Here is a 56,570-nt window from a genome sequence, read left to right on the forward strand (position 1 = left end):
GATCGTCCGCCGGATCCGCCGCCATCACGAGGAGAGTGCGCACAAGTGACGGCGCCCTGTCGGATTTACTGCTCCCAGTAGGGAACGGGGCCATAGAGGGCGGCGAGGAAGTCGACGAAGAGCCGAACCTTGGCGGGCAGAAACTGGCGGCTCGGATAGACGGCCGACAGCGTCAGCCTTTGCGACCCTTCCCATTCCGGCAGCACCTGCACCAGGCGCCCGTCGCGCAACTCCGCGCTGACGTCCCAGGTGGAGCGGAGCGCAATCCCCGCTCCGGCGATCACTGCGGCACGGATGATCTCCGACGAATTGGTGACAAGCGGCCCTTCCGGACGGTAGGCGAGGGAACCGCCCGGGCCCTCCAGCTTCCAGCTCTCATTGTTATGGGCCGGCAGGCAGATGTGCTCGGCGAGATCGCCGATCTCCTTGGGTGCGCCGTGCCGAGCGATGTAGTCCGGGGCCGCGCAGAGCAGCCGCCGGACCGGTGCGAGCTTGCGGGCGACGAGGCTCGAATCGGTGAGTTCACCGATCCGGATAGCGAGGTCGAAGCCGTCGGCGACGATGTCGCTGAACTCGTCGCTGAGCACGATATGGAGCTTGAGGTCGGGATGGTCCTTCATGAACCCGGTCAGGTGCGGCGCGATATGCATGCGTCCGAACGAAGTGGGCGCCGTGATGCGCAAAGTTCCCTGAGCCTGCGACGAGCGCCCCGAAGCATAGGCTTCCGCCTCCTCGATCCCGGCGAGGACACCGAGGACGCGGTCATAGAAGCCCTGTCCTGCTTCGGTCAGTGAGACCTGTCGCGTCGTGCGCTGCAAGAGGCGCGTGCCGAGCCTCTCCTCGAGCCGCTTGACGCGCTTGGAGATCACCGCCGCGGAGAGGCCGAGCGCGCGGGCGGCCGCCGACATGCTGCCGGTTGAAACCACCCGCGCGAAGACTTCGAGATCCCCAAGATTCGTCATGAATTCCGGCCGTTTTCTCCAAGAACGAAAAGATGATTAGCAGTTGCCAAATGCCGGTCATAGTGCATTCCGCTTTCACAAACTGGACAAGATGCTCTAAGATTCAGAGCACAAACGTGATCGATTCTAAGAGGTTGGGACACGGGAGCGACGAGAAGCGACCGTGCTTTCCCAGCCTCCACTTTGGTGGTAAAGAAAATTTACCACTTTGTTGCGCGTTGGCTGGAGGAGTTCATGCCGGAAACGATCGGGTTCCTGAAGCCCAGGCAGGCCGTCCTCGATCGCCGCGGCGAGATCATCGCCGACCTCGCCGACCTGTTGCCCGACGGCTGCCTGATCAGCGACGAGCGTGGCCTGAAACCCTTCGAGACGGATGCGTTTCTTGCCTATCGCCGCCTGCCGCTGGCCGTCGTCCTGCCGGAGACGACGGAGCAGGTCGCCGCCGTCCTCAAATATTGCAGCCGCTATGGCATTCCGGTCGTGCCGCGCGGTGCCGGCACCTCGCTTTCCGGCGGCGCCATCCCGCAGGAGGACGCCATCGTCGTCGGTCTGTCGAAGATGTCGCGCATTCTCGATGTCGACCTGTTCAACCGCACGGCGACGGTGCAGGCGGGCGTCACCAACCTCAACATTTCCGAGGCGGTGGGTGCCGACGGCTTCTTCTATGCGCCCGATCCGAGCTCGCAGCTCGCCTGCACCATCGGCGGCAATATCGGCATGAATTCCGGCGGCGCCCATTGCCTGAAATATGGCGTGACCACCAATAACCTGCTCGGCGTCAAGATGGTGCTCTTCGACGGCACGGTGATCGACCTCGGCGGCAAGGCGCTCGACGCGCCAGGTTATGATCTGCTCGGCCTTGTCTGCGGCTCCGAGGGCCAGCTCGGCATCGTCACCGAGGCGACGGTCCGGTTGATCGCCAAGCCCGAGGGTGCGCGGCCCGTGCTCTTCGGCTTCTCCGCGTCGGAGGCGGCCGGCTCCTGCGTCGCCGACATCATCGGGTCGGGTATCATTCCGGTCGCGATCGAGTTCATGGACAAGCCGGCGATCGAGATCTGCGAGGCTTTCGCCCATGCCGGCTATCCGCTCGACGTCGAGGCGCTGCTGATCGTCGAGGTCGAGGGGTCCGAGGCGGAGATGGAGGCGATGCTCCAGGGCATCATCGAGATCGCCCGGCGTCACGGTGTCGTGACGATCAAGGAATCGCAGTCGGCGCTCGAGGCGGCGCTGATCTGGAAGGGCCGAAAATCCGCCTTCGGTGCCACCGGCCGGGTCGCCGACTATATCTGTATGGACGGCACGGTTCCGCTGAGCCAGCTGTCGCATGTGTTGCGCAGGACCGGCGAGATCGTCGCCAGCTACGGGCTGCGTGTCGCCAATGTCTTCCATGCCGGCGACGGCAACATGCATCCGCTGATCCTCTACAACATCAATGATCCGGCGGATGCGGCCCGCGCCGAGGCGGCCGGCAACGACATCCTGAAGCTCTGCGTCGACGCGGGTGGCTGCCTGACGGGCGAGCATGGGGTGGGGATCGAAAAGCGCGACCTGATGCGCCATCAGTACAACAAGGCCGATCTCGATCAGCAGATGGCGGTGCGCGCCGCCTTCGATCCGCAATGGCTCCTCAATCCCTCGAAGGTATTTCCGCTCGAAGGACGGCCTCAGGCATGATCGTCCATTTCGAACCGGCAAGCGAAGAGGGGATCGCCTCCGTGGTGCGCTCCGCAGCGGCCGAGCGCGTCACGCTTGCCATTGTCGGCGGCGGCACGCGATCCGGGCTCGGCAATCCTGTCCGTGCCGACCGGACGCTTTCGACGCGGCGTCTCTCCGGTATCGTCACTTACAATCCGGCGGAGATGACCATGAGCGCGCTCGCCGGGACGCCGCTTGCCGAAGTGGAGGCGGCGCTCGCAGCCAAGGGCCAGATGCTGTCTTTCGAACCAATGGACCATCGCGGCATTCTCGGAACGACGGGCGAGCCGACGATCGGCGGCACCTTCGCCGCCAACGTCTCCGGTCCCCGCCGCTATGTCGCCGGGGCTGCCCGCGACAGCCTGCTGGGCGTGCGTTTCGTCAACGGCCGCGGCGAACTAATCAAGGCCGGCGGCCGCGTGATGAAGAACGTCACCGGGCTCGATCTCGTCAAGCTGATGACGGGCTCCTACGGAACGCTCGGAATTCTGACGGAGGTCACCTTCAAGGTACTGCCGGTGCCGCCGGCGGCCGCAACCGTCGTCGTCGAGGGTCTCAACGATGCGGAGGCAGCCGCCGTCATGGCCGAGGCGATGGCACAGCCGGTGGAGGTGTCGGGCGCGGCGCATCTGCCCGAAAGCGTGCGGGGCCGCTTTATCGATGGTGCACTGCCGGAGGGAGCGGCTACCGTCCTAAGGCTCGAAGGTCTGGCGGCGTCTGTGGAGATGCGAGCCGAGAAGCTCGTCGCGGCGCTGTCGCGCTTCGGCTCGGCCTCGAAGCTCGACGCCGGGCAGACGAAGGCACTTTGGGCAGAGATCCGCGACGTGAAGCCCTATGCCGGCGGCACGGCCAGACCGCTGTGGCGTGTCTCGGTCGCCCCATCGGTGGGGCACCAGCTCGTTGCCGCGCTGCGTCTCCAAACAGGCGTCGATGCATTCTACGATTGGCAGGGCGGCCTAGTCTGGCTGCGCATGGAGGCGGAAGCCGAGGCCGAACTCGTGCGCCGCTACGTGCACGCGCTAGGCGGGGGCCATGCGACGCTCGTCCGAGCCGACGGCGAAGCTCGCGCCCGGATACCCGCCTTCGAGCCGCAGGCTCCCGCGGTGGCCCAACTTGCAGAACGCGTGCGCGCATCGTTCGATCCGGCGCGGATCTTCAATCCGGGACGGCTGGCGGCTGTCGCCTGATCGCAGGCGGGCTGTTGCAATTCGCTGCAGGCGAGAGGAGAATTCGATGAGTGATCCGGGTCCGCAGACGCCGCTTTCCCGCGACACCGACCGCTGGTTGGAGCCGGGCAAGGTCAACATCCAGATCATCTACCTGCTTTATCTGGTCGGCTTCGCCATCGGCATCACTCCGCTCGTCGGCATCGTGCTCGCCTACCTTAATCGGGACAAGGCCGAAGACTGGGCGAGAACGCACTACATCTGGGCGATCCGCACCTTCTGGATCGCCCTGCTGTTCGCCGTCGTTTCGGCACTTCTGTCCGTATTGCTCATCGGCGTGCTCGGCTTCGTCGCGACGGCGGTCTGGATCGTCGTGCGCTGTGTCATAGGGCTTCAGAAAGCCGCCCGCGAGGAGCCGATCACCGATCCCGAAAGCTGGCTCATCTAAGGCGTGGCGGCTCCGTTCAGGAACTGCCGTTTGAGAATTGAGAGTGGAGTATCCGGTTGCAGACAAATTTTTCGCCAGAGCAACTCGCCGACCCGCATGTCGCCGAATCGGAAAAGATCCTGCGCAAATGCGTCCATTGCGGCTTCTGCACCGCCACCTGTCCGACCTATGTGCTGCTCGGCGACGAACTCGACAGTCCGCGCGGACGGATCTATCTCATCAAGGACATGCTGGAAAACGGGCGAGCGGCCGATACCGAAACCGTCACCCATATCGACCGTTGTCTCTCCTGCCTTTCCTGCATGACCACCTGTCCGTCGGGCGTCGACTACATGCATCTCGTCGATCATGCCCGGATCCACATCGAGAAGACCTACAGACGACCGTTCAAGGATCGCTTCGCTCGTGCCGTCATTGCTGCGACCTTGCCCTATTCTTCGCGCTTCCGGCTCGCGCTCAGGGCGGCGGGGCTCGCACGCCCCTTTGCGGGGCTGTTGAAGCGGGTTCCCTGGCTCAAGACCTTCGGCGTCATGCTCGATCTCGCACCGCGTGCGGTGCCGGCCGCAGACGGGGTGAGGCCTGCCGTTTACGCGGCCAAGGGCACGCCGCGCGGCCGCGTTGCCCTGCTCGCCGGCTGTGCCCAGCCCGTGCTGAGGCCCGGGATCAACGAAGCAACGATCCGTCTGCTCACGACCCAGGGGGTGGAGGTCGTCGTTGCCGCGGGTGAGGGCTGTTGCGGCGCGCTCGTGAACCACATGGGGCGGGAGGAGCAGGCGCTCGCCGCCGCCCGGCGCAACGTCGATGTCTGGCTGAAGGCTGCCGAGGAGGACGGTCTCGACGCCATCGTCATAACCGCATCCGGCTGCGGCACGACGATCAAGGACTACGGCCACATGCTGCGGCTGGACGCTGCCTATGCCGACAAGGCGGCCAAGGTGTCTGCCCTTGCAAAGGACATAACCGAATATCTGGCGGAGCTGGACCTGCCGGAACAGGGCACGCGTGGCCTGACTGTCGCCTATCACTCCGCCTGCTCGATGCAGCATGGCCAGAAAATCACCGCGGCACCGAAGCGGCTCCTGAAGCGGGCGGGCTATGCGGTTCGCGACCCGGCGGAAGGCCACCTCTGTTGCGGCTCGGCCGGCACCTACAACATCCTGCAGCCGGAAATATCGGCAAGGCTCAAGGCTCGCAAGGTGAGAAACATCGAGGCGACCAAGCCGAACGTCATCGCCACCGGCAATATCGGCTGCATCACCCAGATCGCCAGCGGCACGAATATCCCGATCGTGCATACGGTCGAGCTGCTCGACTGGGCCTATGGGGGTTCGAAGCCGTCGGGGCTGTGAGCGGTGGCGGTTGCCCCTCTCCTCGGGTTAAACGCGAAGAGAGGTGCAAATTTCCCGACGTATCAACCGCCAAAAATCTGGCGGAAAATGTCGACGCCGCGGTCGTCGAAGCTGACATCGCCTGCCTTGTTGCCCGGGCCGATGACGATGACCTTGGTGCCGATCGGGGCGCGATCGTAGAGGTGCTCGACGTCCTCGTTCATCATCCGGATGCAGCCGGACGACATGTTCTGGCCGATGGTCCAGGGCTGGTTCGTGCCGTGGATGCGGAAGATCGTGTCGCGGCCGCCCTTGTAGAGGTAGAGCGCGCGGGCGCCGAGCGGATTGTCGATGCCGCCTTCCTGCGTCATCGGCAGGATGCGCCCCTTGGCCGCTTCGCGCACGCGCATTTCCGCCGGCGGCGTCCAGGCCGGCCACTCGGCCTTGCGGCCCACCTTGACGATGCCGGACCAGCCGAAGCCCTCACGGCCGACGCCGATGCCGTAGCGCGTCGCGCGGTTCGGGCCGTCGATGTAGTAGAGATACTTGTTGTTGGTGTCGACGATCACCGTGCCGGGCGCCTCGTTGGTGCGGAACCGTACCTTGGTGCGCCAATATCTCTGCGGCGGCTTCTTCGGCTGGGCTGCCAGCACGACATCGGAGCGCTTCACCTTTGCACCGGCAATGTCGGCCGGAGTGAACGCGGAGGTATTTGTGGCAATGAGAAAAGCAGCGGCCGCGACGGTGAGCGCGGCCAGCCGGGTGGCATGAAGTCTCATTTATGATTCCCTCTGAACCCTCGTTGCGGGCAAGCTATGCAAAATAACCCCAAGTGCAAGCCCGTGATACATCCTGTAGAACAAGGCGCGGGCCGGAACTTGTATCGTAGGGAACGGCTGTTGCTCTTTGAACACGATCCGGCAAGAAAAAAGCCAGTTTTAAAGGGAATGTATTCTACTTGGCGGAGTGCCGCTAGATGACGATAACCTTGGTGCCGACTTTGACGCGCTCGTAAAGGTCAACGACATCTTCGTTGCGCATGCGGATGCAGCCGGAGGAGACGCCGTAGCCGATCGTCCAGGGGGCATTGGTGCCATGGATGCGATAGAGCGTCGAGCCGAGATACATGGCGCGGGCGCCGAGCGGGTTCTGGGGTCCGCCGTCCATGCGGGCGGGCAGATAGTGACCCTTGGCCGCCTCGCGGGCGATCATTTCCTGAGGCGGCGTCCAGTTCGGCCATTCGGCTTTGCGGGTGATCCTGTGCTCACCGGCCCATTCGAAGCCCGGTTTTCCGACGCCGACGCCGTAGCGACGCGCCTGGCTGTCGCCGGTGATGAGATAGAGGAAGCGGGTGTTCGTGTCGATGACGATCGTGCCCGGCTTCTCGCTCGTCTCGTAAGCCACCATCTGCGGCAGGAATTGCGGATCGAGCTGCGCCTTCGCCGGCCTTTGCGGGCGCACCGCGGCAGGCTGCACGGCCGCCGTTTCCAGCCGGCGCTTCATCTGGCGACGCTCCACCTGTTTTCGGGTGGCGGCCGGGGCCTGCGGCCGATAGACGGCCGGGCGCACCCCTTCGCCGGTCAGTTGCATCACCCAGGGGGCAGTGAGATCCGGGCTGACGACGACCGGCGGCCGGTTCTGATATCGGTCCCAAGCGCCGGCGCCGGCGGGGAGGGTGCAGACAAGGCACGTGGCAAGCAAAAGGAACTTCTTCATCATCGGACGGACTCGCTACCTAACGCCGAAAAAATCATGGGCAGCGCAGCGGCTGCACTTGCAATGGCGCGATGCTCGCACTCCTCCGCCACCGAAGGGTAAACATGGCTTCGATAAAATGCTGCGATGTGGATAAAGCTTTGGGTAGGGTTATTCCCGGCTTTATGAATCTGGTTTGCAAATGGTAAATGGAACAAAAGAGAAACAAGGCGGGAGAGCGGTGATGTCGGCGAAGGGTTTGATTATCGGCGATGACGGGTTGCAGCGTTGCGCCTGGCACGGCAATCTCGACGACTACCGCCGCTACCACGACGAGGAATGGGGCCGCCCGGTGACCGACGATCGCCGGCTATTCGAGAAGATTTGCCTGGAGGGCTTCCAGTCGGGCCTTTCCTGGCTGACGATCCTCAGGAAGCGCGATGCCTTCCGCTCGGCATTCGCATGCTTCGACTTTGACATGGTTGCCGAATTCGGCGAGGCGGACATCGCGCGCTGCCTCGGCGACCCCGGCATCGTGCGACACCGGGGCAAGATCGTCTCGACCATCAACAATGCGCGCCGCGCAAAGGAATTGCGGGCGGAATTCGGCTCGCTTGCCGCCTATTTCTGGGCGCACGAGCCGGATGGAAGCGAGCGCCCGAAGGTTGTCGACTACGCGACGCTGATCGCCAATCCGACCACACCGACCTCCGTCCGGATATCGAAGGATCTGAAGAAGCGCGGCTGGACCTTCGTCGGCCCGACGACCGTCTATGCCTTCATGCAGGCCATGGGCCTCGTCAACGACCACCTCGAAGGCTGCTTCTGCCGCGCGCAAGTGGACGAGATGCGGCGGCAATTCGCCAGGCCGCTGCATAGCCGACCGGAGTGACCCTCCCCGGTTTTGGAGGCGGGGAGGGCCGGCTTCGCTAGCCGCCGTGCCCGGCGAGCCATTCCTTCATCATTGTGATCTCGGCCTCCTGGGCCTTGATGATGTCTTCCGCCAGCTTGCGGATCGCCTCGTCCTTGCCGTGCTCGAGCTCGACTCTTGCCATGTCGATCGCGCCCTGGTGGTGAACGATCATGCTGCGCACGAAATCGACGTCGGCATTGCCGGTGAAGGCGATGTCCATATCCTTGTGCATTCTGGCGTTCGCTTCAGCGAAGGCCTTGCTCGACGGTGCCATGTCGGCAGCCGTCGCGTCCTGGTGCATGCCTTGATGGTTTTCCTGGGCGTATACCGGCATGCCGACCAATACGGCGACCGTCCACGCGGCGAGGGTCCTTTTCAGGGACATGGTGTGTACCTTTCCATCCTAATGGGAATTCAGGAGATCTTGCGGGCCGCGCGAGGGAACGTCGTCGCGTCCCTCGGAGGCGCCGGCGCTAAATGGAAAGGCTGCATTTGGGCGGTGGGGACAGGGGCTTGACGGCCTGGTCGAGCAGCGGCGCTTGTCGCTGCGGCGAAAGCCGCGTCGAAGACGTCGCGGATCGCATGAACCCGGGCGGCGCCGCATGGATCGCGACGCAGGCGGAGCAGAGCGCCGGGTGGTCTGCTTTCGCCGGGCTCGGACAATGGCTCCGTTGGACGCAATGACCGTCACGACCAGTGGAGGCGTGGTTCACCATATTGGAGGTCGGGTGATGATGTGCGCTGTCCGCCATCGCGCCCAGGTCGCGCGCCTGGGCGATCGCGGGAAGGGCTCCGCCGAGCGGAGCGGATAGAAGCAGGAGAATGAGGGCGAGCCAACGCAGCATGCCGGCAAGATAGATTACTGGGCGTCGAATATGAAGGGGGCAAGAGGAAATCGCCGAGCCGCGACCACCTCGCGTCAGGCCGGCAACGCCGCTCCGTTGCGGGGAACCGCGAAGACGCCTTGCAGGGAACCTCCCGCAGCCTCGCCGATCGTCGAGTTTCCGATGCAGCAAAGCTGACGTGAGCTTCCGCCCGGACGGCGGACCATCGCAGAAAAGCAGAAGGACGAGGACGTCGCGGTCGCCTTTTCCAGAATGCTGAGGATCGTTGCCCGGTCTTTCGGGTCGTAGGCCCGCACCAGATCGATGATGCCGCAGGGGTTCTGCCTCAGGCCAAGAAGCGAAAGGGTCTGCAGGCCGACCACAAAGGCGCCGCTGTCCACGTCACAACGCCACGGGTCGATCATATAGCCTGCCTTCGCGAGCACGCGGGTCCAGGCTCCGTGGGTTTCCGGATTGAGCGGTTTTATCGCTGCCGCGCCGGGCGTCATGACAGTCAGCATTTTGCGAAAGTCTCCGTTTGAAGCCCTTGTTTCGATCGGCCTAACTTATAAGGGTGCAGAGAGAATTTTACAATCACGACGCAGTGATCGTAATTCGAAACGGAACGCTTTTGCGCGCGGCCTTGTTCCGCCGCCCTCCCGGCTGCCGGCCCGTCGCCCCTTTGTCGGTCGCTACCCTTGCCGCCCTTGACGTGATCCGGTAGGGAAGGCACCGACCAAGCTTTACAGCCCGGAATGCCTTCCATGAACGACAAACCGAAGAAACCGCAGAAGCTCAAGGCGCGCCTGCCGCGCGGCTTCGTCGACCGTTCGGCGGCGGATATCCGCGCCGTCGACGAGATGATCGCGAAGATCCGCGAAGTCTACGAGCGCTATGGTTTCGATCCGGTCGAAACGCCGCTGTTCGAATATACCGATGCGCTCGGCAAGTTTCTTCCCGACAGCGACCGCCCGAACGAAGGCGTGTTCTCGCTGACGGACGACGACGAGCAATGGATGAGCCTGCGCTATGACCTGACGGCGCCGCTTGCCCGGCACGTGGCGGAGAACTTCAACGAGATACAGCTTCCCTACCGCACCTATCGCGCCGGCTACGTGTTCCGCAACGAGAAGCCGGGCCCGGGCCGTTTCCGCCAGTTCATGCAGTTCGATGCCGATACTGTCGGCGCCGCCGGCGTCCAGGCCGATGCCGAGATGTGCATGATGATGGCCGACACGATGGAGGCGCTCGGAATTGCGCGCGGCGATTACGTGATCCGCGTCAACAACCGCAAGGTTCTGGACGGCGTGCTCGAGGCGATAGGGCTCGGCGGCGATGACAAGGCGAATGCGCGGCTGACGGTTTTGCGTGCCATCGATAAGCTCGACAAGTTCGGCCCGGACGGCGTGCGCCTGCTTCTGGGCGCGGGGCGCAAGGACGAGAGCGGCGACTTCACCAAGGGTGCCGGGCTCGACGAAGAGCAGATCCGCAAGATCCTCTTCTTCGTCGGTATCAGCGACTATGCGAAGAGCGCCGATGAACTCGCCGAGCTCGTCGCCGGCACCGCGCGCGGTGCGGAGGGCGTCCAGGAGCTGAACACGATCCGCAGCCTCGTGCTCAGCGCCGGCCATGACGCGGATCGCATCAAGATCGACCCCTCGGTCGTGCGCGGCCTCGAATATTATACCGGCCCGGTCTTCGAGGCCGAACTGCAGTTTGCCGTCACTAACGAGAAGGGCGAGAAGGTCGTCTTCGGCTCGGTCGGCGGCGGCGGCCGCTATGACGGTCTCGTCTCGCGCTTCATGGGCCAGCCGGTGCCGGCAACGGGCTTCTCGATCGGCGTGTCGCGGCTGATGACGGCGCTGAAGAATCTCGGCAAGCTCGGGGTCGAGGAGGTGGTCGCGCCGGTCGTCGTCTGCGTCATGGACCGCGACCTCGACAGCATGGGCAGCTACCAGCGCTTCGTGCAGCAATTGCGCCATGCCGGCATCCGCGCCGAGATGTACCAGGGCAACAAGAAGAACTTCGGCGACCAGCTCAAATATGCCGACCGGCGCGGTTCGCCGATCGCCATCATCCAGGGCGGCGACGAGCGCGCTTCGGGCGTCGTTCAGATCAAGGACCTGATCGAGGGCAAGCGGCTCTCCGGCGAGATCGAGGACAATGCCGCCTGGCGCGAGGCGCGTGTCGCCCAGGTCTCCGTCCCGGAGAGTGAGCTCGTCGCAAAGGTTCGCGAAATTCTCGCAGAGCAGGCCGAGGACCGGAAAAGGGCAGGCTGATGCCGCTGATCAACCTTCCCGCCTTTGCCGGCGAGCTGCTTGCCGATTTCGAGCGGCTGAAGACGTTGCGCGTCGACACGCCGGTCATCCAGCCGGCCGAGCCCTTTCTCGACATGGCTGGTGAGGATCTGCGCCGGCGCATCTTCATGACCGAAAGCGAGACCGGCGAGAGCCTCTGCCTGCGCCCCGAATTCACCATTCCCGTCTGCCTCCGCCATATCGAGACGGCGACCGGCACGCCGCAGCGCTACGCCTATCTCGGCGAGGTGTTCCGGCAGCGCCGCGAAGGCTCGAGCGAGTTCTACCAGGCGGGCATCGAGGATCTCGGCGATGCCGACACGGCCGGCGCCGATGCGCGGGCGATCGGCGACGCTATGCTGGTGCTTGCCAACCGGCTGCCGGATCGGCGGCTGAAGGTGACGCTCGGCGACCAATCGGTCTTCGAGGCGGTGATTGCCGCCTGCGGACTGCCGGGGGGCTGGCAGAAGCGGCTGATCCACGCCTTCGGCGATCAGAAACTATTGCAGAAGCTCCTGGGTGAGCTTGCCGATCCCAAATCCGCGGGCGTCTTCGGCCCCGAAGTCGAGCGGCTCGCCATCATGGGAATCCTCGACGACCAGGAAAGGCTCGTCGCCCATCTCGCCGAGACGATGGAGGCGACCGGCTATTCCACCAATGCCAGCCGTTCGCCGCGCGACATCGCCCGCCGCCTGAAGGAGAAGATGGAGCTTGCGGCCACGCGGCTCGACAAGGCAGCACTCGCCGTCATGCGCGAGTTCCTCGCCTTCGACCTGCCGCTTGCCGAAGCTCCGGCGGCGCTGCACGCTTTCGCGAAGAAATCGAGATTGAAGATCGACGGCGCGCTGTCGCTGTTCGACGCCCGCGTCGCTGCCGTCGCAAAGGCGGGCGCCGATCTCGGTCTGATCCGCTATCGTGCCGCCTTCGGCCGCCCGCTCGACTACTATACCGGCCTTGTCTTCGAGATCGAGGCCGAGGGAGCACCGGCGGTTCTCGCCGGCGGCGGGCGCTTCGATCGCTTGCTGACGCTGCTTGGCGCCCGCGAGCACATTCCGGCCGTTGGCTTTTCTCTCTGGCTCGACCGGATCGAACGGGCAATCGCTGCCGCAGGGGGCGCGAAATGACGATAACCATTGCGCTGCCGTCCAAGGGCCGGATGAAGGACGACGCCTCGGCCATCTTCGAGCGCGCCGGGATGAGGATCGTCGCCGTCGGCAACGACCGCTCCTATCGCGGCCGCGTCGAGGGTTCGGATGACGTCGAGGTCGCCTTCCTGTCGGCCTCCGAGATCTCCCGCGAGGTCGGCAGCGGCGCGGTCGACTTCGGCGTTACCGGCGAGGACCTGGTGCGCGAAGGCATCGCCGACGCCGATGCACGCGTCGAATTCGTCGCCCGGCTCGGATTCGGCCAGGCCGATGTCGTCGTCGCGGTGCCGGAAGTCTGGTACGACGTCGATACCATGGCCGACCTCGGCGATGTGGCCGCCGACTTTCGTGCCCGCCACGGCCGCCGGCTCGCGATCGCCACCAAATACTGGCGGCTCACCCAGCAGTTCTTCTCTGGCAGCCACGGCATCCAGCTCTATCGCATCGTCGAAAGCCTGGGCGCCACCGAAGGTGCGCCCGCTTCCGGCTCGGCCGACATCATCGTCGACATCACCTCGACCGGATCCACCTTGAAGGCCAACCACCTGAAGATCCTCTCGGACGGGGTGATCCTGCGTTCCGAAGCCTGCCTCGTGCGGGCTCGCAAGGCTTCCCATGAAGGCAATCCCGTCATCGATCGGATCATTTCATCCGTGCGTTCGGTCCTCTGAAGCCACCGCACGGTCGGAATTTTCGACCGGGGTCTGACAAATGCAACCAGAGCGACCTATCTAGGGGTGGCAGACCACCTTAACTTTCCATCCCACCTCAAGGCACCTCATGGCTGATCTTTCCTCCTTCCCGATCACAAGCCGCTGGCCGGCGAAGAATCCCGACATCATCCAGCTCTATTCGCTGCCGACGCCGAACGGCGTGAAGATCTCGATTGCTCTGGAAGAACTCGGGCTGCCCTATGAGGCGCATCGTATTGCTTTCGACGCGAACGAGCAGAAGTCGCCCGAATTCCTGTCACTCAACCCGAACGGACGCATCCCGGCGATCATCGATCCGAACGGACCGGACGGCAAACCGATCGGTCTCTTCGAATCCGGCGCGATCCTCATCTATCTCGCGGAAAAGGCCGGCAAGCTCATTCCGGCCGATGCGGCCGGGCGCTACGAGACGCTCTGCTGGGTGATGTTCCAGATGGGCGGCATCGGGCCGATGCTCGGCCAGTTCGGCCACTTCTTTAAGTTCGCCGCCGAGAAGGTCGCCGACAATTCCTATCCGGTCGAGCGCTATCGCGACGAGGCAAAGCGCCTGCTCGGCGTTCTCGAAACGCGGCTCGAGGGCCGTGAGTGGCTGATGGGCGACGAATACACCATTGCGGACATCGCCACCTATCCCTGGGTCGAAGGCGCGCGCAAGTTCTATGGCGGCGCCGAAGTGCTTGAGTACAAGAGCTTCCCGAATGTCATGGCCTGGGTCGACCGCGGCCTGGAGCGTCCGGCTGCGCAGAAGGGCATGGAAATTCCGCGCAAGGAATAGCGTCGCCTTTTCGGCTCGAGTTGACTGGACTCGGGCCGGAGGGTTACGGGTTAGCGAGCCAATGCGGAAGCCTGTGCGGCTTCCGCGGCTCGAAGAATTGATCGTTGAGACGGGTGGAGATGGTGTCGGGAAGACTTGTTGTTGTGGGTGGCGGTCAGGCCGCTTTCGCCTTGATTGCCAAGCTTCGCGCCCTGCAGGACATGCGTTCGATTACTGTCGTCGCCGCCGAGTCGAGCTTGCCCTATCAGCGGCCGCCGCTTTCCAAGAAATACCTGCTGCGCGAAATGACTCTCGACCGGCTGCTCTATCGGCCGGAGGCCTGGTATGCGGAGCACGAAATCGACATTCGCCTGTCGACGATGGTGACGCGGGTCGACCGCAAGACGAAGGAAGTCACGCTCAGCGACGGCTCGAGGCTCCCCTATGAAACGCTGGCCTTTGCAACCGGTGCCACGCCGCGCCGCTTGCCCGCTTCGATTGGCGGCGATCTCGAAGGCGTGCATGTGGTGCGCGATTTCCAGGACGCCGACCGGCTCGCCGGGGAGATGCAGCCGGGGCGGCGGGTATTGGTGATCGGCGGGGGCTATATCGGCCTGGAGGCGGCGGCGGTCGCCCGTACATGCGGGCTGGAGGTCACAGTCATAGAAATGGCGGACCGCATCCTGCAGCGCGTCGCTTCGGCCGCGACCTCTGCGGTCGTCCGCGAGATCCATCGCTCGCATGGGGTCGATATCCGCGAGCGCATGGGCCTTCACCGGCTGATCGGCGAAGACGGGCGCGTGTCCGCGGCGGAGCTCTCCGACGGCTCGGTCATTCCGGCCGACCTGGTGATCGTCGGCATCGGCGTGGCGGCGAATGACGCCCTGGCCCATGATGCCGGCCTCGAAACCGCGAACGGCATCCTCGTCGACAGCCACGGCCGGACATCCGACCCGGCGATCTTCGCGATCGGTGACTGCGCCGTCTTGCCCTGGCAGGACATGCGCATTCGTCTCGAATCGGTCCAGAACGCCGTCGACCAGGCGGAAGCGATCGCAGCCGTTCTCGCCGGCGGTTCCGAGCCCTATGATCCGAAGCCTTGGTTCTGGTCGGACCAGTACGACGTCAAGCTGCAGATCGCCGGCTTCGGGCTTGGCCACGACGAAACCCTGGTTCGCCCGGGCCAGCGCGAGGGCAGCGTCTCCGTCTGGTATTTCCGCCAGGGCAAGTTGATCGCCGTCGATGCCATCAACGACGCGAAGGCCTACGTGACGGGCAAGAAGCTGCTCGAAGCGGGCGTAACGCCCAATCGGGCCCTACTGGCCGATCCGCAGGTCGATCTCAAATCCTTGCTCGCATAGCGGCGCAAGGGCGATCTCCTTGCCATGAACGTACCATTCGCGGAACGACTCCACGTGTCTTTGCCGCTCCTCGAATGGCGCGCACCTCCTACGATAAGCTTGCGGTAGCTTGGCGATTCATTAACGCAACTCAGCAATGTTCGCTTCGAAAGCGGCGGTGGTCCCGGTAAATTTCATCCTTCCTTAAAGGGATTAAAGCGAACACATAGCGACCCGGCGTGGAACACAGGCGCCGAGCGGGCGAATGCGTGTATTTGGGCGACCTGCAATGTTTAGGATTCTTTCGTGCCTCGTCGTGGAACATGACTTGCGGTTGGTTGCACTGGCGGCGGTGGTTTGCTTCCTTTCCAGCTTTGGCGCCGTGACGCTGCTTCAGCGGGCCCGTATCTCCGAGGGCAGGCCGCAGGCGATCTGGGTGGCGGCCGCAGGCATTGCCAGCGGCTTCGGCATTTGGGCGACCCATTTCATTGCCATGCTCGCCTATGACCCGGGAGTCGTCCTCGGCTACCAGGCCAGCCTGACGGCATTGTCGCTGGTGGCCGCGATCCTGCTGACGACGTCGGCTCTGGCGATCGCCTCCTATTGGAAGGGCCGTCCCGCTTGGCTGCTGGGTGGCCTGGTGCTCGGCGCCGGTGTGGGCTCAATGCATTTCCTCGGCATGGCCGCCCTCGAAGTGCCCGGGTTCATTCGTTGGGATTCGATGCTCGTCGTCGCATCGATTTTGGCCGGCGTGCTCTTCGACATGGGTGCCCTTCTTGCGATCAACCGGGCCGACCAGTCGCTGAGGGCACAGATGGCCGCGACGTTGGCGATGACGCTCGGCATCGTCGTGCTGCACTTCACCGCGATGGGCGCGGTTACGATCGAAGTCGAGTTCGCGACGACCCAAACCCCGGAAGGCATGATCCAGCCGCATCTCTTGGCCTTCGTCCTTGCCGGAACCGCCTTCTTTCTTCTATCCGCCGTGCTGATCGCCGCCGGCTTCGCACGCCAGGCGGAGATCCTCGCCACCACATCGGAGAAGGAGTTTTCCCGCTTCGTGCGCAGCGTCAGGGACTATGCCATCTACATGCTCGATGTCGACGGACGCGTGGCAAGCTGGAATGCCGGCGCCGAGGCCAACAAGGGATATTCCGCCGAGGAGATCATCGGCAAAAACTTCTCCTGCTTCTACTCGCCCGAGGATCGTGCGGCGAACCTGCCGGGGCGCGCCTTGCGCATCGCCCTTGACGCCGGGAAATATGAAACCGAGGGCTGGCGCTACCGGAAGGATGGCACCCGCTTCTGGGCGCATGTGGTGATCGACCCGATCATCGGCGAGGACGGCGAGCACGCCGGCTTCATCAAGATCGCCAAGGACATCACCAAGCAGAAGGAGGATGCCGATCGGATCGCCGAGGTGAGCAAGAATCTCGACATCGCGCTCGAAAACATGAGCCAAGGCATTTGTCTCTTCGATCGTGCCGACCGCCTGCTGCTTTCGAATCGGCGCTGCCTCGAGATCTTCGATCTGCCTGAATCGATGGCCGGCAAGGGCATGACCTTCCGGGAAGTCCTCAATCGTGCATTTGACCGCACCTATGCGGATCCGGTGGTCGCGGAGGCGAAGGCGAACGAGGCCTATCAGAGGCATAGGCTGGACATCGTGGCGAAGGGCGGCGGCGACCTGGTCGAAAAATTGTCGAACGGACGCTCGATCCTGTCCAAGCACCGCACGCTTCCCGATGGCGGTTGGGTCTCCACCTATGAGGACATCACCGAGCGGCTCGACTCCGAGGAGCAGATTTCCTTCCTCGCGCGTCACGACAGCCTGACCGGGCTGCCCAACCGATTGCAGTTCAACAGCCATCTCGACGAGGAACTCGACGCGGCCGTCTGGTTTTCGCGCAAGGTGGCGGTCGTCGGCATCGATCTCGACAAGTTCAAGGAAGTCAACGACCTGCACGGACATGCGGCTGGCGACTTCGTACTGGTGACGATCGCGCAGCGGATGAAGGAACACCTGCAAGAGGGCGAATTCGTCGCCCGCTTCGGCGGAGACGAGTTCGCTGCGGTCAAGCGCTTCGAAGACCTGTCTGAACTCAATGACTTCCTGCGGCGGATCGAGCGGTGCCTGCATGAGGAGATGCGCTTCGGCGATTTCGAGCTGAAATCCGGCGGCAGCATGGGTGTGGCCATCTACCCGCAGGATGCGGAAACCGCCGACACGCTGATCAACAACGCCGACCTCGCGATGTATCGGGCGAAGGCGGCGCTCAATCAGACGATCTGCTTCTACGAGGTCTCGATGGACGAGGCTGCGCGCGGCCGCCGGGCGCTGGCGAACGATCTCTGGGAAGCGGTTGAGAAGAACCAGCTGGCACTGCACTACCAGGTGCAGAAATCAGTGACGAGCGGAGAGGTGATCGGCTACGAAGTGCTGCTGCGCTGGAACCATCCGGAACGCGGCATGGTATCGCCAGGCGAATTCATCCCGCTCGCCGAGGAATGCGGCGCCATTCTGCCGATCGGCGAATGGGTGTTGCGCGAGGCCTGCCGTGAAGCGGCGACCTGGGACAGCCAGCACAAGATCGCCGTGAACCTCTCGCCGGTGCAGCTGGCAAATGGCGACGTCGTCAGCCTCGTCCATGCGATCCTCGTCGAAACCGGGCTCGACCCGAAACGGCTCGAGCTCGAGATTACCGAATCGACGATTATCGACGACAAGCAGCGCGCGCTGTTGACGCTGCGCGAGATCAAGGCGCTTGGCGTGACGATCGCCATCGACGATTTCGGCACGGGTTACTCCTCGCTGGAGACATTGCGGTCGTTCCCCTTCGACAAGATCAAGCTCGACAAGAGCTTCATGTCCGAGGTCGAAGGCAGCCCCCAGGCAAAGGCGATTATTCGCGCCATCCTCGCGCTCGGCCACAGCCTCCAGGTACCGGTGCTCGCCGAAGGGGTGGAAACCCAGAAGCAGCTCGACATTCTCATTGCCGAAGGCTGCGACGAGGCGCAGGGCTATTTCCTCGGGCGGCCGGCGCCGATCGGTTCCGTCGTTGGGGTCAGGACCGAGGCCGCCTGACGCGTTCGGCAAACGGCGAAAGCGGGAGAGTGGGATTGATACCCTTCTGTCCTGCCGGGCATCTCCCCCACAAGGAGGGAGATTGGCTGGAAAACGCCGCTCTGCCCCACGCCCAGCGTGCCTATGCCGAAATAAGGGGACCTGCAAAGTCCATGTAAGGATAGATGGCGGGACATCGCCACTTGCCGATCTCCACCCTTGTGGGGGAGATGCCCCGCAGGGCAGAGGGGGTGCCTCCGACCGTAGCAAGGATTCCACAAGAGGCGCAGCTCCAATGCAAGCCATTCGGCGCTGGCATGAAGTCGTCGGCTTGCCGCCGAGTGTGAACGCCCGGTGGTGCCCGGCGGCGCTTGCCCAGCGAGGCGAATGGCATGAAGGAATCCTCGCCGACGAAATCGTGAAAAGCAAAAAGGGCGGCTCGAGAGCCGCCCTTCCGATCCGGATGGATCACCTGCGCTAAGGCTGTCGCCCTATCACATCATGTCCATGCCGCCCATTCCGCCCATGCCGCCCGGCATGGCCGGAGCGTCCTTCTTCGGCAGCTCGGCGATCATGGCTTCGGTGGTGACGAGCAGGCCCGCAACCGAGGCTGCGTCCTGGAGAGCGGTGCGGACGACCTTGACCGGGTCGATGATGCCCATGGCGATCATGTCGCCATACTCGCCGGTCTGAGCGTTGTAGCCGAAGTCGTCGGTGTTCTTCTCGAGGATCTTGCCGACAACGATCGAGGCTTCATCGCCAGCGTTCTCCGCGATCTGGCGGGCCGGAGCCTGCAGAGCGCGACGAACGATGTTGATACCGGCGTCCTGATCGTCGTTTTCACCCTTGACGGTAATCTTGACGGAAGAGCGCAGCAGGGCAACACCGCCACCCGGTACGATGCCTTCCTGAACGGCAGCGCGCGTCGCGTTGAGGGCGTCGTCGATGCGGTCCTTCTTTTCCTTCACTTCGACTTCCGTCGCACCGCCGACGCGAATAACGGCAACGCCGCCAGCGAGCTTGGCAAGGCGCTCCTGCAGCTTCTCACGGTCGTAGTCAGAAGTGGTTTCTTCGATCTGGGCCTTGATCTGGGCGACGCGGCCTTCGATGTCGGCCTTCTGGCCGGCGCCGTCGACGATCGTCGTGTTTTCCTTGGAGATCGAGACCTTCTTCGCACGGCCGAGCATGTCGAGCGTGACGTTTTCGAGCTTGATGCCGAGGTCCTCGGAGATCACCGTGCCGCCCGTCAGGATGGCGATGTCTTCGAGCATGGCCTTGCGGCGGTCGCCGAAGCCCGGGGCCTTGACGGCAGCGATCTTCAGGCCGCCGCGCAGCTTGTTGACGACGAGCGTTGCAAGCGCTTCGCCTTCGACGTCTTCAGCGATGATGAGGAGCGGCTTGCCGCTCTGAACGACGGCTTCGAGAACCGGGAGCATCGCCTGGAGGTTCGAGAGCTTCTTCTCGTGCAGGAGAATGAACGCGTCTTCGAGGTCGGCGACCATCTTTTCCGGGTTGGTGACGAAGTAGGGCGACAGGTAGCCGCGGTCGAACTGCATGCCTTCGACGACTTCGAGTTCGGTCTCGGCGGTCTTGGCTTCTTCAACCGTGATGACGCCTTCGTTGCCGACCTTCTGCATCGCTTCGGCGATGTCGAGGCCGATCTGCTTTTCACCGTTTGCCGAAATCGTGCCGACCTGGGCGACTTCTGCCGAGGTGTTGATCTTCTTGGCCTTGGCGAGCAGGTCCTTGACGACTTCGGTGACGGCGAGGTCGATGCCGCGCTTCAGGTCCATCGGGTTCATGCCGGCAGCAACGGCCTTGGCGCCTTCGCGAACGATCGCCTGGGCAAGAACGGTTGCGGTCGTGGTGCCGTCGCCGGCGATGTCGTTGGTCTTCGAAGCGACTTCGCGGACCATCTGGGCGCCCATGTTCTCGAACTTGTCTTCGAGTTCGATTTCCTTGGCGACCGAAACGCCGTCCTTGGTGATGCGCGGAGCGCCGAAGGACTTGTCGATAACGACGTTGCGGCCCTTCGGGCCGAGCGTCACCTTGACCGCATCGGCGAGGATGTCGACGCCGCGCAGCATCTTTTCGCGCGCGGTACGGCCGAACTTGACTTCTTTAGCTGCCATTTTTGAAAGCTCCTGGTTTCGAAGTTCCGGGACGCACCCGGTTTCAAATTACGGAAGTTGGGGTTGCGGGCCGATCAGCCGATGATGCCCATGATGTCGGCTTCCTTCATGATCAGAAGGTCTTCGCCGTTGATCTTGACTTCGGTGCCGGACCACTTGCCGAACAGGACGCGGTCACCAGCCTTGACGTCGAGCGGAACAACCTTGCCGCTTTCGTCACGGGCACCCGAACCGACAGCCACGATTTCGCCTTCTTGCGGCTTTTCCTTCGCGGTGTCCGGAATGATGATGCCGCCCTTGGTCTTTTCCTCAGACTCGACGCGGCGGACGACAACGCGGTCGTGCAGCGGACGGAAGTTGGTGCTTGCCATTGTCTAATCCCTCGATCAAATGACATTGCGGATCGTTCATCGATCCGGTGGATGGGTGTTAGCACTCCTGCTTAAAGAGTGCTAGCGCCGCCGAGATAAGGCTGGCTACCGAACGAGTCAAGGATCCGCTTCGAGATTTTTTTGCCGGCCGCGAGCGTTGACATGAAATGCCGTTTTTTGTTTGATGGATCTATGGGGTAAGCGAATGCCCCACGAGGCGTCATGCTGGAATTTCGCGTCCAACAGCTATCAAGGACGTCGTATCATGGCCTCGTTCAACTCCATCTCTCCTGAAAAACTTGCCCGGCTGGTCGGCACGCCGAAAGCTCCCGTCCTCATCGATGTTCGCGATGAGGACGATTTCACCGCCGATCCCCATCTCGTACCGTCCTCGTTCCACCGGACGCACGCCGATGCGCCCAAATGGGCGGACGAATACAAAGGACAGTGGGTCGTCGCGCTCTGCAAGCACGGCGGCAAGCTCAGCGAAGGCGTTGCCGCATGGCTTCGGCACGCCGGCGCGTCTGCGGAAATATTGGAAGGCGGTCTCGAAGCTTGGCGCGAGGCGGGTCTGCCTCTCGTCCCGGTGGCGAGCCTGCCGAATGCCGACCCTTCGGGCGGCTCGGTGTGGGTGACGCGATCCCGGCCGAAGATCGACCGCATCGCCTGCCCGTGGCTGATCCGCCGCTTCGTCGATCCGCGCGCCAGGTTCCTCTACGTCTCGCCGGCCGAGGTCGAGGCGGTCGGCGAACGCTTCGACGCAACGCCGTTCGACATCGAAGGCGTGTTCTGGAGCCACCGCGGCGACGATTGCACCTTCGACACGATGGTCAAGGAATTCCGCCTTTCCTTTCCCGCGCTCGAGCACGTCGCCCGGATCGTCCGCGGTGCCGACACGGACAGGCACGAGCTGGAACCGCAAGCGGCCGGTCTTCTCGCCGTATCGCTTGGCCTATCCCGAATGTATGCCGGCGACCTCGAACAGCTCGAGGCGGGGATGACTCTCTATGACGCGCTCTACCGCTGGGCGCGCGATGCGAGAGAGGAGAAGCACGATTGGGTATCGCACGGCGGCAAGGGGAAGCGGACGTGAACGACCAGGTATCGGCGGGCCTTCCGCCCGCCCATCCGACCTTTGCCGAAGCCGCGAAGGTCTGGGCAAGGATCGGCCTGTTGAGCTTCGGCGGGCCGGCCGGACAGATTGCGCTCATGCACCGGGAACTCGTCGAGGAGCGCCGCTGGATCTCGGAAAGCCGCTTCCTGCACGCGCTTAACTATTGCATGCTGCTGCCCGGCCCAGAGGCGCAACAACTCGCCACCTATATCGGCTGGCTCCTACACGGCACGCGCGGCGGGGTGGTGGCGGGCACGCTCTTCGTGATGCCGGGCTTTTTTGTCATCCTGGGCCTCTCGTCCGCCTATGCCCTGTTCCAGGAGACCAATTGGCTTGCGAGCCTCTTCTTCGGCCTTAAGGCCGCGGTGCTGGCGATCGTCATCGAGGCGCTGATCCGGCTTTCCCGCCGGGCGCTGAAAACCGGCTTCGATCGATGGCTCGCCATCCTGGCGTTCCTGGCGCTCTTCGTTTTCGCCGTGCCCTTTCCGCTGGTGGTCCTCGCGGCCGGCATCGCGGGCTATGTCGCTGCCCGCCATGCGCCGGCGCGGCGAGCGGCCGCGCATCAAGCGAAGGCTCCCGATCTTCCCTCCGTTATCGGCGCCGATTACCCCCACGGAAAGCCAAGCTGGGGGAGGGCGGCGGCAGTCATTGCCGTATGGGGCGCCCTCTGGCTGGCGCCCTTCCTCCTGATCGCGGCCATCGTCGGCGGACCGAATGTCTACACAGACATCGGCCTCTTCTTTTCGCAGATGGCGGTCGTCACTTTCGGCGGCGCCTATGCCGTTCTTGCCTATGTCGCACAGCAGGCGGTCGAGACCTATCACTGGCTGCGCCCCGGGGAGATGGTCGATGGCCTGGCGCTGGCGGAGACGACGCCGGGGCCGCTGGTGCTTGTGCTCGCCTTCGTCGGCTTCATGGGGGCGTACCGTGCGCCGATCGGTGTCGATGCGCTGACGTCGGGCGTGCTTGGCGCGACGCTTGCGACTTGGGTGACCTTCGTTCCGTGCTTTCTCTGGATCTTTCTCGGCGCGCCCTATGTCGAGCGGCTGCGCGCCAATGCGGCGCTCTCCGGTGCCCTGTCGGCGATCTCGGCGGCGGTCGCCGGCGTTATCCTCAACCTCGCCGTCTGGTTCGGCCTTCATGTCCTCTTTGGTCGCGTCGAGCGATTGGAGAGCGGCCCGCTCTCGCTTCCCTATCCGGATCCGGCGACGCTTCACCCTGCTGCTCTTTTCTTGACCGTCATTGCGGCCGTTTCGCTTTTCTGGTGGAAGCGCGGCATTTTCCAGACGCTCGCGATCTGTGCGGTGGCCGGCTGGTTGCTGATGCTTGTCTGATTGGCGGCATTTGCCGCCTATCTTGGGAACTGCGGCGTTTTTCTGTAGGCGAGGCTTGTATTCTTGGTCCTTCCTTGCGATGTCAGCCGGGAAGCCGAGTTTGCAGGAAGCCAGGATGGCCGTCAGGATCAACAGTTTTCGGGAAATCGCCAGCCGATACGACGTGGTGCTTTGCGATGTCTGGGGCGTGCTTCACAATGGCGTTCAGGCCTTCGCCTCCGCCTGCGAGGCGCTTGCCGAGGCACGCGCTCAAGGGGTGACGGTCGTCCTCATCACCAATTCGCCGCGGCCGCATCCGAGTGTCAAGGTGCAGATCCGCGGCCTCGGCGTTCCCGATGAAGCCTATGACCGGATCGTCACCTCTGGCGACGTCACGCGGGCATTGATCGCCTCGGCCGAGAAGCGGATTTTCTTCATCGGCGCCGATCGCGATCTGCCCTTGCTCGAAGGATTGGGCACCGAGATCGTTTCGGCGGAAGAGGCCGAGACGATCGTCTGCGCTGGCTTCTACGACGACGAGACCGAAACCCCCGAACACTACCGCGCCACGCTGAGCGGGCTTGCCAAACGGAAAATCCCGTTCATCTGTGCCAATCCCGATCTCGTCGTGGAACGCGGCCATCGGCTGATCCCCTGTGCGGGCGCAATCGCCAAGCTCTACGAGGAACTCGGCGGCGAGGCGCGCATTGCCGGCAAGCCCTACAAGGCGATCTACCGTGCCGCGCTGTCCGAAGCGAAGGTGGTGAGAGGTGCCTTCGATCTCGCGCGGGTCATCGCCGTGGGCGACGGCATGCCGACCGACGTGAAGGGGGCGCAGGAAGCCGGTTTCGATTTGCTCTATATCAGCGCCGGCATCCACGCGCTGGAATACATGCACGAAAGCCGCACCGACGAGGCGAAGCTTGCCGCCTTCCTGAAAAAGGAAGGGGCGACGCCGAAGTGCTGGATGCCCCGGCTCGCCTGACAGGGAGACGGCAATGACGGTTTTTCATCGCAACGAGACCCGTGATCCGCTTCCCGAGCGCCTCCACGGCGGCGTGATCGCGATCGGCAATTTCGACGGCGTCCACCGGGGCCATCAGTCGGTGCTGATCCGCGCGCTCGACGAGGCAAAGGGCAGGGGCGTTCCCGGCCTTGTGCTGACCTTCGAACCGCATCCGCGCACCGTCTTCCGGCCCGACCAGCCCGTCTTCCGCCTGACGCCTGCGCCGCTGAAGGCTCGCATCCTCGAGGGGATGGGTTTCGGCGCGGTGATCGAATATCCCTTCGACCGGACCTTCTCCGAGCTTTCGGCGTCCGATTTTATCCATCGCATTCTCCGCGAATGGCTGCACGCATCGCACGTCGTCACCGGTTTCGATTTTCATTTCGGCAAGGGACGCGAGGGCGGCCCGGCCTTCCTGATGGCGGCGGGCGCCCAGGAAGGCTTCGGCGTGACGCTGGTCGATGCCTTCCGCGACGAGAACGCCGCGGTCATTTCCTCGAGCTTCATCCGTTCCTTGCTTGCCGAAGGCGACGTCGCGCATGCCGCCGGCCTGCTCGGCTACCGCTACACGGTCGAAGCGGAGGTGATCGGCGGCAAGAAGCTCGGGCGCACGCTCGGCTATCCGACCGCCAACATGCGCCTGCCGGCCGAAGTCGAACTCAGGAGCGGCATTTATGCGGTGCGGTTCCGCCGCTGGGATGGTTCGCTTTACGACGGGGTTGCAAGCTTCGGCCGCCGCCCGACCGTCGACAGCGACGGTGAAGCGCTGCTGGAGACCTTCGTGTTCGACTTCTCCGGCGACCTTTACGGCGAGGTCTGCGCCGTCTCCTTTTTCGGCCACCTTCGCGACGAAGTGAAGTTCGACGGGCTCGAGCCCCTGATGGTGCAGATGAGGGAGGACGAGAAGGAGGCGCGCGCCCTTCTTTCCGGCGTGCGGCCCTTGAGCGACATCGACCGCCATATCAATTTCGTCTGAAGCGCCGGGTGCACCGGGCCTAAAGAATCGCGCCCTGCTGCGCTCGCGGACCTTTTCAAAAGGGCGAAAACGCCTTAAACAACCGGCCATTATGATCAGGCATCGTCGATTGACCATCGATCAGCGAATTATTGGCCCGGCTTTCCGCGCGCGCTAGAGCGTGCCGGGAGGTCCGGGATTTCGGCGTTTCACGCCCTTCCAGTCATCTTCGAGAGACCGAACCCTTCCGCCTGCGTGACAATCCGCGCGGAAAAGACGAATGCAAAAGACCATGACAGAGACCGCTGAAAAGATCGACTACTCCTCGACGCTCTACCTGCCGCAGACCGAATTTCCGATGCGCGCCGGCCTCCCGCAGAAGGAGCCGGAATTCGTTGCCCGCTGGCAGAAGATGGAGCTCTACAAGAAGCTTCGCGCCTCCGCTGCCGGCCGCGACAAGTTCGTGCTGCATGACGGCCCGCCCTATGCGAACGGCAACATCCATATCGGCCATGCGCTCAACAAGATCCTCAAGGATGTCATCAACCGCTCGTTCCAGATGCGCGGCTTCGACGCCAATTACGTCCCGGGCTGGGACTGCCACGGCCTGCCGATCGAATGGAAGATCGAGGAGAAATATCGCGAGAAGGGCCGCAACAAGGACGACGTCCCGGTCAACGAGTTCCGCAAGGAATGCCGTGATTTCGCCAGCGGCTGGATCCAGGTGCAGACCGAGGAATTCAAGCGCCTCGGCATCGAAGGCGACTTCGACAATCCCTACACGACGATGAACTTCCATGCAGAAGCGCGTATCGCCGGCGAATTGATGAAGATCGCACGGGCCGGCCAGCTCTATCGCGGCTCGAAGCCGGTGATGTGGTCGGTTGTCGAACGCACCGCGCTCGCCGAGGCCGAAGTCGAATATGCCGACGTCGAAAGCGACATGATCTGGGTGAAGTTCCCGGTGACAGAGGGCCCGGATGCGCTTGCCGGCGCCTTTGTCGTCATCTGGACGACGACGCCCTGGACGATTCCCGGCAACCGGGCGGTCGCCTATTCGTCGCGCTATGCCTATGGCCTCTATGAAGTCGCGACGGCCGAAAACGACTACGGTCCGCAGCCGGGCGAAAAGCTGATCTTCGCCAAGCGCCTCGCGGAGGAATCGGCCGCCAAGGCGAAGGTCACCTTCCGCTTCATCCGCGACATCGAAGCCGAGGAGCTTGCGGCAGTCACCTGCTTGCACCCGCTGCACGGCCTCGGCGGTGGATACGCCTTCAAGGTGCCGCTGCTCGACGGCGAACACGTCACCGACGATGCCGGCACCGGCTTCGTCCACACCGCGCCCGGGCACGGCCGCGAGGACTTTGATGCCTGGATGGACGGCGCCCGGTCACTCGAAGCGCGCGGCATCTCCTCTGCGATCCCCTTCACCGTCGACGATGCCGGTTATTTCACCGCCGATGCGCCTGGCTTCGGTCCGGACGCCGAAGGCGGCGCCGGTCGCGTCATCGACGACAAGGGCAAGAAGGGCGACGCCAACGATCGCGTCATCAAGGCGCTCATCGCCCGCCATGCGCTCTTTGCCCGCGGACGCCTGAAGCATTCCTATCCGCATTCCTGGCGGTCGAAGAAGCCGGTCATCTTCCGCAACACGCCGCAATGGTTCGTCTATATGGACAAGGACTTCGGCGACGGCACGACGCTGCGCTCGCGGGCGCTCAACGCCATCGACGAAACCCGTTTCGTCCCGGGCGCCGGCCAGAACCGCCTGCGCGCCATGATCGAGCAGCGCCCGGACTGGGTTCTGTCGCGCCAGCGCGCCTGGGGCGTGCCGATCGCGGTCTTCGCCGATGAGCAGGGTGAAATCCTCGTCGACGACGCCGTCAATGCGCGGATCCTCGAGGCTTTTGAGAAGGAAGGGGCCGATGCCTGGTTCGCTGAGGGAGCGAAGGAACGCTTCCTCGGAAACGACCACGACCATGCCCGCTGGAACCAGGTTATGGACATCCTCGACGTGTGGTTCGATTCCGGCTCGACCCACACCTTCACGCTCGAAGACCGTACAGATCTGAAATGGCCGGCCGATGTCTATCTCGAGGGTTCCGACCAGCACCGCGGCTGGTTCCACTCCTCGCTGCTGGAAAGCTGCGCGACCCGCGGCCGCGCGCCCTACAACGCCGTTGTCACCCATGGCTTCACCATGGACGAGAAGGGCGAGAAGATGTCGAAGTCGAAGGGCAACACGGTCACGCCGCAGGAAGTGATGAAGGATGCCGGCGCCGACATCCTGCGCCTGTGGGTGATGACCACCGACTACTGGGAAGACCAGCGCCTCGGCAAGACGATCATCCAGACGAACATCGATGCCTACCGCAAGCTCAGGAACACCGTCCGCTGGATGCTCGGCACGCTCGCCCACGACAAGGGCGAAGTGATCGCGCTTGCCGAGATGCCGGAGCTCGAGCAGCTGATGCTGCATCGCCTTGCCGAACTCGACCGGCTGGTGCGCGAAGGCTACGACGCCTTCGACTTCAAGCGGATCGCCCGCGCGCTGATCGATTTCTCGAATGTCGAACTTTCGGCCTTCTATTTCGATATCCGCAAGGACGCGCTCTACTGCGATGCGCCTTCGTCGCTCCGCCGCCGCGCCGCGCTGCACGTCATCCGCACGCTGTTCGATTGCCTGGTGACCTGGCTCGCGCCGATGCTGCCCTTCACCGCCGAGGAAGCCTGGCTTTCCCGTAACCCGGAAGCCCTCTCGGTGCATCTCGAGCAATTCCCGCCTGTGCCGGCGGAATGGCGCAACGATGCGCTGGCCGAGAAATGGCGGAAGATCCGCGAAGTGCGCAAGGTCGTCACCGGCGCGCTCGAGATCGAGCGCAAGGACAAGCGCATCGGCTCCTCCCTGGAAGCCGCTCCGCTCGTCCACGTCGCCGATCCGGATCTGAAGGCCGCCCTCGAAGGCCAGGATTTTGCCGAGATCTGCATCACCTCGGCGATCGGGATCGACGACGCCGAGGGGCCGGAAGGCGCGTTTACCTTGCCGGAAGTGGCGAAGGTCAGCGTCGTGCCGAGGCTGGCCGAAGGCCGCAAATGCGCTCGCTCCTGGCGGATCACCACGGATGTCGGCTCCGATCCGCTCTATCCGGAAGTGTCGGCCCGCGACGCCGCCGCACTGAGGGAACTTGGCTTCAAAGCGTGATGGAACGTCCCGGGTGAATTGCGCTTGGCGCATTCATCCGGTACAACCTGCCCGAAATTTGGCGGATTTTTCCGCCATGGGGGCGTTTAATGGCCGCGGCTGGCGCGGTGCGGCGGGGCTTAAGGGAACTTTATGGAAATGACGCGAGCGTTGCGGGTGTCTGCGAGCATTGCTGCTGTCGTGGCGGGGAGCCTGGCGCTTTCCGGCTGCATCGGCGGCCCGACCTACGGCACGGACAAGACGGCCGGCGAACAGCTCGTCGACGATCTCGGCAGCGCCATCAGCCTGGCGCCGCCGAAAAAGGATCCGGTCAAGTACCAGCCGCGCGCCGGCCTTGTGTTGCCGCCGCAGGGAGAGCAGGCTTCGCTCATCCAGCCGCAGCAGTCGCTCGCAAGTCGCGAAACCAATCCCGAGTGGGTCGAGTCCCCCGAGGAGGTGCGCGAGCGCCTGCGCGAAGAGGCCGACGCCAACAAGAACAATCCGAACTACGTCTCGCCGCTTGCCAAGGCAAGCGCCAACGGCCGCCGTCTTTCTGCCAAGGAGCAGCAGGCGGCCTATCGCGAGGCCCGCAAGATCGAGATGGGCGCCTATTCCGACAAGCGCCGTTTCCTGAGCGACCCGCCGCTCGAGTATCGCCGGCTGCCCGAGGCCTCGGAAACGGATCTCGGCGAGCCGGAGAAGGACAAGGAGCGCCGGCGCAAGAAGGCGGCGCAAGTCGCCAACAGTGGCAGCAAGTGGTACTGGCCGTTCTAAGCCATGGCCATCAGCATTCGCGATGCGGTCCCGGCCGATGCGGCAACGATCCTGCGCTTCATCACCGACCTCGCCATCTATGAGAAGGCCGAGGACGAGGTCGAGGCGACTGTCGAACTTCTGACGGATTCGCTCTTCGGGACCGGCTCGGTCAGCCGGGCGATCATCTGCGAGGTCGATGGCGCGCCGGCCGGCTTCGCCATTTGGTTCTACAACTATTCGACCTGGCAGGCGCGCAAGGGTCTCTATCTTGAAGATCTGTATGTTACGCCCGAGCACCGCGGCTCGGGAGCGGGCAAGATGCTGCTCAAGCACCTGGCCCGTATCGCGCTTGCCGAGGGCTGCGGCCGCTTCGAGTGGAGCGTTCTCGATTGGAACGAGCCGGCGATCCGTGTCTACGAGGCGATCGGCGCCGAGCCGCTCTCGGAGTGGACGCGCTACCGGCTGACGGGCAAGGAGCTTGAGGCGCTCGCCTCCAGCTGACTGTGGCTATCATCGCCGGGCGGCGAAAAAACCGCGAAGCAGCTCGGCCGCCTCGCGTTCGCCGAGGCCGGAATAGACGTCCGGCACATGATGGCAGGTCGGCGAGCCATAGAACCTGACGCCGCTTTCGACGGCGCCGCCCTTCGGGTCCTCGGCGCCGTAGTAGAGGCGGCGTATGCGGGCAAACGAGATTGCCGCCGCGCACATGGTGCAGGGTTCGAGCGTCACATAGAGATCGGCGCCGGAGAGCCGCTCGTCGCCGACGGCGGCCGCCGCCTGGCGGATCGCCTCGATCTCGGCATGGGCCGTAATGTCCCGCAATTCGCGCGTGCGGTTCCCGGCCGCAGCGACGACTTCGCCGTCGAGCACGACGACGGCGCCGATCGGCACTTCGCCGCGCGCCGCCGCCTTCCGGGCCTCGTCTAGCGCCGCATCCATGTACCGCGTCGTTTCCGCCATCACTTGCTCATAATTTCTCTTAACCCGTGGCCTTCGACCTGATAGGACAGCCGCAAAAGGCAGGCAACAGAAATGACATCCAAAGACAAGTCCACCGGGCCCGGCAAGGGAAAAGGTCGGAAAGGCAATTTTCCTTCAGGCGAGAAGAAGGCCAACGCGGCACGGCCCGGCAAGGGCGCGGCGCCGGGAGCCGACGTCGGCGCCGACGAGCCGCAACGCATCTCGAAGATCCTGTCGCGCGCCGGCGTCGCCTCGCGCCGCGACGTCGAGCGGATGATCATGGAAGGGCGCGTCAAGCTTAACGGTGTCGTGCTCGAAACCCCGGTTGTCAATGCGACGCTTGCCGACAGGATCGAGGTCGACGGCCATCCGATCCGCGGCATCGAGCGGACGCGCCTGTGGCTCTATCACAAGCCGGCCGGCCTGGTAACGACCAACGCCGACCCTGAAGGCCGTCCCACCGTCTTCGACAACTTGCCGGACGAGTTGCCGCGGGTGCTGTCGATCGGCCGCCTCGACATCAATACAGAGGGCCTGCTGCTCCTCACCAACGACGGCGGGCTGGCGCGCGCGCTCGAATTGCCGGCCACCGGCTGGCTGCGGCGGTACCGCGTCCGCGCCCATGGCGACATCGATCAGCAGGAACTCGATCGTCTGAAGGATGGCATCGCCGTCGACGGCGTCCTCTATGGTGCGATCGAGGCGACGCTCGACAGGGTCCAGGGTTCCAACGTCTGGATCACCATGGGCCTGCGCGAAGGCAAGAATCGCGAGATCAAGAACGTGCTTGGGGCGCTCGGCCTCGACGTGAACCGCCTGATCCGCATTTCCTATGGCCCGTTCCAACTCGGCGAACTGCCCGAGGGGCACGTCCAGGAAATCCGCGGCCGCACGCTCAGGGATCAGCTCGGTCCGCGCCTGATCGCGGAAGCGAAGGCGAATTTCGACGCGCCGCTCTACAATGATCAGCCCGCCGCAGAGGAGAGGGAGGTCCACAGCGAGGACATTCCTGAAAAGGGCAAGCCGGAACGCGGCGCCTGGCGTGAAAAGCCCGAGGACAAGCGCGAACGGGCGCTTGCTCGCCTTGATACGCAGCGTGACGACGGCCGCTCCCGCGATCGCCGCGATCGTCCCCGCGAAAAATTCGAGGATCGCCCGGCCCGGGCGCCGGCGAAACGCAGCCGCACGGCGAATGTCTGGATGGCCCCGGGTGCCCGCCCAGTCGCCGAAAAGAAGCCGAAGGCGGCCGAGGACGATGCTTCGCCGAAACCCGCCCGTCGCGAGCGCCCGGAGGGTGCGCCGAAGACCAAGCGTTACGGCCGCACGAAGGATGGCGCGGCCACGAAGACTTCGGCAAAGTTCGATCCCGACCGCAAGGCAAGTGCCGGCAAGGGTGCTGCTCGGCCGGACCGCGCCCCGCGTCCGCCGGTCAAACGCGCCGATGAGGATGGCGACTGGATCAGCGCCAGCGAACCGGTCCGCCGCAAAGACGATGCCCGCGACGGCGGTTTCGAGCGGCGCCGGCCCTTCGATCCCAACGAGCGGAAATCGCGGGATCACGGCGATCGCCCGCCGCGTCGCGAGAGCAGCGAGCGCCCTCGTGGCGAGCGTCCGGCACGGACCGCCGGCGACAATCGCGCATTTTCGGAGAAGCCGCGGACAAGCCGCCGCAAGGACGATGTCCGCGAGGGCCGCGAAGGCGGAGATCGCCCCTTCGGCGACAATCCTCGTGGAAAGCCTGCCAGCGGCAAGCCGGCGGGAGGGAAGTCCTTCGGTCAGCGTTCCGGTGGTCCGCGTGGCGGCAAGCCTGGCGGCGGCAGGCCCGGTGGCGGCAGACCGGGTGGAGGCAAGCCTGCCGGCAGCAAGCCCGGCGGTCGCACGGGCGGCGGCAAGCCGCGCGGCAAGGGGAAGTAACCGGCCGTGCGCGTCGTCGGCGGAGAGTTTCGGGGCCGCACGCTCGCGAGCCCCAAGTCCAACGACATCCGGCCGACCACCGACCGGACGCGCGAGAGCCTGTTCAACATTCTCGGCCACAGCTATCCCGAGGCGCTTGACGGCACCCGGGTCCTCGATCTTTTTGCCGGCACGGGTGCAGTCGGACTCGAGGCCCTGTCGCGAGGCTGCCGCCAGGCGCTCTTCGTCGAACAGGGGGTCGAGGGCCGCGGGCTCATCCGCGTCAATATCGAAACGCTCGGCTTGCAAGGCCGCGCCAAGATCTTTCGCCGCGATGCGGTCGATCTCGGCTCGGTCGGCACGATGGAGCCCTTTCATCTCGTCTTCGCCGATCCGCCCTATGGGAAAGGGCTCGGAGAACGTGCGCTGGAGTCGGCCGTGGCCGGCGGATGGCTCGTCCCCGGCGCTCTCGTGGTGCTGGAAGAGCGGAGCGACGTGCGGCCGCGTTTGTCCGCAGCCTTCGAGCAGCTCGACGATCGCGCCTTCGGCGATACGCGAATGCATTTCTACCGATTTCTAGGCGCCTGATCTAAGTTGGGCGGGCGGTGAGACCCGCCTGATCCCGCCCTTTGGCACCGCTGTAGCGGCGCGGACGGAACGGAGAGCATCGATGGAGCAGCACGTATCTGCGCAGCGCAACAGGCCCGACGGCAGGGACGAGCCGACGATCGCGCTTGCGCTTGGCGGGGGCGGTGCCCGCGGCTTTGCTCATATCCATGTCATCGCGGCGCTGGACGAGATGAGGATCCGGCCTGCGGCGATCGCCGGCTCGTCGATCGGCGCGATCATGGGCGCGGGCATGGCGGCCGGCATGACCGGCAAGGAGATCCGGGACTACACGTTTGCGACCGTCGGCAATCGCGGCGAAATTCTGAACCGGCTGTGGCAGCTTCGGCCGAGCAGCCTGTCGGAAGCCGTGTCGAGCGGCTTCCGCCTCGGACAATTCAACATTGAACGGGTGCTGAAAGCCTTTCTGCCAGAGGCGATCCCGCCGCACTTTTCCGACCTGCTGATACCGCTGAAAGTCACCGCGACCGATTACTACGGGCAAACCGAGCGCGTCTGTGAACAGGGAGACCTGCACAAAGCGATCGCCGCCTCCTGCGCCCTGCCGGCGATCTTCACGCCGGTGAAGATTGAGGGCCGCGTGATGATCGATGGCGGCATGTACAATCCGGTTCCCTTCGACCACTTGCGTGACCTCGCCGACATCGTCATCGCCGTCGATGTCGTCGGCGGTCCCGATGGGGACGGCAAGACGATTCCGAGCCGCATCGACACCCTGTTCGGCGCGAGCCAGTTGATGATGCAGTCGATCATCGCCATGAAGATGAAGGCCGGCGCCCCCGACATTCTGCTCCGCCCGGATGTCGGCCGCTTCCGTGCCCTGGATTTCCTGCGTGCCCGCGAAGTGCTCGCGGCGACGGCTGCCACGAAGGAGCAATTGAAGCGGGCGCTCTCCGAGCGGATCGAGCAATGGCAAGCGAATCGCTGATTTCCGCCCGCCCCACCGCGTTCCGGTTCAGTCGGCACCGGCCAGCGTTTCGCCGGCTCGTCCATTCTCTGCCGCCGGAAGCTGGGGCAGGATCCGCTCCTCGGTCTCCGCCGTGTGGTTGACGTCCCGCTTCGGCTTGACCAGCGGTTCCGGACGCACCGGCTCTGAATGCAGCATGTGGCGGCCTGCCGTGATGCCCTCGGCCTCCTGCAGCACCAACCGCGCCTCGTCGCGGCGGCGGATGTCGTCCATGATGGCGATCGCCTCCTCGCCGTTGACGCCGAGCGCCTCGATCGTCTTGCGGCCGAACAGCAGCCCGGACTCGAAAGTCTCGCGCAACTCGTATTCGACGCCCTGGGCGCGCAGTTCCAGCGTATGCAGGCGATCGTAGGAACGCGCGAAGATCCGGGCGTTCGGGTATTCCGCCTGCACGAGGCTGATGATCCTGTCGGTGATCTCCTTCTTCTGGGTACAGACCGCGACGATCTTCGCCTTCTCGATGCCGGCCGCCCGCAGGACGTCGAGGCGCGTACCGTCGCCGAAGTAGATGCGGAAGCCGAAGGTCGCAGCCTGGCGGACGCGTGCGGCGGAATGGTCGATAATCGTCACGTCGCGGCCGCCGGCCAGAAGGATCTGCGCGGCGATCTGCCCGAAGCGCGAAAAGCCGATCATCAGGACGTCGGCGCCGGCGCCTTCGAAATTCTCCTCCATCTCGTCTTCCAGATCATCCTGTTCGCGCAGCAGCCGCCTCGAAATGAGCGCCGCAACCGGCGTCAAGGCCATAGAAAGCGTGACGATTGCGACGAGCAGGGAGGCGAGGCCTTGGGTGAAGACACCGGCAACAGCGGCGGCCGTGAAGAGCACGAAGCCGAATTCGCCGCCCTGCGGCAGCAGCAGGCCGATGCGCACCGCATCATTGTGGTGAGAACCGGTCGCGCGGCAAAGGCCGTAGAGGACCAGGCTTTTCACCACCATCAGCAGCGGCACGGCGACAAGGATCAAAAGATAGTTCTCGGCGACGACGCCGAGTTGCAGCGACAGTCCGACCGCCATGAAGAACAGCGCCTGAAGGATACCGCGAAACGGCTCGATGTCGGCCTCGAGTTCATGGCGGTAGGAGGATTCCGCCAGCAGCACACCTGCAAGGAACGCGCCCATCGCCATCGAAAGGCCGGCCAATTGCATCATCGTCGCCGCTCCCATGACGACGAGCAGCGCGGCGGCGATCATCACGTCGCGGGCCCCTGTGCGGGCGATCACCTGGAACAGCGGATTGAGCAGATAGCGGCCAGCCGCATAGAGAGCGGCAATCGCGGCGATCGCAATTGCGAAGTCTTCGAACGGCGTTGTTGTCGCCTCCGGCGCGCGCGTCGCCATCAACGGGATCAAGGCGAGTAGCGGAACGATCGCCAGGTCCTGGAGCAGGAGGATGGAAAAGGCGCGCTGACCGTAGCGGGTGTTTGTATCGTTGTTCTCTTCGAGGATCTGCATGGCAAAGGCCGTCGACGAAAGCGCCAGGCCGAAGCCGGCAATGACGCTGCCGGCCCAAGGGAGCAGGCCGAAGAACTCGATGAGGAAAGACAGAACGAGGCCTGTCGCCACCACTTGTGCCGTGCCCAGGCCAAAAATGTCGCGCCGCATCTGCCACAGTCGCGACGGCTTCAACTCAAGGCCGATGATGAACAAGAGGAAGACGACGCCGAGTTCCGATACGTGAAGAATCTCTTCGCCCTCGGTAATCGACTGGGCGACCGGGCCGATCACGATGCCTGCCGCGAGATAGCCGAGAATCGTGCCGAGCCCGAGACGCTTGAACAGCGGCGCAGCAACGACGGCGCCGGCGAGCAACATCAGCGCCTGAGTGTAGAGGATCGGTGTCTGCATTGCGCGCGGCTTTCATCATGGAGGCTCTCGAACCTGCCCTTGGCGGGCGTGGCGAGGCGGAATGTCATAATGCGGAGAGGGGAATCATCGTGATGCCCTTGATGCATGCTCCAGTGCACAATAAATGGGGCAGGAATGAAAGGCCTAATCATGTCCGAGACGATCGATTCCGCCATCCTCGAGAAACGCGCCGCCGAACTGGTGGACCGTGCGCGGCGGGCCGGTGCGGAGGCCGCCGACGCGGTCGTCGTACGCGGCCGCTCCCGCTCGGTTTCGGTGCGGCTCGGCAAGGTCGAGGCGACGGAGGCCTCCGAAAGCGACGATTTTTCGCTCCGGGTCTTCGTAGGGCGGCGTGTCGCCAGCGTCTCGGCCAATCCGGGTTTCGATCTGAAAGTCCTGGCCGAGCGCGCGGTGGCGATGGCCAAGGCCTCGCCGGAGGATCCTTACGCCTCGCTCGCCGATCCCGATCGCCTGGCGAGATCCTATCCGGACCTGGATCTTTTCGACACGCGCGAGGTTTCGAGCGAGGCGCTCACCGAAGCGGCGCTTGCAGCCGAGGCGGCAGCGCTTTCCGTGTCCGGCGTCACCAATTCGAGCGGCGCCAGCGCTTCCGCCGGCATGGGCGGGCTCGTGCTGGTGACGTCGCACGGGTTCTCAGGCTCCTATATGGCGACGCGGTTCGGCCGCTCCGTCAGCGCCATCGCCGGCGAAGGCACCAGGATGGAGCGCGATTACGACTATGACAGCCGGCTCTATTTCGACGAACTCCGCGGCGCCGACGATATCGGACGGGTGGCCGGCGAGCGGGCAGTGGCGCGCCTCAACCCGCGGCAGGTCGCTACCGCCAAGAACGTGACCGTCGTCTTCGATCCGCGCATGGCTCGCGGCTTCGTCGGCCATCTGGCAGGCGCCATCAATGGCGCCTCGGTCGCCCGCAAGACGAGCTTTCTCAGGGACATGATGGGCAAGCAGATCATGAAGGCCGGCATTGCCGTCACGGACGATCCGCAGATCGTGCGCGGTTCGTCGTCGCGCCCCTTCGACGGCGAGGGGGTCTCCGGCTCGAAGCTGTCCATGGTCGAGGATGGCGTGCTGAAGCACTGGTTCCTCTCGACGTCCGCGGCGCGTGAACTGGGGCTGGAAACCAACGGGCGCGGCGTCCGTGGTGGCCCGGCGGTCAATCCGGCCTCCACCAACCTCGCCCTCGAACCGGGCACGATTTCCCGCGACGACCTGATCCGCGGCGTCGGCACGGGAATCTACGTCACCGAGCTCATCGGCCAGGGCGTTAACATGGTGACCGGCGAGTACAGCCGCGGCGCCTCCGGCTTCTGGATCGAGAACGGCGAGATCACCTTCCCCGTCTCGGAGGTGACGATCGCTTCCAATCTCAAGCACATGTTCATGGCCTTGACGCCTGCCGACGACATCGACAGGAAGTTCGGTACGGCCGCACCGACCCTCGCGATCGAGGGCATGACGCTTGCCGGAAGTTGAGTGCGGGACCGTAGGTTCCGCCAGTTGGAGGCGCGGGGAATCGTTCCGGCGCTGAAGGAGTCGAATGTCAGAAGCAGCCCTCCAGACCCGACCCAGCTGGGACGAGGATCTCAAGCTCATCCTTGCCGCAGCGGTGGCAGCAGGCGATACGGCGCTCGGCTATTTCCGAAAGACCGTGGACGTCCGCTGGAAGAATGAGGGCCGCTCCCCCGTGAGCGAGGCCGACCTCGCCGCAAACGATATTCTGAAGACAAGGCTGCTCGCCGCCCGGCCGGACTATGGCTGGCTTTCCGAGGAAACCGACGACGACGCGACGCGCCTTTCCCGCGACACCGTCTTCGTCGTCGATCCGATCGACGGCACCCGTGCCTTCATCTCTGGCAAGGACCTCTGGTGCGTCAGTGTTGCGGTCGTTCACCGGGGCCAGCCGACGGCGGGCGTGCTCTATGCGCCGGCACTCGGAGAAATCTACCAGGCGACCGTTGACGGGGAGGCGCGCAAGAACGATGCGGCGATCAGCGTCCGTGACCCCTTGCCGAACGAGCGGCTGCAGGTGGCGATGGCCGAGGACATCGCCGGGAGGCTTGCCGCCCCCTATCGCGATCGGCTGGCGCGCGTGCCGCACGTGCCGTCGCTCGCCTACCGCCTGGCGATGATCGCCGACGGCCGCATCGACGGCACGATCGTCAAGAAGAACGCGCATGATTGGGATCTGGCCGCCGCCGATCTCGTTCTGGCACGCGCCGGCGGGGCGCTCCGGGGCCTCGACGGTATGCCTCTGTCCTACAATCGCCCCATTGTCAGTCATGGAGTTCTCGGGGCCGGATCCGGGTCGGCGCTGCCTGCATTGCTCGCCGCCTCCAAGCCGTTCGACGCCCATTGACCTTTGGGTGCTAATGCCGCAAACCAACGCCGACGTCTCAAAGAACAATGGGAACACAATGGCTCAGAATACCGAGAAGAAGCAGCTCTTGCACCTCGTCTTCGGCGGCGAATTGACGACGCTCACCGACGTGCAGTTCCGCGATCTCAACAACCTCGATATCGTCGGTATCTTCCCCGACTACGAGAGCGCCCATGTAGCCTGGAAGGCCAAGGCGCAGATGACCGTCGACAACGCCCATATGCGCTATTTCATCGTCCACATGCACCGGCTGCTCGACCCGGAAAATGATTGATGTCTTGGTGAGCGCGGGTAAGGGCGAGCATTGATGAGCAGCCTGCGCGCACGGCTTGCGCTTTCCACCTATCGCTGGCTCGGCACGGCGATCTACCCGTTCGTCGGACCCTACCTGGCCCTGCGCGCGGCAAAGGGCAAGGAGGATCCGGCCCGTCGCCGCGAGCGCTACGGCCATGCAAGCGCGCCGCGCCCGCCCGGGCCGCTCGTCTGGTTTCATGCCGCGAGCGTCGGCGAAACGGTCGCGGTAACCCCGCTGATAAAGGAAATCCGCCGCCGCGGCATTGCCGTGGTCCTGACCACCGGGACGACCACCTCGGCGCGGGTGGTAGCCGAGCGCCTCGGCAAGGCTGTCATCCATCAATATGTGCCGCTCGATCTCAAGCCGGCCGTCAGCCGTTTCCTCGAATATTGGCAGCCGGACCTGGCGATCATCGCCGAATCCGAAATCTGGCCGATGACGATCGTCGAACTGGGTCGGCGCCACATTCCCCAGGTTCTGGTCAATGCGCGGCTGTCGGACCGGACCTTCGCCCGCTGGAAGAAGCGGCCGTCGCTTGCCGATGCGCTGTTCGAGAACCTGGCGCTCGTGATCGCCCAGTCCGATATCGATGCGGAGCGCTTCCGCACGCTTGGCGCGCTGCCGGTGATGGTCTCGGGCAATCTCAAGGTCGATACCGACGCGCCGCCGCACGACCCGCAGGCGCTTCGCGACTATGCGCAGCAGATCGGTTCGCGCAAGACGTGGGCGGCAATCTCCACTTTCGAGGGCGAGGAAGAGGCGGCCGGGGTTGTCCATCACGCGCTCAAGCCGCGCAACGGCCTCTTGACCATCGTCGTACCGCGCCATCCCGAGCGCGGCGATGCCGTCGAAGCGGCGTTGGCCGCCAAGGGGCTCAAGGTTGCCCGCCGGACGCGGGGCGATCGCCTGACGCCGGACGTCGATATTTTTCTCGGCGACACGATCGGCGAGATGGGGCTCTATCTGCGGCTGACCGAGGTCGCCTTCGTCGGCCGTTCGCTCTTTGCCGAGGGCGGGCAGAATCCGCTGGAGCCGGCCATGCTCGGTTGCGCGGTACTTTCGGGCGGCAACGTCCAGAACTTCCGCGAGACCTACCAGATGCTTGCCATGAACGGCAGCGCCAAGATCGTCCGCGACGTCGAAATGCTGGCGAAGGGAGTCAACTACCTGCTCGGCAACGACGACATGCGTCGCTCGATGATCGACGCGGGGCTTGAGACCGTGCAACAGATGCGGGGCGCATTGACGGCGACGATGAGGGGGCTCGAGCCCTATATTAACCCGCTGGTGGTGAAGGCGCGGCTGGAGCCGCGCGTCGAGAGCTGAAAACGGATGGGACCATGGCTGCGGGCAACGGCATCGCCGGAATATTGTTCGACAAGGACGGCACGCTTCTCGACTACGCGAAGAGCTGGGTTCCCGTGAACTACGAACTGGCGCGAATTGCCGCCAGGGGTGACGATGCGCTCGCAAGAATTCTGCTTCGGGCCGGCGGCATGGACCCGGATACGGGCCACGTCGCACCCGACAGCCTGCTCGCGGCCGGCAACACGGTCGAGATTGCGACCGGCATGGTCGAGGCCGGCGCGCCGTTCACCGTGGAAGAACTGACGGCGCTGTTCGACGGCCTTTTTGCGAGCTCCGCCGACTATGCGGTGCCGGTGACCGACCTCGGCGCCTTTTTCGCTGCCCTCCATGCGAAGGGCTACCGTCTCGGCGTCGCCTCGAGCGACAACGAGCGCTCCATCCGCGAGACGGCGAAGCGCTTCGGCTTCGAGACCTATCTGCACTACATTGCCGGTTACGACAGCGGTTACGGCGTCAAGCCGCAGCCGGGCATGGTGCTCGGCTTCTGCGCCGCGACCGGGCTGACGCCTCAGCAGGTGGCCGTGGTCGGAGACAACAATCACGATATGCATATGGGCCGCGCTGCCGGCGCCGGCCTGACCATTGCGGTTCTGACCGGCACCGGCTCGCGTCAGTCGCTGGCCGGGGCTTCCGACCATTGCCTGGCCGATATCACCGAGCTTGAAGCAGTGCTCTGACTCCGTTGACCGGCTTGCCTTTTTTCGCATTCTGAAGTCTCTTGTGGCGTCGTCGGCCCATGGCCGGCGAGAGACGGGTCAGGAGCGCCTCGCGGCGCATGGAGCAGCAAGAGCCGCGGAGGCAGCATATTCAAATGGTTTCCGAAGCGCCTCCGTTCTGGTGGACAAGGGCCGATTGGCGGGCCTACGCGCTGTGGCCTTTCTCCTGGGTCTACGGCCGCGTCGCCGCCATCCGCATGGACCGGGCGCGCCGCGCCATGCCGCCCGTACCGCTGATCTGCGTCGGCAATTTCACCGTCGGCGGCGCCGGCAAGACGCCGACCGCAATTGCGTTGGCGCAGGCGGCCAAGGCGCGGGGGCTGAAGCCGGGTTTCCTCAGCCGCGGCTATGGCGGCTCCCTGGACGTGACGACAGTCGTCGATCCCGCCCATCACCGGGCCCGGGACGTTGGCGACGAGCCACTGCTGCTTGCGCGAGAGGCCCTGACCGTCGTGTGCCGCCGCCGCGTCGACGGCGCTCGCAGGCTCGCCGCCGAAGGCGCCGACATCATCATCATGGACGATGGCTTCCAGAGCGCTCGCCTCACCTTCGATTTCGCCCTGCTGGTGATCGATTCCGTCCGCGGCATCGGCAATGGCCATCTGGTGCCCTCCGGGCCGGTCAGGGCGCCGATCGCCGACCAGCTTCGCCACGCCACTGCGCTTCTGAAGATTGGCCACGGTCCGGCCGCCGATCGCCTGATCCGCCGTGCGGCGCGCGCCGGCAAGGCCGTCTATGTCGGGGACACGGTGCGGCTTGACGATCAATCGCTGTCCGGCGTCACGGTCCTGGCCTGGGCGGGCATTGCCGACCCGGAGAAGTTTTATCGCACTGTCCGGGAGACGGGTGCAATCGTCGAGGAGACGCGGAGTTTCCCGGATCATCACCATTTTTCAGAGGACGAGATCGCCGATCTCATCGATCATGCCGCAAGCCGGGGCTACACACTGGTGACCACGGCCAAGGACATGGTCCGCCTCGAGCCCGGCCAAGGGCGAGCGGCGGAACTCGCCGCCAACAGCCGGGTCATCGAGATCGAGGTGCGTTTCGACGATCCGTCAGCGCCCGCCAAGATCATCGAGGCTACGCTTGTCGCGGCGCGGGCACGCAAACTGCATGCGACCGGGAAGGCTTTGAAATAGATGCCTCAGGGCTGTCGTGCGGGCAGCGCCCCGGCACGCCGTTCGGCTTCAAGGGAGGCGGCGGCGTCGATGTAAGGCTCCTGCCGCACCACGCTCCAATAGCGAAGCTCGTCCACCGGGATAGCCTTGCCGGTCGTGGCACAGATGACATGCGAGCCGGCCAACACGATCTGAAAGTCGCCATCGAGATAACGAATTTTCGCTTCGCGAGAGGAATTTCCGTCAAAGCGGTTCATCATTTGCGTGCTTGCCTCGTCAATGCCCGTTCCCTGATCTATCCCGCCGGTCGCCAAAAGACCAGTCGAATTCGAAATTTGCCGCTAACATGGCCGCGACGCCGCAATGTCAACTCCGTCCGAAAAGCCTTTCGATATCGGCGAGCTTGAGCTCGATATAGGTCGGCCGCCCGTGGTTGCACTGCCCCGATCCGGGCGTCGCCTCCATCTGGCGCAGCAGCGCGTTCATCTCCTCCGTCCGCATGCGCCGGCCGGAGCGGACGGAGCCGTGGCAGGCCATCGTCGCAGCGAGATATTCGAGGCGGCCGGCAAGCCCGTTGGCCGTGTCCCATTCGGCCAGTTCGTCGGCAAGCTGCCGCACCAGTCCTGAGGCGTCCATCTCGCCGAGCATCGCCGGCGTTTCGCGCACCGCGATCGCGCCCGATCCGAAGCGCTCGATCGCAAGGCCGAGCCGTAGGAATTCCTCCGCATGCGCCATCAGCCGGTCGCAATCGTCCTCGGCAAGATCGACGATCTCCGGAATGAGCAGCGCTTGCGCCGGCACCGGCCGCGAGTGCAGCGCCGTCCGCATCGCCTCGAAGACGAGCCGTTCATGCGCGGCATGCTGGTCGACGATGACGAGACCGTCTTCGGTCTGGGCGACGATATAATTCGCGTGGAGCTGCGCGCGTGCCGCACCGAGCGGAAAGGCGGCTTCGCCCGTGCCGTTCGGGCCCTTCGCCTCGGCGGCCGGCGCGGCGGCGCGCGCCGATGGCTGCGAAAAATCCGCAAACGCAGCTTGCGGGGCCTCGGCAAAGCCGCGGGCGGGTTCGCCGAACCCAGTCGGCCGGTAGGGCGAGGCGGCGGCCGTCCAGGGCGCCTGCGCTCGCTGCGGTTCGGCTCGGTACGCTCCAGGCCGGAAGGCGCGCATCATTCCCTGGACGCCGGTTGTCGCTGCGCGGTCGCCGCCGCGCGCCAAAGCCTCGCGGATCGCGCCGATGATAAGCCCGCGGATTAGCCCGGGGTCGCGGAAGCGCACGTCCGATTTGGCCGGATGGACATTGACGTCGACCAAGGCCGGGTCGAGCAGGATCGAAAGCACGGCGACCGGATAGCGCCCCTGCGGAATGGTTTCGGCATAGGCGGCGCGGATGGCCGAGAGGATCAGCTTGTCCTGCACAGGCCGGCCGTTGACGAAGGCATATTGCTGCAGCGAGTTGCCGCGGTTGAAGGTGGGCACCCCGGCAAATCCCGTCAGCCTCGCCTCTTCGCGCTCCGCATCGATCTCGATGGCGTTGTCGCGGAAGTCCTTGCCGAGCACCTGCGCCATGCGCGCCAGCCGGTCGTCGCCGGTCGCCGGGAATTCCAGGGTCGACCGGTCCGCACCGGACAGCACGAACCGCACTTTCGGAAAGGCGATCGCCATGCGGCGGACCACTTCGGAAATCGCCGCGGCTTCGGCCTTTTCCGATTTCATGAACTTGAGCCGCGCCGGCGTAGCGAAGAAGAGGTCGCGCACTTCGACGACGGTCCCGACATTGGCAGGCGAGGGGCGGACCGGCTCGGTCCTGCCGCCCGTCACCGAAATCGCCGCCCCCTCGCTCGCGCCCGCCGTTCGCGTGGTGATCGACAGCCGCGCCACGGATCCGATCGAGGGGAGCGCCTCGCCGCGAAAACCGAGCGTGCGGATCTCCGTGAGCGTATCGGCGATCTTGGAGGTGCAATGCCGGCGGATCGCCAGTTCGAGATCGGCGGGCGACATGCCGCTGCCATTGTCGGTCACCCGGAGCAGCGTCTTGCCGCCCCCGGCCGTGGCGATCTCGACCCTGGTTGCGCCGGCGTCGAGGGCATTTTCGATCAGCTCCTTGGCGGCACTGGCCGGCCGCTCGATGACTTCACCGGCGGCGATTTGGTTGATGAGCGTTTCCGAGAGTTCCTTGATGGCCATGGCCCCATTTTCCAGGATTCGACGGCAGAGGGAAAGGGCCCCTCACGCGTCTTCAGCTGGAGGAAAGCCGGAATCGGTGCTCGTCCCCAGGCAGATCGGCAGAAATCGGATGCCGATTTAATTCCGCCTTAACGTTCTGCTGCGATTTTCCACAACAACCTGAATGATCACGGGTTTTGTTCTTTGGAGCACCGCGGCGTTGCTGGACGCCGCTCGATTCCCGCTCGAAGAGTGCCACGAACGGCCAGCCAGCATGTCCCGAAACGAAACCGCCGCTGCAGCGCCACTTAAGGACGCGGGTGCTGCAACACCCATGCAGTCGGCGAGACGAGGGCAGAGTAATGAACGATGTGGCGTCGGGCGGCGCGGACATCAGCAGGATCGTTCTTGAGTCGAGTTGCGATGCGCTTGGCCTGGCCTTGCTCGTCTGCGGACGGGACGACACGATCCTCTATGCCAGCGCCTCGATGTTGCAGTTTTTCCCCGTCCAGCCTCACCTGTTGAAGCACGGGACGCGGCTTCGCGACTTTCTCGCAGCGGTCTACGATACGGGCCTCCGCCCGGGAACGCTGCCCGAAAACAGCCGGCGGCGTGCGAACCGGGAGGACTGGATCGCCGAACAGATGGGCCTCCATTGGCGTGAGCGCTACGAAAGCGTCGAACGGGCGGGCCGTACGCGCTGGGTCTGCCTGCGCAAGCGCCGCCTGTCGAGCGGCATCGGCATCTTGTCGATCAGCGATGTCTCCGATCAGAAGAAGCGCGAGGAACAGCTGCAAACCGACCTGGAACGGGTCGAACTCACCGAGCAAATCCTCGATGCGCAACCCAATCCCATCTGCGTCAAGGATCGCAATCTGAACTATATCGCCGCGAACCGTGCCTTCTGCGCCATTCACGACGTGGCGCCGGAGGCGATCCTCGGTCGGTCGGCCTGGGACGTCGTGGACGCGGAGCTTGCCGAACGCTTCGAGCAGTCGGATCGGCAGGTGCTGGCGACCGGCCGGCCGCATTCCGAGGCGGAGCACATCGTTCGCGCCGATGGCAGCGACTTGTGGGTGGTGACGCGCAAGTATCGCGTCGGCGTGCCCGGGCGCCACTTCGTCGTCACCTGCATGAACGACGTGACCGACATAGCCGCCTGGTATCATGGCGCGGACGATGGCGGCAGCAATTCGGGGCTGCAGATCCGCGACTACAGCATCTTCACGCCGGCGCAGAATTTCTACGATCCGTTCCGGGCGCTGAACGTCCAGCAGCTCGTTGAAACCGGCTCGATGATCGAGACGCTGCCGGGGCGCGGCCTGCGGGTGCTCTTGGCGACGGCGGACAGCGAAATGGAGGCGCGGATCGTCGCACGCTTACGCGGCTCTGGCCTCGATGCCTGCGCCGTACGAAACCGCGGCGAGCTCGAAGCCTTTGCGGCCGCCGCCGAGGATCACGGCCTGAAGCTCGATATTTTGGTGATGGACGCGGTATTTCCGGCAAGGGATGCGGTCCATGCGGGATGGAAGACCTGCCCGGTGCTCGACGTTTCTGCGGACGCTGATGCAACTGCCCTGCTCGGCGAAATCTTCCGGGCCAGCACCGACCGGCAGCCGCCGCGCTCGCAGTTTCCGCAAGCCGATTGGGAAGTCTCTTTCGAAGGTGATGCGACGGTCCGGACAGGCGCACCCGAAGTGGAGGTTCTCGTTGCCGAGGACAACCAGATCAACCAGTTCGTCTTCGCCCAGATCCTGGACGGCCTCGGAGTCTCGCATCGGATTGCCGCCAATGGCAGGGAAGCGGTGGATCTCTGGCACGAGCTGCAGCCGGCTCTCATCCTCATGGACATATCCATGCCGGTAATGAACGGCTTCGAAGCCGCAGTTGCCATCCGCGACGCGGAAAGGCAGATCGGACGCCGCACGCCGATCGTTGCCGTTACTGCGCAAGCCCTCGACATCGACCTTCAGCAATGCGAAGCGTCGGGAATGGACGATCACATCATGAAGCCGATCAGTCCGGACATGATCGAAGCGTTGCTGCGCAAATATCTGCGTGCCGCCCATGCGCGGCTGACGGCCTGATCGGCACACGACGGGCTCGACCCCAGATTTGACGATCAGCCGATATAGGATTGTTAACCGCCGATTGTCATCGTTTGCTCCACGGTTGCCTTCATCGGCACCACCATCCGGGAGAAACTGCCCAGTCGCTGGCATAGCACCAATTTTCGCGCGTTCACCGCGCGAAGCTGTCGCCCAAGGCTGCAAGAGTTGAGCATCGAAGACATGAGCATGTCGGCCAAACAGTCATTCCCCCGGTCGGACTTCGGTTGCGATCGACGGGACGTGCTCCGTGCGGCACGGGCGCGCGCTCCGGCCGGGGGCGTAGCGCGATGATGGTCGCCGAACTGGCCATCGACCGTCGCGGTCCCGACAGGCTGCCCTTCGTCGATCCGCTGACCGGGCTGGGCAATGCAGAGCAGTTGCGGCACAAGGTCTGTGAGCTTGCCGCCGAACGCGCCAGCGATCCGGCTCCGTTCACCATCGGCCTTGCCAATCTCGACGGCTTCAAGCCGATCAACGATCTTTTCGGGCCGGAGGCCGGCGATCGGATCCTGCGCCAGGTCGCGCAGAGATTGTCGGCCTGCGTTCCGGAAGGGGCGACGGTGATCCGCACGGCCGACGACGAGTTCGCACTGGTGCTGCCGCTCGTCTTCGAGCGCAAGGGTGCCGAGAAACTCGGCCAGATGCTGAAGGAAATCCTCTCTGCGCCATTTGATCTCGGCGACCGCACGGTTCGGCTGTCCGCCTCCTTCGGTTTTGCCGTCTATCCGTTTGCCGGTGCGGTGTTCGAGGAACTCTTGAAAAGCGCCGACACGGCGCTTTACCGTTCGAAACGGCGTGGCCGCGGCCAGATCACGGTCTATTCGCATGAGATCGCCCAGGAGATGAAGCGGGCGACGCAGCTTGAGCAGGCTCTGCGCAACGCGATCATCGCCGAGGAGATCGATGTCCATTTCCAGCCGATCGTGGACCTTCGCAACGACGGCGTGGTTGGTTTCGAAGCGCTTGCCAGATGGTGCGATCCGGATTTCGGCTATGTCTCGCCTTCCGTGTTCGTGCCGCTGGCGGAGGAGCGCGGCTTCATCGAGGCGCTCGCCGAAATGCTGCTGCGCAAGGCGGCACAGACAGCCCTGGCGTGGCCGAAGGAATTGTTTCTCTCCTTCAACCTGTCATCGGCGCAATTGATGGACCCGGCGACGAGCGGCCGTCTCCTGGCGATCGTCAACAAGGTCGGCCTCGACCCGCGCCGCCTGGAACTGGAGATCACCGAAACCGCCGTGATGGCGGATGCCGATGTGGCGCAGAAGATCGTCTCCGAATTGCGGTCCGCCGGGGTGCGCGTGTCGCTCGACGATTTCGGCACCGGTCAGTCGAGCCTCTGCCGCTTGCGCGATTTCTCTTTCGACAAGGTGAAGATCGATCGCGCCTTCGTCTCGCGGATTTCGGCCGATCGGGCTTCGGAACACATCGTCAGGGCGATCGTCTCGATGTGCGAAGGGCTGGAACTCGAGGTCGTCGCCGAGGGCATCGAGGACATCTCCGAAGTGCTGAAGCTGAAAGCGCTCGGCTGCGGCATGGGGCAGGGCTATTTCTACGGCAAGCCGGCCGATGCGGTCGCCACCATGCGCTATCTCTCCGACCGTCACCGCGACGCTGTAGCCCGCTGACCGTCGTCGCGGCCCGCCACATCGTCAGCACGGTCGCGTGCGCCTTCCTTCAGCAGCCAGTCACGAATGCGTCCGGCCTGGCTGTTGAGTTCGCGCGACCGCGGCCACACGACGTAAAAGGCCTGACCGGTCCGCAGCACGTGGCCGGCAACCGGAACGAGGGCGCCTGAGCGCACCTGCCCGGCGATCAGATGGTCCCAGCCAAGGGCGATGCCCTCGCCGGCGAGCACGGCCTGGATCACCAGAACATAGTCGTTGATCGCCAGCCGCTTGCCCTGTGCGGGATAGGCAAGGCCGGCGCTTGCGAACCACTCGGTCCAGTCGCAGGCGCGCCTGACCGGCTCTTCGAGGTGGATGAGGCTGTGCCGCAGGAGGTCCGCCGGCTTTTTCGGCATGCCATGCGCCTCGACATAGGCCGGCGTCGCTACGGCAGTGATCACCTCGTCGGCGAGCAATGCCGCGTGATAGCGCGGCCATTGGGCCGGGTCGCCGCCGCGAATGCCCAGCGGTATCGGCTCCTCGTCGAGGTTCAGATCACGAACGCCCGTCTGGATGCGAAGGTCGATCTCCGGCAGATCCTCCCGCAGCCGATTGAGGCGTGGCAACATCCACATGGAGGCGAAGGCCGTCGAGGCAGCCAGCGTCACATTCGTCTCGCGGCCCTTGGCGCGAATGTCTTCGGCCGATTTCTGGATGCGCGCCAGGCCGACCGACACGTCGGCATGGAACCTCTCGCCGGCCTCGGTGAGCTCGACGGCCCTGTGCACCCGATGGAAGAGCGAAACGCCGAGCTGGTCCTCAAGGCTCCTTACGGCATAGGAGACCGCCGCCTGCGACATGCCAAGCTCGGCAGCGGCGCGGGTGAAGTTCTGATGACGGCCGGCGGCCTCGAAGATGATGAGGCTGGCGGCGGACGGCAGCAGGCGGCGCATGTTTTCCATAAGCGCTACTTATATCATGCGTGGAATTTTTCCAGCGTTACAACGGTGTTTGCCGCAAATACCATCATCCCAAATCATGGGAGAACGGCGATGGCATTGGCGAGTGCGACTGGCGATGCTCCGAGGCGAACACGAAGCGGACGGCCGCAGCGGCGGGAAGGCAGCGGCAGGCAACTTGGCGTTCCCTACATCGTCCGCAATATACCGACCTATGACATCCTCGGGGAGAAGAGCCTCGAGCGGGTCGAGGCGACCGCCGATCGCATTCTCGCCGAGGTCGGTATCGAATTTCGCGACGACCCGGTGGCGCTCGAGCACTGGCGGCGCGCAGGTGCGAAGATCGAGGGCGTCCGCGTCACCTTCGAACCCGGAATGCTGAAGGAGATCGTTCGCTCGGCGCCGTCGCAATTCACCCAGCACGCCCGCAATCCCGCCCGCAGCGTCGAGATCGGCGGCCGGAACGTCGTCTTTTCGCCGGCTTACGGCTCGCCGTTCGTCACGGATATCGACAAGGGCCGGCGCTACGGCACCATCGAGGACTTCCGCAATCTCGTCAAACTCGCCCAATCGAGTCCCTGGCTGCACCATTCCGGCGGTACGATTTGCGAGCCGGTTGACGTGCCGGTTAACAAGCGCCATCTCGACATGGTCTACAGCCATATCAAATATTCCGACCGCGCCTTCATGGGTTCGATCACCGCCGAGGATCGTGCCGAGGATTCGATCGAGATGGCCCGGATTCTCTTCGGCGCCGAATTCGTCGACAACAACTGCGTGATCCTCGGCAACGTCAACGTCAACTCGCCGCTCGTCTGGGACGGGACGATGACCAGGTCGCTGCGTGCCTATGCCCGCGCCAACCAGGCGGCGGTCATCGTGCCCTTCATTCTCGGTGGTGCGATGGGGCCCGTCACCAATGCCGGCGCCATCGCCCAATCCTATGCCGAAACGCTGGCCGGCTGCGCGCTGACGCAGCTCGAACGCAAGGGCGCGCCGGTGATCTTCGGCAACTTCCTTTCGTCGATGTCGCTTCGCTCCGGCTCGCCGACCTTCGGCACGCCGGAACCGGCGATCGGCAGCATGGTGGTTGGCCAACTCGCCCGCCGACTGGGCCTGCCGCTGCGCTGCGCCGGCAATTTCTCCAATTCGAAGCGGCCGGACGCCCAGGCGATGCAGGAAGGCGTCATGTCGATGCTGTCGGCTGTCCATTGCGGCGCCAATTTCATCCTGCATTCGGCCGGCTTTGTCGACGGCCTGCTGGCCATGTCCTACGAGAAATTCGTGATGGATACAGACTTTTGCGGCGCGCTGCATTCCTATCTCGCAGGCGTCGTCGTCGACGACAATTCGCTTGCCATGGATGCGTTTACGGAAGTGGGTCCGGGAAGTCATTTCCTCGGCTGCGAGCACACGATGCGCAACTATCAGACCGCCTTCTGGGACAGCGCGCTCTCAGATAACGAGCCGTTCGAGAAATGGGTCGAGCAGGGCGAAACCGACATGGCGCTACGCGCCAATCGTTTCTGGAAGAAGACGCTTGCCGAATACGAAGCGCCGCCCTTGGATGCGGCGATCGACGAAGCCCTCGTCGATTACGTGGCGAGGCGCAAGGCCGGTATGCCCGACGCTTGGTATTAAATCATAAGCGTGGAGTTTCAAAACAAAAGCGGCGCCGTGAGCGCCGCTTCTGTGTCGGTTGCGACCGGCAGCGTGGTTACTGCTGCGGTGCCGGTTCGGCGGGTGCCGGTGCCGGAGCCGGGGTCGTGCCCGTTGCCGAAGTCGTCGACGTGTCGACGGGCTGCGCCGCGTTGCGCTCAGCCATCAACTGCGACTTCGTCTTGAATTCCGGCGCACCCTTCAGGGATTCGGCCGTTTCGGTCGTCGTCAGCTTGAGGGCATCCGAGTCAGGCTGTTCGGTGACTTCGATGCTTTCGAACGGAACCGCAACGTTCTTCTCGCCGATTCCGAGGAAGCCGCCGACGCCGACGATAGCCGCAGCGACGCCGCCTTCCTTCTTAATGATAAGGTCGTTGATCTCGCCGATGCTTTCATCATTGGCGTTATAGACCGACTGACCGATGTAGGTGTTAGCGGAAATCTGGTCGTCCGCCTGTTCGGTCAGATAGGACCCAGCTTCTGCCATGTCGGTCGTCTTGTCCGCAGGAGCCGGTGTCTGTGCCTGGTCAGCCGGTGCCGGAGTGGCAGGAGCAGGCTGCACCTGTGTCTCGGGCGCCGGCGCCGGCGGTGTGGTGGTTTCCTGCGCGAAGCTCATCGGAGCGACGGCAACGCCCACGAGAAGCGCGCCGGCGGCAACGGAAGATATAAATTTGTCGATCATATCAGTCTGCCTTTCGTTGACGTTGTCGGTTAAGCGCAGCCCCTATTTTCCGGTGTTTTGCGCTGCGCCGGTGGTACTCAAGCAACGTCCGGCAGCGAAAACTGTTCCGGATAAAATGAAAATATAAAGCCGCTGGTTGTCTCAGCATCGAGCCTGTTCATCCATCGGTATAAATCTCTTTTTATGTAAACGCCAACCGCCCGCGGCAAGCAAAACCAATGGCGGGCGGAACGCAGAGCGCCGCGTGCCGAGGTCGGCACGCGGCGCTCATCATCGGTGGCCATAGAAGGGTCAGTGGCTCTCGCGATGCACCTCGCTGCCGCTGTTGCCGACGAGGAAATCGAGGTCGGCGCCCTTGTCGGCCTGCAGCACGGTGTCGTGGTAGAGCTTGTAGTAACCGCGCTGCCATTTTTGCTCCGGCGGCTGCCAGGCCGCCACCCGGCTTGCGAATTCCTCTTCGCTGATCAGCAGGTTCAATTCGCCCTTCATGGTATCGAGCCGGATGCGGTCGCCGGTCCTGACGATCGCCAGCGGCCCGCCGGCGTTGGCTTCAGGGCTGACATGCAGCACAACGGTGCCGAAGGCGGTGCCGGACATGCGCGCATCGGAGATGCGCACCATGTCGCGAACGCCCTTTTCGACGAGCCGGCGCGGGATCGGCATATTGCCGACCTCGGCCATGCCGGGATAGCCCTTCGGACCACAACCCTTGAGCACGAGAACCGTATCCTCGGTGACCGGCAGATCCGGATCGTCGATCTTCGCCTTGAGGTCTTCGATCGTCTCGAAGACATAGGCCGGCCCCTCATGCGCGAGCAGGTGTTCGCTTGCCGCCGATGGCTTGATCACCGCGCCGTTCGGCGCAAGGTTGCCCTTCAGCACCCGGATACCCGCGGCGGCGCGGAGCGGATTGTCGAGCGGCCGGATGACGTCGTCGTTATAGACCTCGGCACCTTCCCAATATTTGCTGATCGGTACGCCGAACACCGTCGGCGCATCGGCGTGCAGCAGGTGCTGAATGCGGTTCATCACTGCCGGCAGGCCGCCCGCATAGGCGAGGTCCTCGATCAGGTATTTGCCGGACGGCATGCAGTTGACGATGCAGGGGACCTGGCCGCCGACGCGGTCGAAGTCCTCCAGACAGAGATCGACACCGGCGCGCCCGGCGATCGCCAGCAGGTGAACGACGGCATTCGTTGATCCACCGACGGCGGCATTGGCGATGATGCCGTTTTCGAAGTTCTGCCGCGTCAGGAGCTTCGACAGCCTGAGATCCTCGTGCACCATGTCGACGATCCGCTTGCCGGTCATGTGCGCCAGCGCCATGCGCCGCGCATCGACGGCCGGCAGCGCCGCATTGGTCGGGAGCGAGAGGCCCATCGCCTCCACCACGGACGCCATGGTCGTCGCCGTGCCCATGGTCATGCAGACGCCGGGCGACCGCGACATGCCGCTTTCGGCTGCCATGAATTCCTGCAGGCTCATTTCGCCGGCGCGCACCGCTTCGGAGAACTTCCACACATCGGTGCCCGAGCCGATGTCCTTGCCTTTCCATTTGCCGTTGAGCATCGGACCGGAGGAGACGACGATCGTCGGCAGGTCGACGGAGGCCGCCCCCATCAACTGGCCCGGCGTCGTCTTGTCGCAGCCGCCGAGCAGCACCACGCCGTCGATGCCGTAGGCGCGGATCGCCTCTTCCACATCCATCGCCAGGAGGTTGCGGAACAGCATGGCCGTCGGCCGCATCTGGGTTTCGCCGAGCGACGAGACCGGAAATTCGACCGGAAAGCCGCCCGCCTCCCAAACGCCGCGCTTGACGCCCTCTGCAAGGATGCGCAGGTGGCTGTTGCAGGGCGTCAGCTCGGACCAGGTGTTGCAGATGCCGATGATCGGCCGGCCGTCGAAGACATGATCCGGAAAGCCCTGGTTCTTCATCCAGGACCGGTGAATGAAACCATCCTTGTGCGTGCCACCGTACCAGTGCCGGCTCCTCAGTTCTTTTTTCTTATCGCTCATCCGAGCACTCCCTTTCCATGCGCGATTCACCGCATGGATTAATTGTATGACTTTTTCTCGGCGCCGCCAGCTTTTGTTCGCGATCGGGCGCCGAATGAAGCATCCTTCAGCTAAGTCGGAACGCCGGCTCGAAGCGGCCCTTGACGTCGATGCCGAGCTCGAAGGTTTTGCCGGCGTTGGGATCGGCGGAGCGTGCCGCGTCGTCGAGGTCCTGCCAGGCGGAAGTGACCAGCAGCCTGTCCGCCCGCGCACCGATGAAAGCGGGGCAACTCGGCTGCGTCGCCGGCACCGCATAGCGGGCGACCTTCTGTCCGTCCGGCTTGTACACTTCGACGGCACCGGCGCCCCAGCGGCAGTTCCAGATCAAGCCGTCGGCATCGCAGACCGAGCCATCGATCCCGCCCGGTGCCGCACTCTCGTCAGAAAGAGTGACGGGATCGCCGGTCGGCAGTGCCGTCGCCGGATCGATGGCGACGCGCATCAGGTGATTGACGTCGGTGTCGGTGAAATAGGCGGTGGCGCCATCCGGCGAAAAGCAGATGCCGTTCGGGATGGTGATATTGCCGTAGAGCCTTGTGATGCGGTTGCCGGCGACGTGATAGATCGCGCCCGCATGCGTCTCGGCTTTCCGTCCCATGGTGCCGATCCAGAGAGCGCCGGAGGGATGAACGCGCCCGTCATTGGAGCGGTTGCCCGGCTTGTCCTCGATTGCGGCGAACGGGCTGAGCGAGAAGCTTGCCGTGTCGCGGATAAAAAGCCCCTGGTCCGAGGCGATCAACTGCCGGCCGGGGTCGATGGTGGCCAGCACGCTGCCGAGAAAGGGCAGGGGATGAATGGTCTTGTGTCCGCTCCCGAGATGGAGCTCGTGCAACTCCTGGCCCTTGATGTTGAACCACCAGGCGGTGTCGGCGCGGGGGTCGTAGGTCGGGCCCTCGCCGAGCTCGGAGGCGAAGTCGCAGAGGATGTGGCCGGAAAAGGCGACGAGGTCGGTCATTCTTGGCCTCCATAGACGGCATCATAGGCTTTCAGCGTTGCCATCGCCCGCTGCCTGACATCCGCTGCGCTCATTCCCGGCTTGTAAAGGCTCGAGCCGAGTCCGAAGCTTCGCACGCCGATACTTGCATAGTCGGCAAAATTGGCCTCCGAGACGCCCCCGACCGCGGCGATCTCGATGTCGTGCGGAAGCACTGCGCGGATGGCCGCGATGCCGGCAGGCCCAAGAACGCTGGCGGGGAAGAATTTCAGGCCGCTGGCGCCCGCAGCCGCTGCCGCGAGTGCCTCCGTCGGGGTGAAGACGCCCGGCATCGTCACCATGCGCTTGGCCGCGGCGAGCCGGATGACCGACGACTCGACATTGGGGCTGACCATCAGGCGGCCGCCGACGCCGTCGAGCTGCTCGACGTCACCCGTCGTCAGCACCGTGCCGGCGCCGATGAGGCAGTCGACCGGCGCCATTTTCACCGCCGTTTCGATGGACCGGAACGGGTCGGGCGAATTCAGCGGGATCTCGATCGCGGTAAAGCCCGTTTCGATCAGTGCGCCGACGACGCTCTCGGTCTCCTCCGGCTTCAATCCGCGCAAGATCGCAATCAGCGGATATTTCATCGGGGGCAGGGGAATGCGGTTCATCTTCTTTTCTTCCGTCAAAGGGGCCAAATAACCTGGGCAGCGGTTGAAAGGCCGGCCCGCACCGCCTCATCGGCGTCGATGAGCCGGACTGCGAGGCCCTGGCTTTCAAGCGCCGCGCGATAGAGCGTGCCGAGTTTTCCCGAGCCGACCAGGCAGATGCCGTCCACCGGGCCCGCCGTAGCGAGCGCACCGGCGATCTCCAAACCGATCAGCGTGCCGGACAGGCGAGCCTTGGCGTCGGCCGCGCTCAGACCATGAAGCAATTGTCCCGCCCGGACGGAAAAGAGGAGGTTCGTCGCCAGCGCCGGTTTTTCCCGTGCCTGGGTGACGGCTTCGGCAAAGGCAGCGCTGTCGGCAGCAATGGCATCCACCCCGGCCACGGCATGGCTCAAGATCGTATGCTTGGAGATGGCGTCGAACAATTCGCCGGTCATGTAGGTGGAGAAACCGTCGACCGTCTGACCCGACAGCCGCACCCACTTGCTGTGGGTGCCCGGCATGCACACCAGGTGCCGGCCGCTGTCGAGCATACCGGCTGCCCCGAGCAATTGCGTCTCCTCGCCGCGCATGACATCCGGATGCCGATCGTTGCGTTGCGCCAGGCCTGGCAGGATGCGAATGTCGCGATCCACGTCCGGAACGGCGATTGCATTTCCCGCTATGGCGCCAAGCGTTGCCGGCGTTTCAAGATAGCCCGCTTCTTTCCAGCCCTGCCGGGCGCCGGCCATGCCGCAGATGATGATCGGCAGATGGGCAGATGCCGATACGGCGGTAAGATGGCTGTCGAGGACGGCGTGGAACCCGGTTTCCGCTGCGGTGGTCATACCCTCCGCACTGCGGCGTTCGGCGAGCACCGACCCGTCCTCTCCGATGACCCACAAGCGGAAGCTCGAGGTCCCCCAGTCCACCGCGGCATAGTAGCCTGCCGTCATCAAAACACGCCTCCATCGATAATCATGCTCTGTGCCGTCATCGCCGCGGAGCAATCCGAGGCCAGAAAGAGGCAAGGGCCGACGAGATCCTCGGCAGCCAGAACGCGTTTCAGGCACTGCCTTTCCTGCATCCGGGCGATCGAGTCCTGCGTGAGCCAGAGCCGCTTCTGCCGTTCGGTGACGATCATGCCGGGCAGGATGGCATTGACGCGGATATTGTCCGGCCCGAGTTTCCCGGCGAGCGACTTGGTGAGCCCGATAATGCCGGCCTTTGCCGTCGCATAGGCCGGCATTTCAGGCATGTTCAGCATGAAGGCGATCGACGAGAAATTGATGATCGATCCGCCACCCGCTTGCCGCATGTGCGGCGCAATCGCCTGGGCGAGAAAGAAGAAGTGCCTGAGATTGACGGCGAGGCTTTCGTCCCAGCTTTCCCTTGTCACCTCCTCGAGCGGCTGCCGGTCGTCCCGGGCGGCGTTGTTGACCAGCACCTGAATGGGGCCGAGCGCCGCGACGGCTGCATCGGCGGCGCTTCTTGCCTGCTCGACGTCCCGGAGATCGGCGCGAACGAATTCCGGCCTCTGTCCGATTTCGGCGGCAAGCCTGTCCGCAAACGCGCGGCCCGCGTCCTCAATATCGATGAAGGCGACGCGCGCACCCTGCCGCAGAAAGCCCTCCACCAGCGCCGCTCCAATGCCGGAGGCCCCGCCGGTGACGAGGACGCCGCGATCGCGCAAGTCGGGGAACTGACTGCTCGGCAGCGTCATCGATCGTTACTCCCTCTTTCTCAGGAAAAATTATTCCAATATGTGGAACAGCTCTTTATTTTCTGGAATTATCGCGCTGCGGGTCTTATCCTGTCAAGGTGGCAAGCGGGCGAAAGCGGATGAAATGGAACCCAAGATCGTGAGCGAGCAGGAAAGCGAAGGGCCGGGGACCGGCACGCTGGGGAAGGCGATGGCGGTGCTTGAGGCCGTCGCGGCGGCCGACCGGCCCCAGCGGTTCACCGACATCCTGCAATCCGTCCGCCAGCCGCGCGGCACGTTGCATCGGCTGCTTGGGCACCTCGTCGATGAAGGCCTGCTGGTGCAGCGAAGCGATCTTTCCTACGAGCCGGGATTGCGCCTCTTGAAGCTTGCCTATCGCTCCTGGTCCGGCAATCAGTTTCGCGACATTGCCGAGCCGCACCTCTTGCGTCTGCATGAACTCACTGGCGAAACGGTTCATCTCGGCATATTGCGCGACACCGAGATCATCTATGTCGACAAGGTCGAAAGCCGCCAGACGGTCCGCATGAGCTCGCAGATCGGCAAGGCCTCGCCGGCCTATTGCACAGGGATCGGCAAGGCGGCCCTGTCGTCGCTTGGACATGGCGCGCTGGAACGAGTCACGGCAAGGATGCAGTTCGTCCCGTTCACCGAGCGCACGCATCGCTCGGCCGCTTCGCTGC

At 64.3% G+C, this 56,570-nt stretch carries 51 protein-coding genes (2 of these 51 only partly in view); 32 read left to right on the plus strand and 19 right to left on the minus strand.

The window, feature by feature from the left end:
* Positions 1 to 49: the final stretch of a DUF3422 family protein gene (locus CO664_RS14925; RefSeq protein ID WP_037413235.1), read on the plus strand. The gene continues 1,226 nt to the left of window position 1, outside the view; only the last 49 of its 1,275 coding nucleotides appear in the window; its start codon lies off the left edge, out of view; the stop codon is at positions 47 to 49.
* A gap of 16 nt (positions 50 to 65) precedes the next feature.
* On the opposite strand, the gene CO664_RS14930 is transcribed toward CO664_RS14925, so the two are convergent.
* A complete protein-coding gene (locus CO664_RS14930) occupies positions 66 to 962 on the minus strand; it encodes a LysR family transcriptional regulator (protein ID WP_097539236.1) in 897 nt (298 codons plus the stop codon).
* Between the two features lie 234 nt (positions 963 to 1,196).
* On the opposite strand from CO664_RS14930, the gene CO664_RS14935 reads away from it, so the two are divergent.
* Genes CO664_RS14935 through glcF form a run of 4 tightly spaced genes read left to right on the plus strand, consistent with a single transcriptional unit; the run spans position 1,197 to position 5,620 of the window.
* Positions 1,197 to 2,636, plus strand: coding sequence for an FAD-linked oxidase C-terminal domain-containing protein (locus CO664_RS14935; protein WP_097526347.1), 1,440 nt, complete (start codon positions 1,197 to 1,199; stop codon positions 2,634 to 2,636).
* Complete coding sequence (gene glcE / locus CO664_RS14940; protein ID WP_097526346.1) at positions 2,633 to 3,844, plus strand: glycolate oxidase subunit GlcE; 1,212 nt, start codon at positions 2,633 to 2,635, stop codon at positions 3,842 to 3,844. Before CO664_RS14935 ends, glcE begins: the two co-directional genes overlap by 4 nt.
* A 46-nt stretch (positions 3,845 to 3,890) precedes the next feature.
* Complete coding sequence (locus tag CO664_RS14945) at positions 3,891 to 4,271, plus strand: membrane protein (protein WP_037413239.1); 381 nt, start codon at positions 3,891 to 3,893, stop codon at positions 4,269 to 4,271.
* 56 nt (positions 4,272 to 4,327) lie between these two features.
* Positions 4,328 to 5,620, plus strand: coding sequence for a glycolate oxidase subunit GlcF (gene glcF / locus CO664_RS14950; protein WP_097539237.1), 1,293 nt, complete (start codon positions 4,328 to 4,330; stop codon positions 5,618 to 5,620).
* Between the two features lie 62 nt (positions 5,621 to 5,682).
* Here glcF and CO664_RS14955 read toward each other — a convergent pair whose 3' ends face one another.
* Together CO664_RS14955 and CO664_RS14960 are read right to left on the minus strand one after the other, a co-directional pair.
* Positions 5,683 to 6,378 (minus strand): L,D-transpeptidase, encoded by a 696-nt coding sequence (locus tag CO664_RS14955; protein ID WP_097526344.1) that lies wholly within the window; start codon positions 6,376 to 6,378, stop codon positions 5,683 to 5,685.
* Positions 6,379 to 6,571: 193 nt separating this feature from the next.
* Entirely contained in the window at positions 6,572 to 7,318 is a 747-nt protein-coding gene (locus CO664_RS14960) for a L,D-transpeptidase (RefSeq protein ID WP_097539238.1), read from the minus strand.
* Positions 7,319 to 7,538: 220 nt separating this feature from the next.
* On the opposite strand from CO664_RS14960, the gene CO664_RS14965 reads away from it, so the two are divergent.
* On the plus strand, positions 7,539 to 8,186 hold the full coding sequence (locus tag CO664_RS14965) for a DNA-3-methyladenine glycosylase I (protein ID WP_037413245.1): 648 nt from the start codon (positions 7,539 to 7,541) through the stop codon (positions 8,184 to 8,186).
* A gap of 37 nt (positions 8,187 to 8,223) precedes the next feature.
* On the opposite strand, the gene CO664_RS14970 is transcribed toward CO664_RS14965, so the two are convergent.
* On the minus strand, positions 8,224 to 8,592 hold the full coding sequence (locus tag CO664_RS14970; protein ID WP_037413246.1) for a DUF305 domain-containing protein: 369 nt from the start codon (positions 8,590 to 8,592) through the stop codon (positions 8,224 to 8,226).
* A gap of 534 nt (positions 8,593 to 9,126) precedes the next feature.
* A complete protein-coding gene (locus CO664_RS14975; protein WP_037413248.1) occupies positions 9,127 to 9,552 on the minus strand; it encodes a hypothetical protein in 426 nt (141 codons plus the stop codon).
* 243 nt (positions 9,553 to 9,795) lie between these two features.
* On the opposite strand from CO664_RS14975, the gene hisS reads away from it, so the two are divergent.
* From hisS to CO664_RS15005, 6 genes are all read left to right on the plus strand, one after another.
* Entirely contained in the window at positions 9,796 to 11,310 is a 1,515-nt protein-coding gene (hisS, locus tag CO664_RS14980; RefSeq protein WP_176536599.1) for a histidine--tRNA ligase, read from the plus strand.
* A complete protein-coding gene (locus CO664_RS14985; RefSeq protein ID WP_097539240.1) occupies positions 11,310 to 12,452 on the plus strand; it encodes an ATP phosphoribosyltransferase regulatory subunit in 1,143 nt (380 codons plus the stop codon). The genes hisS and CO664_RS14985 overlap by 1 nt, the downstream gene beginning before the upstream one ends.
* On the plus strand, positions 12,449 to 13,144 hold the full coding sequence (gene hisG, locus CO664_RS14990; RefSeq protein WP_037413250.1) for an ATP phosphoribosyltransferase: 696 nt from the start codon (positions 12,449 to 12,451) through the stop codon (positions 13,142 to 13,144). The genes CO664_RS14985 and hisG overlap by 4 nt, the downstream gene beginning before the upstream one ends.
* A gap of 109 nt (positions 13,145 to 13,253) precedes the next feature.
* Entirely contained in the window at positions 13,254 to 13,961 is a 708-nt protein-coding gene (locus tag CO664_RS14995) for a glutathione binding-like protein (protein ID WP_097539241.1), read from the plus strand.
* A gap of 122 nt (positions 13,962 to 14,083) precedes the next feature.
* Positions 14,084 to 15,301 (plus strand): FAD-dependent oxidoreductase, encoded by a 1,218-nt coding sequence (locus CO664_RS15000; RefSeq protein WP_097539475.1) that lies wholly within the window; start codon positions 14,084 to 14,086, stop codon positions 15,299 to 15,301.
* Positions 15,302 to 15,569: 268 nt separating this feature from the next.
* Positions 15,570 to 18,365 (plus strand): EAL domain-containing protein, encoded by a 2,796-nt coding sequence (locus CO664_RS15005; RefSeq protein WP_097539242.1) that lies wholly within the window; start codon positions 15,570 to 15,572, stop codon positions 18,363 to 18,365.
* A gap of 473 nt (positions 18,366 to 18,838) precedes the next feature.
* Here the strand turns inward: CO664_RS15005 and groL are convergent, their stop codons facing one another.
* Together groL and groES are read right to left on the minus strand one after the other, a co-directional pair.
* Positions 18,839 to 20,476, minus strand: coding sequence for a chaperonin GroEL (groL, locus tag CO664_RS15020; protein ID WP_037379039.1), 1,638 nt, complete (start codon positions 20,474 to 20,476; stop codon positions 18,839 to 18,841).
* 74 nt (positions 20,477 to 20,550) lie between these two features.
* Positions 20,551 to 20,847, minus strand: coding sequence for a co-chaperone GroES (groES, locus tag CO664_RS15025; protein WP_012706990.1), 297 nt, complete (start codon positions 20,845 to 20,847; stop codon positions 20,551 to 20,553).
* Between the two features lie 265 nt (positions 20,848 to 21,112).
* Between groES and CO664_RS15030 the strand changes: the two genes are divergently transcribed.
* The 7 genes from CO664_RS15030 to CO664_RS15060 all read left to right on the plus strand — a co-directional run bounded on the left by CO664_RS15030 (position 21,113) and on the right by CO664_RS15060 (position 29,673).
* A complete protein-coding gene (locus CO664_RS15030) occupies positions 21,113 to 21,940 on the plus strand; it encodes a sulfurtransferase/chromate resistance protein (RefSeq protein ID WP_097526338.1) in 828 nt (275 codons plus the stop codon).
* Positions 21,937 to 23,295, plus strand: a complete 1,359-nt coding sequence (gene chrA / locus CO664_RS15035) for a chromate efflux transporter (RefSeq protein WP_097526337.1) — start codon at positions 21,937 to 21,939, stop codon at positions 23,293 to 23,295. The genes CO664_RS15030 and chrA overlap by 4 nt, the downstream gene beginning before the upstream one ends.
* Positions 23,296 to 23,410: 115 nt before the next feature.
* Positions 23,411 to 24,259: a TIGR01459 family HAD-type hydrolase gene (locus CO664_RS15040; RefSeq protein WP_097539244.1), complete on the plus strand. Its 849-nt coding sequence runs from the start codon at positions 23,411 to 23,413 to the stop codon at positions 24,257 to 24,259.
* A 13-nt stretch (positions 24,260 to 24,272) separates the two neighbouring features.
* Positions 24,273 to 25,256, plus strand: coding sequence for a bifunctional riboflavin kinase/FAD synthetase (locus tag CO664_RS15045; protein WP_097539245.1), 984 nt, complete (start codon positions 24,273 to 24,275; stop codon positions 25,254 to 25,256).
* A gap of 271 nt (positions 25,257 to 25,527) precedes the next feature.
* Positions 25,528 to 28,437: an isoleucine--tRNA ligase gene (ileS, locus tag CO664_RS15050; protein ID WP_097526389.1), complete on the plus strand. Its 2,910-nt coding sequence runs from the start codon at positions 25,528 to 25,530 to the stop codon at positions 28,435 to 28,437.
* A gap of 132 nt (positions 28,438 to 28,569) precedes the next feature.
* Positions 28,570 to 29,190: a hypothetical protein gene (locus tag CO664_RS15055; protein ID WP_037413263.1), complete on the plus strand. Its 621-nt coding sequence runs from the start codon at positions 28,570 to 28,572 to the stop codon at positions 29,188 to 29,190.
* 3 nt (positions 29,191 to 29,193) lie between these two features.
* Positions 29,194 to 29,673: a GNAT family N-acetyltransferase gene (locus CO664_RS15060; protein ID WP_037379067.1), complete on the plus strand. Its 480-nt coding sequence runs from the start codon at positions 29,194 to 29,196 to the stop codon at positions 29,671 to 29,673.
* Positions 29,674 to 29,682: 9 nt separating this feature from the next.
* Here the strand turns inward: CO664_RS15060 and CO664_RS15065 are convergent, their stop codons facing one another.
* A complete protein-coding gene (locus tag CO664_RS15065; protein ID WP_037413264.1) occupies positions 29,683 to 30,132 on the minus strand; it encodes a nucleoside deaminase in 450 nt (149 codons plus the stop codon).
* 72 nt (positions 30,133 to 30,204) lie between these two features.
* Between CO664_RS15065 and CO664_RS15070 the strand changes: the two genes are divergently transcribed.
* From CO664_RS15070 to CO664_RS15080, 3 genes are all read left to right on the plus strand, one after another.
* The gene (locus CO664_RS15070) at positions 30,205 to 32,046 is read left to right on the plus strand and encodes a pseudouridine synthase (protein WP_097539246.1); all 1,842 of its coding nucleotides are present in this window, start codon (positions 30,205 to 30,207) and stop codon (positions 32,044 to 32,046) included.
* Positions 32,047 to 32,052: 6 nt separating this feature from the next.
* On the plus strand, positions 32,053 to 32,613 hold the full coding sequence (rsmD, locus tag CO664_RS15075) for a 16S rRNA (guanine(966)-N(2))-methyltransferase RsmD (RefSeq protein ID WP_037413266.1): 561 nt from the start codon (positions 32,053 to 32,055) through the stop codon (positions 32,611 to 32,613).
* A gap of 82 nt (positions 32,614 to 32,695) precedes the next feature.
* Complete coding sequence (locus CO664_RS15080; protein WP_097539247.1) at positions 32,696 to 33,580, plus strand: patatin-like phospholipase family protein; 885 nt, start codon at positions 32,696 to 32,698, stop codon at positions 33,578 to 33,580.
* A 27-nt stretch (positions 33,581 to 33,607) separates the two neighbouring features.
* Here the strand turns inward: CO664_RS15080 and CO664_RS15085 are convergent, their stop codons facing one another.
* Positions 33,608 to 35,464 (minus strand): monovalent cation:proton antiporter-2 (CPA2) family protein, encoded by a 1,857-nt coding sequence (locus tag CO664_RS15085; RefSeq protein ID WP_097526332.1) that lies wholly within the window; start codon positions 35,462 to 35,464, stop codon positions 33,608 to 33,610.
* Positions 35,465 to 35,614: 150 nt separating this feature from the next.
* Between CO664_RS15085 and CO664_RS15090 the strand changes: the two genes are divergently transcribed.
* From CO664_RS15090 to lpxK, 6 genes are all read left to right on the plus strand, one after another.
* Positions 35,615 to 36,961 (plus strand): TldD/PmbA family protein, encoded by a 1,347-nt coding sequence (locus tag CO664_RS15090; protein ID WP_097539248.1) that lies wholly within the window; start codon positions 35,615 to 35,617, stop codon positions 36,959 to 36,961.
* A 64-nt stretch (positions 36,962 to 37,025) separates the two neighbouring features.
* The gene (locus CO664_RS15095) at positions 37,026 to 37,844 is read left to right on the plus strand and encodes a 3'(2'),5'-bisphosphate nucleotidase CysQ (RefSeq protein WP_097539249.1); all 819 of its coding nucleotides are present in this window, start codon (positions 37,026 to 37,028) and stop codon (positions 37,842 to 37,844) included.
* 58 nt (positions 37,845 to 37,902) lie between these two features.
* Complete coding sequence (locus CO664_RS15100) at positions 37,903 to 38,139, plus strand: DUF4170 domain-containing protein (RefSeq protein ID WP_037413271.1); 237 nt, start codon at positions 37,903 to 37,905, stop codon at positions 38,137 to 38,139.
* Between the two features lie 33 nt (positions 38,140 to 38,172).
* On the plus strand, positions 38,173 to 39,486 hold the full coding sequence (gene waaA / locus CO664_RS15105; RefSeq protein ID WP_037413273.1) for a lipid IV(A) 3-deoxy-D-manno-octulosonic acid transferase: 1,314 nt from the start codon (positions 38,173 to 38,175) through the stop codon (positions 39,484 to 39,486).
* 14 nt (positions 39,487 to 39,500) lie between these two features.
* A complete protein-coding gene (locus CO664_RS15110) occupies positions 39,501 to 40,205 on the plus strand; it encodes an HAD family hydrolase (protein ID WP_037413274.1) in 705 nt (234 codons plus the stop codon).
* Between the two features lie 134 nt (positions 40,206 to 40,339).
* On the plus strand, positions 40,340 to 41,386 hold the full coding sequence (gene lpxK, locus CO664_RS15115) for a tetraacyldisaccharide 4'-kinase (protein ID WP_097539250.1): 1,047 nt from the start codon (positions 40,340 to 40,342) through the stop codon (positions 41,384 to 41,386).
* A 5-nt stretch (positions 41,387 to 41,391) separates the two neighbouring features.
* Here the strand turns inward: lpxK and CO664_RS15120 are convergent, their stop codons facing one another.
* Positions 41,392 to 41,625: a DUF2093 domain-containing protein gene (locus CO664_RS15120; protein WP_037413276.1), complete on the minus strand. Its 234-nt coding sequence runs from the start codon at positions 41,623 to 41,625 to the stop codon at positions 41,392 to 41,394.
* A 106-nt stretch (positions 41,626 to 41,731) separates the two neighbouring features.
* A complete protein-coding gene (gene mutL / locus CO664_RS15125; protein ID WP_037413278.1) occupies positions 41,732 to 43,549 on the minus strand; it encodes a DNA mismatch repair endonuclease MutL in 1,818 nt (605 codons plus the stop codon).
* A gap of 341 nt (positions 43,550 to 43,890) precedes the next feature.
* On the opposite strand from mutL, the gene CO664_RS15130 reads away from it, so the two are divergent.
* Complete coding sequence (locus CO664_RS15130) at positions 43,891 to 45,615, plus strand: response regulator (RefSeq protein ID WP_097539251.1); 1,725 nt, start codon at positions 43,891 to 43,893, stop codon at positions 45,613 to 45,615.
* 311 nt (positions 45,616 to 45,926) lie between these two features.
* On the plus strand, positions 45,927 to 47,264 hold the full coding sequence (locus CO664_RS15135; RefSeq protein ID WP_037413280.1) for an EAL domain-containing protein: 1,338 nt from the start codon (positions 45,927 to 45,929) through the stop codon (positions 47,262 to 47,264).
* Here the strand turns inward: CO664_RS15135 and CO664_RS15140 are convergent.
* Positions 47,240 to 48,205 carry a LysR substrate-binding domain-containing protein gene (locus tag CO664_RS15140; RefSeq protein WP_037413281.1) on the minus strand — a complete coding sequence of 322 codons (966 nt, stop codon included), beginning with the start codon at positions 48,203 to 48,205 and terminating at the stop codon, positions 47,240 to 47,242. The genes CO664_RS15135 and CO664_RS15140 overlap by 25 nt on opposite strands.
* 90 nt (positions 48,206 to 48,295) lie before the next feature.
* On the opposite strand from CO664_RS15140, the gene CO664_RS15145 reads away from it, so the two are divergent.
* Complete coding sequence (locus CO664_RS15145) at positions 48,296 to 49,843, plus strand: trimethylamine methyltransferase family protein (protein ID WP_097539252.1); 1,548 nt, start codon at positions 48,296 to 48,298, stop codon at positions 49,841 to 49,843.
* Between the two features lie 76 nt (positions 49,844 to 49,919).
* Here the strand turns inward: CO664_RS15145 and CO664_RS15150 are convergent, their stop codons facing one another.
* The 7 genes from CO664_RS15150 to CO664_RS15175 form a co-directional block, all read right to left on the minus strand.
* Positions 49,920 to 50,543 (minus strand): PRC-barrel domain-containing protein, encoded by a 624-nt coding sequence (locus CO664_RS15150; RefSeq protein ID WP_037413283.1) that lies wholly within the window; start codon positions 50,541 to 50,543, stop codon positions 49,920 to 49,922.
* Positions 50,544 to 50,620: 77 nt separating this feature from the next.
* Positions 50,621 to 50,827 (minus strand): hypothetical protein, encoded by a 207-nt coding sequence (locus CO664_RS30180; RefSeq protein WP_141471725.1) that lies wholly within the window; start codon positions 50,825 to 50,827, stop codon positions 50,621 to 50,623.
* Between the two features lie 7 nt (positions 50,828 to 50,834).
* Positions 50,835 to 52,559, minus strand: coding sequence for an IlvD/Edd family dehydratase (locus CO664_RS15155; RefSeq protein ID WP_037413285.1), 1,725 nt, complete (start codon positions 52,557 to 52,559; stop codon positions 50,835 to 50,837).
* Between the two features lie 106 nt (positions 52,560 to 52,665).
* Entirely contained in the window at positions 52,666 to 53,553 is an 888-nt protein-coding gene (locus CO664_RS15160) for an SMP-30/gluconolactonase/LRE family protein (RefSeq protein ID WP_037413287.1), read from the minus strand.
* On the minus strand, positions 53,550 to 54,188 hold the full coding sequence (locus tag CO664_RS15165) for a 2-dehydro-3-deoxy-6-phosphogalactonate aldolase (protein WP_097539253.1): 639 nt from the start codon (positions 54,186 to 54,188) through the stop codon (positions 53,550 to 53,552). The genes CO664_RS15160 and CO664_RS15165 overlap by 4 nt, the downstream gene beginning before the upstream one ends.
* A gap of 14 nt (positions 54,189 to 54,202) precedes the next feature.
* On the minus strand, positions 54,203 to 55,120 hold the full coding sequence (locus CO664_RS15170; RefSeq protein ID WP_097539254.1) for a 2-dehydro-3-deoxygalactonokinase: 918 nt from the start codon (positions 55,118 to 55,120) through the stop codon (positions 54,203 to 54,205).
* Positions 55,120 to 55,887 carry an SDR family oxidoreductase gene (locus CO664_RS15175; RefSeq protein WP_097539255.1) on the minus strand — a complete coding sequence of 256 codons (768 nt, stop codon included), beginning with the start codon at positions 55,885 to 55,887 and terminating at the stop codon, positions 55,120 to 55,122. Before CO664_RS15175 ends, CO664_RS15170 begins: the two co-directional genes overlap by 1 nt.
* A 124-nt stretch (positions 55,888 to 56,011) precedes the next feature.
* Between CO664_RS15175 and CO664_RS15180 the strand changes: the two genes are divergently transcribed.
* Positions 56,012 to 56,570 carry the 5' portion of an IclR family transcriptional regulator gene (locus CO664_RS15180; RefSeq protein ID WP_176536600.1) on the plus strand. 254 nt of this gene lie beyond the right edge of the window, so only the first 559 of its 813 coding nucleotides appear in the window; its start codon is at positions 56,012 to 56,014; its stop codon lies off the right edge, out of view.

Source organism: Sinorhizobium sp. NG07B (assembly GCF_002532005.1).
In the GTDB taxonomy this organism is placed as follows: domain Bacteria; phylum Pseudomonadota; class Alphaproteobacteria; order Rhizobiales; family Rhizobiaceae; genus Sinorhizobium; species Sinorhizobium fredii_C.

Bases quoted from the DNA above. Each gene is read 5' to 3' on its own strand.
- waaA (WP_037413273.1), top strand. From the start codon at position 38,173: ATGAGCAGCCTGCGCGCACGGCTTGCGCTTTCCACCTATCGCTGGCTC.
- CO664_RS14985 (WP_097539240.1), top strand. From the start codon at position 11,310: ATGCCGCTGATCAACCTTCCCGCCTTTGCCGGCGAGCTGCTTGCCGAT.
- CO664_RS15065 (WP_037413264.1), bottom strand. From the start codon at position 30,132: ATGGCGGAAACGACGCGGTACATGGATGCGGCGCTAGACGAGGCCCGG.
- CO664_RS14930 (WP_097539236.1), bottom strand. From the start codon at position 962: ATGACGAATCTTGGGGATCTCGAAGTCTTCGCGCGGGTGGTTTCAACC.
- CO664_RS14935 (WP_097526347.1), top strand. From the start codon at position 1,197: ATGCCGGAAACGATCGGGTTCCTGAAGCCCAGGCAGGCCGTCCTCGAT.
- CO664_RS15170 (WP_097539254.1), bottom strand. From the start codon at position 55,120: ATGACGGCAGGCTACTATGCCGCGGTGGACTGGGGGACCTCGAGCTTC.
- CO664_RS14970 (WP_037413246.1), bottom strand. From the start codon at position 8,592: ATGTCCCTGAAAAGGACCCTCGCCGCGTGGACGGTCGCCGTATTGGTC.
- CO664_RS15095 (WP_097539249.1), top strand. From the start codon at position 37,026: ATGTCAGAAGCAGCCCTCCAGACCCGACCCAGCTGGGACGAGGATCTC.
- CO664_RS15005 (WP_097539242.1), top strand. From the start codon at position 15,570: ATGTTTAGGATTCTTTCGTGCCTCGTCGTGGAACATGACTTGCGGTTG.
- CO664_RS15135 (WP_037413280.1), top strand. From the start codon at position 45,927: ATGATGGTCGCCGAACTGGCCATCGACCGTCGCGGTCCCGACAGGCTG.
- CO664_RS15085 (WP_097526332.1), bottom strand. From the start codon at position 35,464: ATGCAGACACCGATCCTCTACACTCAGGCGCTGATGTTGCTCGCCGGC.
- hisS (WP_176536599.1), top strand. From the start codon at position 9,796: ATGAACGACAAACCGAAGAAACCGCAGAAGCTCAAGGCGCGCCTGCCG.
- CO664_RS15155 (WP_037413285.1), bottom strand. From the start codon at position 52,559: ATGAGCGATAAGAAAAAAGAACTGAGGAGCCGGCACTGGTACGGTGGC.
- CO664_RS15100 (WP_037413271.1), top strand. From the start codon at position 37,903: ATGGCTCAGAATACCGAGAAGAAGCAGCTCTTGCACCTCGTCTTCGGC.
- glcE (WP_097526346.1), top strand. From the start codon at position 2,633: ATGATCGTCCATTTCGAACCGGCAAGCGAAGAGGGGATCGCCTCCGTG.
- CO664_RS14960 (WP_097539238.1), bottom strand. From the start codon at position 7,318: ATGATGAAGAAGTTCCTTTTGCTTGCCACGTGCCTTGTCTGCACCCTC.
- CO664_RS14995 (WP_097539241.1), top strand. From the start codon at position 13,254: ATGGCTGATCTTTCCTCCTTCCCGATCACAAGCCGCTGGCCGGCGAAG.
- CO664_RS15070 (WP_097539246.1), top strand. From the start codon at position 30,205: ATGACATCCAAAGACAAGTCCACCGGGCCCGGCAAGGGAAAAGGTCGG.
- CO664_RS15080 (WP_097539247.1), top strand. From the start codon at position 32,696: ATGGAGCAGCACGTATCTGCGCAGCGCAACAGGCCCGACGGCAGGGAC.
- CO664_RS15140 (WP_037413281.1), bottom strand. From the start codon at position 48,205: ATGGAAAACATGCGCCGCCTGCTGCCGTCCGCCGCCAGCCTCATCATC.
- CO664_RS15150 (WP_037413283.1), bottom strand. From the start codon at position 50,543: ATGATCGACAAATTTATATCTTCCGTTGCCGCCGGCGCGCTTCTCGTG.
- groES (WP_012706990.1), bottom strand. From the start codon at position 20,847: ATGGCAAGCACCAACTTCCGTCCGCTGCACGACCGCGTTGTCGTCCGC.
- CO664_RS15160 (WP_037413287.1), bottom strand. From the start codon at position 53,553: ATGACCGACCTCGTCGCCTTTTCCGGCCACATCCTCTGCGACTTCGCC.
- CO664_RS15030 (WP_097526338.1), top strand. From the start codon at position 21,113: ATGGCCTCGTTCAACTCCATCTCTCCTGAAAAACTTGCCCGGCTGGTC.
- CO664_RS15145 (WP_097539252.1), top strand. From the start codon at position 48,296: ATGGCATTGGCGAGTGCGACTGGCGATGCTCCGAGGCGAACACGAAGC.
- CO664_RS15060 (WP_037379067.1), top strand. From the start codon at position 29,194: ATGGCCATCAGCATTCGCGATGCGGTCCCGGCCGATGCGGCAACGATC.
- CO664_RS15165 (WP_097539253.1), bottom strand. From the start codon at position 54,188: ATGAACCGCATTCCCCTGCCCCCGATGAAATATCCGCTGATTGCGATC.
- CO664_RS14955 (WP_097526344.1), bottom strand. From the start codon at position 6,378: ATGAGACTTCATGCCACCCGGCTGGCCGCGCTCACCGTCGCGGCCGCT.
- hisG (WP_037413250.1), top strand. From the start codon at position 12,449: ATGACGATAACCATTGCGCTGCCGTCCAAGGGCCGGATGAAGGACGAC.
- groL (WP_037379039.1), bottom strand. From the start codon at position 20,476: ATGGCAGCTAAAGAAGTCAAGTTCGGCCGTACCGCGCGCGAAAAGATG.
- CO664_RS15130 (WP_097539251.1), top strand. From the start codon at position 43,891: ATGAACGATGTGGCGTCGGGCGGCGCGGACATCAGCAGGATCGTTCTT.
- CO664_RS15045 (WP_097539245.1), top strand. From the start codon at position 24,273: ATGACGGTTTTTCATCGCAACGAGACCCGTGATCCGCTTCCCGAGCGC.
- lpxK (WP_097539250.1), top strand. From the start codon at position 40,340: ATGGTTTCCGAAGCGCCTCCGTTCTGGTGGACAAGGGCCGATTGGCGG.
- CO664_RS15040 (WP_097539244.1), top strand. From the start codon at position 23,411: ATGGCCGTCAGGATCAACAGTTTTCGGGAAATCGCCAGCCGATACGAC.
- CO664_RS15120 (WP_037413276.1), bottom strand. From the start codon at position 41,625: ATGATGAACCGCTTTGACGGAAATTCCTCTCGCGAAGCGAAAATTCGT.
- CO664_RS30180 (WP_141471725.1), bottom strand. From the start codon at position 50,827: ATGGCCACCGATGATGAGCGCCGCGTGCCGACCTCGGCACGCGGCGCT.
- CO664_RS14945 (WP_037413239.1), top strand. From the start codon at position 3,891: ATGAGTGATCCGGGTCCGCAGACGCCGCTTTCCCGCGACACCGACCGC.
- CO664_RS15175 (WP_097539255.1), bottom strand. From the start codon at position 55,887: ATGACGCTGCCGAGCAGTCAGTTCCCCGACTTGCGCGATCGCGGCGTC.
- CO664_RS14965 (WP_037413245.1), top strand. From the start codon at position 7,539: ATGTCGGCGAAGGGTTTGATTATCGGCGATGACGGGTTGCAGCGTTGC.
- CO664_RS14975 (WP_037413248.1), bottom strand. From the start codon at position 9,552: ATGCTGACTGTCATGACGCCCGGCGCGGCAGCGATAAAACCGCTCAAT.
- CO664_RS15090 (WP_097539248.1), top strand. From the start codon at position 35,615: ATGTCCGAGACGATCGATTCCGCCATCCTCGAGAAACGCGCCGCCGAA.
- CO664_RS15055 (WP_037413263.1), top strand. From the start codon at position 28,570: ATGGAAATGACGCGAGCGTTGCGGGTGTCTGCGAGCATTGCTGCTGTC.
- CO664_RS15110 (WP_037413274.1), top strand. From the start codon at position 39,501: ATGGCTGCGGGCAACGGCATCGCCGGAATATTGTTCGACAAGGACGGC.
- ileS (WP_097526389.1), top strand. From the start codon at position 25,528: ATGACAGAGACCGCTGAAAAGATCGACTACTCCTCGACGCTCTACCTG.
- mutL (WP_037413278.1), bottom strand. From the start codon at position 43,549: ATGGCCATCAAGGAACTCTCGGAAACGCTCATCAACCAAATCGCCGCC.